This window comes from Kitasatospora sp. NPDC002543 (assembly GCF_053594915.1).
The window spans coordinates 1-57671 of record NZ_JBSFWR010000043.1 but is presented as its reverse complement, the minus strand read 5'-3'; the positions used below and the strand labels follow the sequence as shown (position 1 = coordinate 57671).

Here is a 57671-nt window from a genome sequence, read left to right as displayed (position 1 = left end):
GGCGGCCTCCAGGAACGGTTCGTCGGCGGGGGAGAGGCCGTCCTGGAGGGCGTCCAGGAAGAGCAGGCGGTCCTCGGCGCGCTCGGTGGACCAGGTGCCGCGCAGCAGCTCCAGGCCGGCCGCGGGGTCGCGGCGGCGCAGCAGCGTGAGGTGGGTGACCCGCTCGGCGAACAGGCCCTCGTGCCAGACCCGGTCGTCCGCGGGCTGCCGCGCCGGCTCGGGGGCGGTGGTGCGCAGCACGAACCGCCAGTCGGGGTTCTGCTCGGCCAGCCAGCGGCCCAGCGGACCGGCCAGCGCCACGGCGTCCGAGCGCAGTTCGCTGCGGGCGCGGGCGGCGTCGAGCAGTCCGGGCACCAGTGCGGCGGGCGGTCGCAGGCCGCTCGCCCGGGCGGTGGCGAGCCACTGCGGCAGCAGCTCGGCCAGGTTGGCCAGGGTGCCGCCGCCGCTGCCGGTGCGTCCGGCGAGCAGGACGGCCAGCCGGCGGGCGGCCGGCTCGGGCAGCTCCGGGCGGGTGTCCTCGGCCGCGGGCGGGCCGGGGGGCCCGGCGGCGGGTACGGGCAGTGCTCCGGCCCGGCGGCGGACGGCGGCCAGTGCGGCCAGCTCCAGCAGGGCGGTGGCCGGGTCGCACTGGTCCACGGCGTCGGCGAGCGGCAGCGCGGTGGCCGGGAGCGGGCGGCGGTCGGTGCCGAGCAGGGCGCTGGTGTGCAGGGTCTCCCACGGGTCCTGGGTGATCGTCATTCTCGGTGCTCCTAAGGATTGGTGAGGCCGACCGGGTGCCGGCCGGCGGACCAGGCCGTGACCGGGGCGAAGCCCTGGTGGCCGTACTCGCCGAAGACCGTCAGGGGGCGGCCGGTGGAGACCGCGGCCAGCCGCCACAGCGCGGCCTCCGGGACGGCCGAGGCGCGGACCGGCACGGTGTGGTGGCCGTCCGTCAGGAACCAGCCGTCGGGGGCGCGGACCGGGACGACGTCGCCGAGCACGGTCGGCCGGCTCTCCAGCCACGGGTCGTCGGCGACGGCGGTGCCGTAGCCGGCCACCGCCTCGGCGACGGTGAGCCCGGCGGGCGGTCCGGCGGGGCCGGGTTCGGGGGCGCCGTAGCGCTCGCCGAGGGTGGCGCGCAGCGGGTGGGCGCCCGGGTAGTAGGCGAGTTCGGCCTCCACCAGGTGGCCGGTGGGCAGGGCGAGGGCGGGGGCCTGGCCGGGGCGGCCGAAGGCGAGCAGCAGCGCCTGGCGGCCGGTCTTGGCGCCGCGCAGCCAGACCCGGCGGGTGGTGAGCCGTTCGTCCGCGGTGTCCCGGGAGCCGAGCACCAGCCAGCGGTCGCGGACGGTGGGGCCGGCGGCCAGCACCTCGGCGGCCTCCACGGTGTAGCCGACCCTGGTCTGGACGGTGGCGGCGAGCTCGGCCGGCAGCTCCTCCATCCGGGTGGCGGCGGTGGCGAGCAGGTGCAGCATCGCGTACTCCTCCAGCAGCCGCTCCTGCGGCAGCGCGTCCAGTTCGCGGACCTTGGTGGCCAGGCCGGATGCCTGGGCGTCGACCATCCGGGCGGCGACCTCCTCCCAGGGGCCGGCGGTGGACTGGTCGGCGAGGCCGTGCCGGACGCGGTCGGCCAGCCGCAGCCGCAGCTCGGCCGCGCCGGCCCCGACCCGGGCGGCCCGGCGGCGGGCGGTCTCCGGGTCGGCCTGCTTCTCCGCCCGCTTCTCGGCGCGGTCCTGGCGGGACTTGAGCCACTCGGCCACCCAGTCGGCGGGCTCGGCGGCCGGGACGGCCGCCGGGGTGCCGCTCCACAGCAGGAGGAGCCCGAGCGCGTGCTTGCACGGGAACTTCCGGCTGGGGCAGCTGCACTGGTAGGCGGGCGTGGCGAGCTCGATCGCGGTGCGGTACGGCGTGCGGCCGCTGCCCTTGCACTCGCCCCAGAGCGCGGTGCCGTCGGTGCCGGTGCCGGACCACGGCGCGGGGGCGGAGAGCTTGCCCGCCGCCTTCTGCGAGGGGGCGTCAGGCGCCAGGGACAGGACGTGTTCGGTGCTCCAGCGTTCCTCCATGCGACCGACCGTAGGCGGCGGCACTGACAGCGGCTGACGTTCCGTCCGGGGCCCCCGGCGGGTTGTCAGTGGCTCGGTGCAGGGTTGTTCCCAACAGGTCCTGACTCCCCGATCACCCTTCCGCCCCGGGCATCCGTGTGCCCGGAGCCGACCCGAAGGAGCCCGAGATGACCGACGTTCTGCGGCAGCACGCCGAGGACGCCTTCGCCGGTGAACTGGCCGCGCTGGCCGCGCAGGACGAGCGTCCGCGCCCCGAGCGCTGGAAGCTCTCGCCGTGGGCCGTGGCGACGTACCTGCTCGGCGGCGAGCTGCCCGACGGCACCCGGATCACCCCCAAGTACATCGGTCCGCGCCGGGTCGTCGAGGTCGCCGTGACGACCCTGGCGACGGACCGCGCGCTGCTGCTGCTCGGCGTGCCGGGCACCGCGAAGACCTGGGTGTCCGAGCACCTGGCCGCGGCGATCAGCGGCGACTCCACGATGCTGGTGCAGGGCACCGCGGGCACACCGGAGGAGGCCGTCCGGTACGGCTGGAACTACGCCCAGTTGCTCACCCGCGGGCCCAGCCGGGACGCCCTGGTGCCCTCGCCGCTGATGCGGGCGATGGCCGACGGCAGGATCGCCCGGGTCGAGGAGCTCACCCGCATTCCGGCCGACGTGCAGGACAGTCTGATCACCATCCTGTCCGAGAAGACGCTGCCGATACCGGAGTTGGGTGACGAGACCCAGGCGGTGCGCGGCTTCAACGTGATCGCCACCGCCAACGACCGCGACCGCGGCGTCAACGAGCTCTCCAGCGCGCTGCGCCGTCGCTTCAACACCGTGGTGCTGCCCCTGCCGGGCTCGCTGGACGAGGAGGTCGACATCGTCACCCGCCGGGTCAACCAGCTCGGCCGCTCCCTGGAACTGCCCGAACTGCCCGGCGGCGCCGAGGAGATCAGGCGCGTGGTCACCGTCTTCCGCGAGCTGCGGGCCGGCCTCACGGTGGACGGCCGGACGAAGGTCAAGACCCCGAGCGGCACCCTCTCCACCGCCGAGGCGATCTCGGTGGTGACCAACGGACTCGCCCTGGCCACCCACTTCGGCGACGGCGTGCTGCGCGCCGGGGACGTGACGGCCGGCATCCTCGGCGCCGTCGTCCGCGACCCGGTGGCGGACCGGGCGGTCTGGCGCGAGTACGTCGAAGGGGTGGTGCGTGAGCGCGACGGCTGGAAGGACTTCTACCGCGCCGCCCGCGAGGTGACCGCGTGACGTCCGAGGTCGCCCTGCTGGGCATCCGCCACCACGGCCCCGGCTCGGCCCGGGCGGTGGCCGCCGCGCTGGCGCAGTGGCGGCCGGACGCGGTGCTGATCGAGGGCCCGCCGGAGGCCGACGGCATCGTCCACCTGGCCGCCGAGAAGGACCTGGTCCCGCCGGTGGCGCTGCTCGCCCACGCGGTGGACGACCCGGCGAAGGCCGCCTTCTGGCCGTACGCCGAGTTCTCCCCGGAGTGGGTGGCGATCCGGCACGCCGTGGAGCACGACCTGCCGGTCCGCTTCATCGACCTGCCCGCCGGGTACGGCTTCGCCCCGGCCCCGGAGCCGACCGCCGGGGAGGACGGCGGTGCCGAGGACGGGGCCGCCGGGGAGGACCTGGGCGAGCCGGTCGCCGACCCGCTGGCGCTGCTCGCCGAGGCCGCCGGGCACGACGACGCCGAACGCTGGTGGGAGGACGTGGTCGAGCACCGCGCGCCCGGCTCCGACGCGCTGGCACCGTTCGCCGCCGTCGCCGAGGCGATGGGCGCGCTGCGCGCCGAGGGCCTCGGCGAGTCCCGCCGCGACCTGCTGCGCGAGGCGCACATGCGCCAGCAGATCCGGGCCGCCCGCCGCGCCGGCCACCACCGGATCGCCGTGGTCTGCGGGGCCTTCCACGTCCCCGCGCTGGAGCGGATGCCCACCGTCGCCCACGACCGGGCACTGCTCGCCGGGCTGCCGAAGAAGGTGCGGACGGACATCACCTGGGTGCCGTGGACGCACCGCCGGCTCTCCCAGGCCGACGGCTACGGCGCGGGCGTGCAGTCGCCCGGCTGGTACCACCACCTGTTCACCACCGACGGGGACCCGGTGCCGCGCTGGCTCACCCGGGCCGCCGAACTGCTGCGCGCCGAGGACCACCCGGTCTCCTCCGCGCACGTGATCGAGGCGGTCCGGCTCGCCGAGAGCCTGGCCGTGCTGCGCGGCCGTCCGCTCGCCGGGCTGACCGAGACCCTGGACGCCGTGCGCGCGGTGCTCTGCGAGGGCTCGGACGTCGCCCTGGAGCTGGTCCGGGACCGTCTGGTGGTCGGCGACGAACTCGGTGAGGTCCCGGACTCCGCACCGGCGGTGCCGCTCCAGCGCGACCTGACCCGGCTGCAGCGCTCGCTGCGGCTCAAGCCCGACGCCGTGCCGAAGGACATCGACCTCGACCTGCGCAAGGAGACCGACGCGGCCCGCTCCCGGCTGCTGCACCGGCTGCGGCTGCTGGGCGTGGACTGGGGCGTGCCCGCGCGCTCCTCGGTGAACTCGACCGGGACGTTCCGGGAGAGCTGGCGGCTGTGCTGGCAGCCCGAGTTCGCCGTCCGGATCGCCGAGGCCGCCCAGTGGGGCACCACGGTCGAGGAGGCGGCGGCCGACAAGGCGGTCGGCACCGCCCGCGCCGCCGGGGAACTCGCCGAGCTGACCGGCCTGGTGGAGACCTGCCTGCTGGCCGGGCTGTCCGGCGCCCTGCCCGCCGTGATGCGGGTGCTCGCCGACTGCGCGGCCCTGGACACCGACGTCGCGCACCTCGCGGGCGCGCTGCCCGCACTGGTGCGCGCGCTGCGCTACGGCGACGTGCGGGGCACCGACCACGGCGCGCTCGCCGAGGCGGCCTCGGGCCTGGCCGGGCGGATCTGCGTCGGGCTGCCGCCCGCCTGCGTCGGCCTGGACGCCGAGAGCGCGGCGGCGATGCGCGGGCGTCTCGACGAGGTGCACGGGGCGATCGGCCTGCTGGCCGCCGACCCCGCCCTCACCGCCGCCGCGGCAGCCGAGGCCGCCGCCACCGACGAGACCGCCGTCGAGGCCGCGCCGGACCCCGACGCTCTGGCCGGCCTGGCCGAGCGCTGGGCCGCCGCGCTGCGCTCGCTGGCCCGCCGCGAGCCGGCCGGCGGACCGGCCACCGGCGCCCCCGGACTGCTGCGCGGCCGCGCCGTACGGCTCCTGCTGGACGACGGCAGGCTCGACTCCGAGGAGGCCGGCCGGCGGCTGCGGCTGGTGCTCTCCGTCGCCAACGCCCCGGCGGACGCGGCCGGTTGGGTCGAGGGCTTCCTGACCGGCGGCGGGGCCCTGCTGCTGCACGACCCGCGGCTGCTCGCCCTGCTGGACGAGTGGCTGACCGGGGTCGGCGGCGAGGTCTTCACCGACGTCCTGCCGCTGCTGCGCCGCACCTTCGCCGGGCTGGAGGCGGGCGTGCGCACCACCATCGGCGGCCGGGTCGCGGCCGGCCCGCTCGGGGAGCCCCCGACCGTCCGGGCCGCGGCCGGGGAGCTGGACGGGGCCCGCGCCGAGGCCGTCGTCCCCGTGGTGGCCCTGCTGCTCGGGGTCCGCCCGCGGATCCCCCGGCAGGCCGCCGGCCGCGACACCTGACACCGCCCCGCACCGCCGGGCACCCGAAACGGCCCGACACCCGACACCGCCGTACCGAACGCCTGCCCCACCGCAGGACCCGCTGAAGGAGGAGGACGAGATGGCAGCGCCCACGACCGACGAACGGCTGCGCCGCTGGCGGCTGGTGCTCGGCGGAGAGGCCGACGGCACCGGCTGCACCCTGCGCGGCCGCGACGCCGCGATGGACGGAGCCCTCGCCGCGCTCTACCGCGGCGCCCCCGAGGAGGGCGCCCGGGGCGGCCGCGGTGGGCGCCGCGGCGCCGGGCTGGGCGGCTCGGCCCCCCAGGTGGCCCGCTGGCTGGGCGACATCCGCGAGTACTTCCCGTCCACCGTCGTGCAGCTGATGCAGCAGGACGCGATCAGCCGGCTCGGCCTGGACCGGCTGCTGCTGGAGCCGGAGATGCTGGAGGCCGTCGAGCCGGACGTGCACCTGGTCGGCACCCTGCTGTCGCTCAAGCACGCGCTGCCCGAGACCACCCGGGAGACCGCCCGGGCGGTGGTCGGCAAGGTGGTCGCCGAGCTGGAGCGTCGGCTCGCCGACCGCACCCGGGCCACCCTCGGCGGCGCCCTCGACCGCAGTGCCAAGGTCAACCGGCCCCGCCACCGCGACATCGACTGGGACCGCACCGTCCGGGCCAACCTGAAGAACTACCTGCCCGAGTACGGCACCGTCGTCCCCGAGCGGCTGGTCGGCTACGCCCGCGCCCAGCGCGCCGTGAAGAAGGACGTCATCCTCTGCATCGACCAGTCCGGCTCGATGGCGCCCTCGGTCGTCCACTCGGCGGTCTTCGGCGCGGTGCTCGCCTCGATGCGCACCCTGGACACCCGGCTGGTCGTCTTCGACACCTCGGTGGTCGACCTCACCGAGCAGCTCACCGACCCGGTCGACGTCCTGTTCGCCACCCAGCTCGGCGGCGGCACCGACATCAACCGCGCGCTCGCCTACTGCCAGTCGAAGATCACCCGGCCCTCCGAGACGATCGTCGTCCTGATCAGCGACCTGTACGAGGGCGGCATCCGGGACGGCATGCTCAAGCGGGTCGCCGCGATGAAGGCGGCCGGCGTCCAGTTCATCGCCCTGCTGGCGCTCTCCGACGAGGGGGCCCCGGCGTACGACCACGCGCACGCCGCCGCCCTGGCCTCGCTCGGCGCACCGGCCTTCGCCTGCACCCCCGACGCGTTCCCGGAGATCATGGCGGCGGCCGTCGAGAAGCGCCCGATCCCGCCGCACCTGATGAAGGGGGAGGACCGGGGGGTGTGAGGATTCACCCGGACGCGCTAATCCACCCGATCGGCGGACCGGCCGTCCGCCCCTTCCCGCCGGGCTGTTTGTGACGGTTCTCACCCAGGACGGGCAGGCCCCCGGGCGGAACAGTCCCGTCCTGCGGGGATAACCTGCCAGACGGACGTGACGCGCGTGTTGATTGACGTGTGCGCCCGTGGCTGTGTGGGCCGCAAGGCCGTACCTCTGCGTACCCGCACCGCCCCGACGACCCGCAGCGAAGATCCTGCCGTGGCACGCTCGTAGAGACACAATCCGCGACCACGAACAAGGACAAACACGTGGACCTGTTCGAGTACCAGGCGAGGGACCTCTTCGCCAAGCACGGTGTGCCCGTGCTTGACGGCGATGTCATCGAGACCGCCGCAGACGCTGCCGCCATCGCGGAGCGCTTCGGCGGCCGCGCCGTCGTCAAGGCTCAGGTGAAGGTGGGCGGCCGAGGCAAGGCCGGCGGCGTCAAGCTCGCCGCCGACCCGGCGGACGCCGTCGCCAAGGCCGAGCAGATCCTCGGCATGGACATCAAGGGCCACACCGTTCACAAGGTGATGCTGGCCCAGACCGCGGACATCAAGGACGAGTACTACGTCTCGTTCCTGCTGGACCGCACCAACCGCACCTTCCTGGCCATGGCCAGCGTCGAGGGCGGCGTGGAGATCGAGGTCGTCGCCGAGCAGAACCCCGAGGCGCTCGCCAAGATCCCGGTCGACGCCAACGAGGGCTGCACCCCGGAGAAGGCCGCCGAGATCGTCGCCGCGGCGAAGTTCCCGGCCGAGGTCGCCGACCAGGTCGCCGAGGTCCTGCAGAAGCTGTGGACCGTCTTCATCAAGGAGGACGCCCTCCTCGTCGAGGTCAACCCGCTGATCAAGTCCGGCGACGGCAAGATCATCGCGCTCGACGGCAAGGTCTCCCTGGACGAGAACGCCGAGTTCCGCCAGCCGGAGCACGAGGCGCTCGAGGACAAGGCCGCCGCCAACCCGCTGGAGGCCGCTGCCAAGGCCAAGGGCCTGAACTACGTCAAGCTCGACGGCCAGGTCGGCATCATCGGCAACGGCGCGGGCCTCGTCATGAGCACCCTCGACGTGGTCGCCTACGCCGGTGAGAAGCACGGCGGCGTCAAGCCCGCCAACTTCCTCGACATCGGCGGCGGCGCCTCCGCCGAGGTCATGGCGAACGGCCTGGAGATCATCCTGGGCGACCCCGACGTCAAGTCGGTCTTCGTCAACGTCTTCGGCGGCATCACCGCGTGTGACGCGGTCGCCAACGGCATCGTGCAGGCCCTGGAGCTCCTCGCGAGCAAGGGCGAGAACGTCACCAAGCCGCTGGTCGTCCGCCTGGACGGCAACAACGCGGAGCTGGGTCGCAAGATCCTCGACGACGCCAACCACCCGCTGGTGCAGCGCGTGGACACCATGGACGGCGCCGCTGACCGCGCCGCCGAGCTGGCCAACAAGTAAGGAAGGGGACTTAACACCATGGCTATCTTCCTTACCAAGGACAGCAAGGTCATCGTCCAGGGCATGACCGGCGCCGAGGGCATGAAGCACACCCGCCGCATGCTCGCCTCCGGCACCCAGATCGTCGGCGGTGTCAACCCGCGCAAGGCCGGTACCACGGTCGACGTCGACGGCACCGAGATCCCGGTCTTCGGCTCCGTCGCCGAGGCCATGGAGAAGACCGGTGCCGACGTCACCGTCCTCTTCGTGCCGCCGGCGTTCACCAAGGCCGCCGCGATCGAGGCCATCGACGCCGAGATCGGCCTGGCCATCGTCATCACCGAGGGCGTCCCGGTGCACGACACCGCCGCCTTCTGGGCGCACGCCGGTGCCAAGGGCAACAAGACCCGCATCATCGGCCCGAACTGCCCCGGCCTGATCAGCCCCGGACAGTCGAACGCCGGCATCATCCCGGCCGACATCACCAGCTCCGGCAAGATCGGCCTGGTCTCGAAGTCCGGCACCCTGACCTACCAGCTCATGTACGAGCTGCGGGACATCGGCTTCACCTCGGCCGTCGGCATCGGTGGCGACCCGGTCATCGGCACCACCCACATCGACGCGCTCAAGGCCTTCCAGGAGGACCCGGAGACCGAGCTCATCGTCATGATCGGTGAGATCGGCGGCGACGCCGAGGAGCGTGCCGCGGCCTTCATCGCCGAGCACGTCACCAAGCCGGTCGTCGGCTACGTCGCGGGCTTCACCGCCCCCGAGGGCAAGACCATGGGCCACGCCGGCGCCATCGTCTCCGGCTCCTCGGGCACCGCCCAGGCCAAGAAGGAGGCCCTCGAGGCCGCCGGTGTCAAGGTCGGCAAGACGCCGTCCGAGACCGCCCGCCTGGCCCGCGAGATCATCGCCGCCCAGGCCTGATCCCGCACCACGCGTGACGAGCGCCCCCGCCCTTTCCGGGCGGGGGCGCTCGTCGGTTCCGGGAGCGCTCAGCGCCCCCGCGGACCCGTCGTGCACGGCAACGGCGACCACAACGGGCACACCACCGGGCCCTGCGGCGGGGGAGCGGCGCCCCGGGCCGCCGCCGGCAGCTCCCAGCGCGCGGCCGCCTGCGGCCCCGGCTCCACCAGGACCGCCGCCAGACCGGGCGCCGGGCTGCACCAGAGGCTGACGACGGCGTTCGGCGCCGCACCCGGCCGCAACGGCACGCCCGGCCCCGCGTCCTCCGGGGTCTCCGCGTCCTGCGCCGCCTCCGGCGGAGCGGCGGCGGGCAGGCACAGCACGGGCCTCGGCGGGGCCGCGGGCCGGAACAGCACCGCCGGACGCACCCCCGCCAGGGTCGCCAGCGTCGCCCCGCCCACCGCGACGGTCAGCAGTGCCGCCGCGCCCGTCCGGCTCGCCGTCCACAGCCGGTGCCGGGCCCGCAGCACCGGCACCGGCGTCCGGTGCGGCTCCGGGCAGCCGCGCACCGCGGCCCGGTGCAGCAGCACGCTCAGCCCGTCCGCGAAACCGGGCGCGGCCGGGTCCGGCCCGACCAGCTCCGGCACCCACAGCGCCAGCGCCGCCCGCGCGGCCCACACCCGCCTCTCGGCCGCCCGCAGGGTGGACTCCACCTCCACCGCGATCTCCGCGGCCGGCAGCCCCAGCCCGTCGTGCAGCACCAGCGCCCGGCGCTGGGGGCGGGACAGCCGCTTGAGCGCCTTCAGCAGCGCCCGGTCCCGGTCGGTCAGCCGGTCGTGGTCCGGCAGCACCGCCTGCGCCTCGTCGGCCGGCCGTACCTTGATCCGCCGGTGCGGCAGCCCCCACGCGTGCGTCCGCCGCGGTCCGCCCCGGTGCCACGGGGACAGCGCCAGCTCACAGGCGCGCACCCGCACCCACCCCTCCGGGCTCCCCGAGGCGGCCACCGCACCCCAGCGCCGCCGCGCCTCCCCGAACGCCCGCCGGACGCAGTGCACCGCCCGGTGCCGGCAGGCGGTCAGCAGGAAGACCTGCTGCACCAGCCGGGTGTGAGCGGTCTCGTAGAGCTCCTCGAAGCTCACCGCCGGGGGCTCGGCGTCGAGGTCGTCGTCCGCGCCCGAGGGCGCGGCGGCGGCCAGCGCCGCCCGACCGGGGCTGGCCGCCGGGGGCTGCGCGCCGCCGCTTGCGGGCGTGGCCGGGGGCGGGGGCGGGGCGTCGGCGGGGTCTCCTGTCCGGCCGGGGTCCGGGTCGGGGCCGGTGCCCGGCGGCGGCGCGCCGAGGCCCGGGCCCGGGGTCCCGGCGGCTCGTGGCTGTCGTCCGGCCGCTTCCGGGTGCGAGGTGTGGGCTTGGTCGTCGGTGCCTGAGGTGGCCTTCGGCCCGCCGTTCGGGGGAGGGGGCGCGGTGCCGGCGGCGCCGATGGGGGGCTGCGTCGATGGTTCGTCGGACGACGGCTGCGCGCTGCCGCTCGTCGGTGCGGTCGGTCCCCGGTGCGGGGTGTGGGTCCGCTCGTCCGGGCTCGGGGGTGTGGCACCGCCGTCGCCGAAGGAGGGCTGCGCGACGCCGGTCGCCTGCCTGGCGGTGGCCTGGCGCCCGGTGGCGCCGGGGCCGGTGGGAGCTTCCGGCGTACGGCCGGGGCCGGGGGGCGGGGCCGAGTCGTGGTGGGGGCCCGGCGATTCGGTGGCGGCGGCGGACCTGGCGGGAGCCCCCGGCGCCGGGCCGGGGTCCGGGGACGGACGGCCGTTCGAGGCAGGGGTGCTCTCCGGCCGTGCCGGTCCGGTGCCGGGGGTGTCGTCGCGTCGGCTCGGGGCCGCGGGGACCGCCGCCGGGTGGCCCGCGCCGGACGGCCGAGACCGCTCGCCGTCCGCCGCTGGTGGGGCCGGGGGCGCCCCTGGCACGTCGACGTCTCCCACCGGGCCCCCGGGCGTGTGCCCGCCCGGTGCACGCCCAGGGGCGGCGCCCCTCGCGGCGGCTGCCGGCATGTCGGCGGACCGGTGGGACCGCTCGGCCGGGGCCACGCGGTCCGGGCCGCCGTCCGCGTCCCGCACCGGGCGGGTGGCCTGCGCGCGGGCGCCCCCGGCGGCCCGCCGGGCGCCGTCGGAGGTTCCGGGGGCCGCCTTCCTGCCCCGGGCACGGCGCCGCTTCCCGGGCCGCTCCCCGCCCGGTGCCGCCTCGGCCCGTGGGGGCCCGGCCTCCGCCACGGGCCCGGGGGCGGCCGGGGTGACGGCGGCCGGGAAGGCGACCGTTGACGCGTGGACCGGCTCGGTCGGCCGGGGACCGGTGCCGGTGGCCGGGCTCGGCGCCTCGGCCCGTGGGGGCTCGACCGCCGTCGGGCCCAGGGCGGCCGGGTTGAGGCCGGCGAAGTTCGCCGGAGGCCCGGTCGGGCCGGGGGCATGGGGGTGCGGGAGCACGCCGGCCAGCAGGGCGAGGGCCTGGGCCTCGGTGCGGGTGCCGAGCTTGCGCAGGGCGCGCTGGAGGTAGCTGCGGGCGGTGGTGGGGGTGACCCCGAGGGCGGCGGCGGTGCGGGGGAGGTCGTGTCCGGCCGCGAGGTGGGCCAGGGTCTGGGCCTCACGGGGGGTCAGCTTCCGCAGCAGGTGGCCCGCGTCGGTCCCGGTGCGGGCGGGCTCGCGGTGGCGCTCTGGGGTGGGGGAGTCGGCGGTGGGCGGCGTGGCCATCAGACGCTCCGGGCCGGGGCGCCCGCGGCTTGGGGGCAGGGTCTGAAAATGCGCATAAGCCAATAATCTGGGACACGGCGGCGGTTTGGCGCTTCACGGAGCATGGCGAGTCGCCTTGGCACCATGTGGCCCATGACGCAGCTGATGGGTCGTCCGATCCTGGAATCGCGCGGTGAATTGGGCGGACGCCCCGCGCTGGCCGACCTGTTGGCGGGAGTGCGGGCGGCGCTGGTCGGCCTGGCAGCGGTCGGGTTGCCGGTCCTCGGGCTCTGGGTGGTGACGCCGTACGCGGACGACGGCGCGACCGCTGTCACCCGGTTGGCGGGGGCGCTCTGGCTGCTCGGGCACGGCGCACCGCTGCTGCGCGGACCCGTCGAGGCCCCGCTGACCGTCACTCCGCTGCTGCTCGCCGTTCTGGTCGTGGTCCGGCTCTACCGGGCCGCCGCCGGGGTGGCGGCGCGGCGTGGGCTGCGCTCGCGCTGGGGCGGCCCGGTGGCGGTGTGGGCGGGGTACTGCGCGGTGGCCGTCGCGGTGGCGCTGCACTGCGCCGGTGCCGGGCCGCTCCGCAGCCGGGTGCTGCTGGACGTCCTGGTGGTGGCGCTGGTGGCGGGCGTGGCGACGGCCGCCGGGGCCCGCTCGGTCTCCGTCCTCGACGTGCCGGCCGACTCCCCGCTGGACCGGCTCCCGCCGCCGTACCGCCCGGTCGACGGCGCGCCGGCGGTGCGGACCGCGGCGCTGGCGGCCGGGGCCGGGCTGGTCGCGGCGGGCGGGCTGCTGGTGGCGCTCTCGGCGGTGCTGGACGCGGTGGCCGGCGGCGGGCGCGGGGCGGCGCTGCTGGGGAGCGGTCCCGCCGCCCTGTCGGGGCTGCTGCTGCTCGTGCTGGCCCTGCTGCCGAACGCGGTGCTGTGGGGCACGGCGTACGCGCTGGGGCCGGGCTTCGCGGTGGGTGCCGGGACGGTGGTGTCGCCGGCCGGCACGGTGCTGGGCCCGGTGCCCGAGTTCCCGCTGTTCGTCCTGCTGCCGGCGGACGGGCCGGGCGGCTGGCGGCTCGCGGCGTCGGTCCTGCCGCTGTTGGCCGGGGTGGTGCCGGCGGTGCTGCTGGGCCGGGCGGCGGCGGGCCGGAGGCTTCCGGGGGCCGGTTCGGGGGAGCGGCCCGAGTCCTGGCCGCCGGCCGCGACGGCGGTGGCCGCGCTGGCGGCGGCGCTGTCGGTCGGGGCCGGGACGGCGGTGCTGGGCTGGCTGTCGGGCGGGGCGCTGGCGGCGGAGCGGCTGGCCTGGGTGGGGCCGATGCCGTGGACGGGCCCGGTGGCGGCGGGCTGGATCGCGCTGGTCGCCGTCCCGGGCGCGCTGCTGGTCCGGTACCGCCTGCTGGGCCCGGCGGACGGCGTGGGCGTGCGCGCCCGGCTCGCGCGGCAGGCCCGCCGGAGCGCGCTGGTGCTGCGCGCCCGTACGTACGCCCTCGTGCTGCGGCTCTCCGGCCCGGGCGTCGGGAGTGTCGACGACGTGGACCTCGACGATCCGGGCCTCGAGGACCGGCTCCCGGACGGCCGGGCGGTCCCGGACGACTGACCGGCGCCGTGCCCGCCCCGTTCGCGCGGCCCGGCTACCAGGTCACTCGGTGTTCCCGGTGAAGTCCACGTACCACTGCGGCGCGTACCGGTCGCAGTTCTGGGCGCCGACGCTGGTCAGCGAGTCCTGGACGCAGGTGACGTAGTCGCGGTAGTGGTACCCGAGGCCGATCACCGTGGCGGCGACCACGATGGTCATCGCGCCGGTCAGGATGCCGGCGAGCGCGGCCGGGGTGAGCGGGTTCGGCGCCGGGGCCGTGGGGAACGGCCCGCCCGGCCCGGCGACCGCGCCGGCGGCCGGGGCCGGCCGCCGGCCGCGCAGCGCGCCGACGCCCCAGACGATGCCGAGCGCCCCGATCACCAGGGCGATCCAGTGGAACCCGGTGAACAGGCAGACCAGCGCGAACGGTCCGGCCAGCGCGGCGTTGCGGGCCTTGCGGTGGGCCGGGTCGCCGAGGTCGAGCCGGGGCGGCTGCGGGCGCTCGCCGCCCGGCCCGCCGGAGCCTGCGGGTCCGCCGGGGCCGCCCTGCCCGGAGGGGCCGCCGCCCCCGCCGCCCCAGGGGTTGCGCGGCTGCCACGGCTGGTCCGGGGCATCCGCCGGCGGCGGCGCGAAGGGGTTGCGCTCGCCGGTGTCGTCGCCGCTGCTCATGGGTTCGGCCATTCCTTCTCGGTCGGGGCTCGTGCGGAGGGGCTCGCGTCGGAGCGGTCTCCCGCGTCCCCCATGATCCCGCAGCCGTCCGTCGGGCCACCGGCGGCCCGTGCCGCGGGGCCGGGCGGGTGGGCCGGCGGGCCGGTGCGGGCCGGGGCAACCGCGGTGCGGCGGGCCGGAGGAGATCCCCGTCTCAACTACGCGCGTAGCGCCGCCGGGAGGGTGCGGAGGCCCTCCGACCAGCCGTTATCGTGGTGACGGTCAGCAGCCCACAGAGGTTCCCCGGGGTCCGCGTCGCGGCGGGTTTTCCCGGAGTTCCCCCTCGCTCGACCTGCCGTTCGTAGTGGCCCCACCGCCGGTGGACGTACCAGCGGACGGCGCCCGACCTACGGAGAAACGCGCAGTGGCCGCCGCCCCCGCCCAGCACTTCCCGCCCCGTACGCCCGGACCGGCCCGCCTGGTGGTGCTGGTCTCCGGCTCCGGCACCAACCTGCAGGCGCTGATCGACGCCGCGGCCGATCCGGCGTACGGCGCCGAGATCCTCGCCGTCGGCGCGGACCGGGACGGGATCGTCGGCCTGGAGCGCGCCCAGAAGGCGGGCCTGCCGACCTTCGTGCACCGGGTGAAGGACCACCCGGACCGGGCGGCCTGGGACGGTGCGCTGACCGCCTCCGTCGCCGAGTACCAGCCGGACCTGGTGGTCACGGCAGGTTTCATGAAGATCCTCGGCCCCGAGTTCATCGCCGCCTTCGCCGGGCGGATCGTCAACACCCACCCCGCGCTGCTGCCCTCCTTCCCCGGCGCCCACGGCGTCACCGACGCGCTCGCGTACGGGGTGAAGGTCACCGGCTGCACCGTCCACCTGGTCGACTCCGGCGTGGACACCGGGCCGATCATCGCGCAGGGCGTCGTCGAGGTCGTCGACGCCGACCACGCCGATGGCGGCGACGCGCTCCACGAGCGCATCAAGACTGTCGAGCGCAAGCTGCTCGTCGACGTCGTGGGCCGGCTGGCCCGCGAAGGTCACCGCATCGAGGACCGAAAGGTATGGATTCCGGCATGAGTGCCAGCTCCACCACCACGCCCGTTTCGGAGAACGTTCGTCCGATCCGTCGCGCGCTGATCAGCGTGTACGACAAGACCGGTCTGGAGGAGCTGGCCCAGGGCCTGCACGCCGCCGGGGTCGCCATCGTCTCCACCGGCTCCACCGCCGGCCGGATCGCCGCCGCCGGCGTCCCGGTGACGGAGGTCTCCGAGCTGACCGGCTTCCCGGAGTGCCTGGACGGGCGCGTGAAGACGCTGCACCCCCGCGTGCACGCCGGCGTGCTGGCCGACCTGCGGCTGGAGTCGCACCGCGCGCAGCTGGCCGAGCTGGGCGTCGAGCCCTTCGACCTGGTCGTGGTGAACCTCTACCCGTTCAAGGCCACCGTCGCCTCCGGCGCCACCCCGGACGAGTGCGTCGAGCAGATCGACATCGGCGGCCCGAGCATGGTCCGCGCCGCCGCCAAGAACCACCCCTCGGTGGCCGTGGTGGTCGACCCGGCCCGCTACGCCGACGTGCTGAAGGCAGCTCAGGAGGGCGGCTTCGACCTGGCCACCCGCAAGCGTCTGGCCGGTGCCGCGTTCGCCCACACCGCCGCCTACGACGTGGCCGTCGCCTCCTGGTTCGAGGACGGCTACGCGCCCAGCGACACCGCGGGCTTCCCCGAGTTCCTCGGCTCGACCTGGGAGCGGCAGAACGTGCTGCGCTACGGCGAGAACCCGCACCAGGGCGCCGCGCTGTACAGCGACGGCACCGGCGGCCTGGCCGGAGCGCAGCAGCTGCACGGCAAGGAGATGTCGTACAACAACTACGTCGACACCGACGCCGCCCGCCGCGCCGCCTACGACCACGCCGAGCCGGCCGTCGCGATCATCAAGCACGCCAACCCGTGCGGCATCGCGACCGGCGCCGACGTCGCCGAGGCGCACCGCAAGGCGCACGAGTGCGACCCGGTCTCCGCGTACGGCGGCGTGATCGCCGTCAACCGCCCGGTCACCGTGGCGCTGGCCGAGCAGATCGCCCCGATCTTCACCGAGGTCGTCGTGGCCCCCGGCTACGAGGAGGGCGCCCTGGAGGTGCTCACCCGCAAGAAGAACCTGCGGGTGCTGCTCGCCCCCGAGGCCCCGGCCAACCGCCGGGAGGTGCGCCCGATCTCCGGCGGCGTGCTGCTCCAGGACGCCGACCGGGTGCACGCCGAGGGCGACGACCCGGCGAACTGGACCCTCGCCACCGGTGAGGCGCTGACCGCCGACGAGCTGGCCGAGCTGGCCTTCGCCTGGCGGGCCTGCCGGGCCGTCAAGTCCAACGCGATCCTGCTGGCGAAGGGCGGCGCCTCGGTCGGCGTCGGCATGGGCCAGGTCAACCGGGTGGACTCCTGCAAGCTCGCGGTCGAGCGGGCCGGCGAGCGCGCCAAGGGCGCCTACGCGGCCTCGGACGCCTTCTTCCCGTTCGCGGACGGCCCGGCGATCCTGATCGCGGCCGGTGTCCGGGCGATCGTCCAGCCCGGTGGTTCGATCCGTGACGAGGAGGTCGTCGCGGCGGCCGCCGAGGCCGGCGTGACCATGTACTTCACCGGCGCGCGGCATTTCTTCCACTGATGACGTGACCGAACGGCAGAGCGGCCCGGCCCCCTCCGAGGAGGGAGCCGGGCCGCTCTGCCGTCGGTTCGCCGACCGGTCAGTACTTCGGCCGGTTGAACCAGTTGACGCCGTCCTGGATGCACATGGCGGTGATCCAGATGATGCTGATCGCCACCCACAGCAGGGCGACGACGAGGTTCGCCGCCTGGCCCTCCTTGGCGGTGAACGAGCCGAGCAGACCGAGCAGGCCGAGCAGGCCGCCGATCGAGCCGTAGACGATGGTGGTGACCCGGACGCCGTTGCCGCCCTTGCCGAACTTGACGCCGAGGGTGATGGACAGCGCGGCGGCCAGCGCGAACACGACGCCGAGGACGGCCGCGACGCCGGCGGCGGCGTTGCCGATCGCGGCGATCATGTCGTCGTTGCTCGTGCTCTCCTGGTTGACGACGCCCTTGGCGGCCACGGCCCCGAGCAGGCAGAGCAGCGCCATCAGGACCTGGGTGCCGCCGACGATGAACAGCAGCACCCGAGCGGTCGTCACCAGGCCCGGCATGGACGGCTGCGGGGCCATCGGGGCGTATCCGTAGGCCGGGGCGGCCTGCGGGTAGCCGTACGCGGCGGCCTGCGGCGGCGGGGGCGGGGCCTGCTGGGGGTAGCCGTAGCCCGGGGCGGCCGGCGGCTGGCCGTAGGGGTTGTTCGGGTCGGGCGGGTAACTCATGGATGCCTCCGGGCAGTTACGGGGACGCGGGGACGGGACGATGACGGCCCGGTGCCGGGCGGTGGGTCGGGCCACCGTCCGGAGGGGGGTCGTCAGCGGAGCGGGGTGACAGCCCGGCGGCGGTGACGGACGCCGCGGATCGACGGAGCGGTGAGCGTCAGAGGTGCGAGGCGGCGGACCGGAACGGCGCGGGCGGGACGGTGCCCCCGCGATCGGACTGCTCGCTCTGCTGTGGTCGGCTCACTGGCTCTTTCCCCCGGTTACGCCCCGCCGCGGGGTCCGTCGGCCCGTCACCGGGCCGGTGTTGCGGCGGGAATGCGCACTTATCGTCATCCGGACGACGGGGCGCTGTCCAGCCGGTTCCGCGCGCCGCGCCAAGACTGTGGCGCAACCGCAACGTGCGGCGGACCTTCGTACCCGTCCGTTCACCCGCCCGCCCACCTGTCCGGCCCACGTCAGGACCCTGCCGGCCACCCCGCCCGGCCCTCCGCCGGGGCCCCGGTCCGGACCCCTGCCGGGGCCCCCGTCCGGTGCCCGTCGGGCCGCCCCGGAACCGCCGCCGGAGCGGTCGGCCGCCCTCGGTACGGAGACCCCCGGGGATCCGGGAGAATGGGGTCATGACTGCCCAGATTCTCGATGGCAAGGCCACCGCCGCCGCGATCAAGTCCGAACTCGCCGCCCGCGTGGCGGCCCTCAAGGCGAAGGGCGTCACGCCCGGCCTCGGCACCGTCCTGGTCGGCGACGACCCGGGCAGCCGCTGGTACGTGAACGGCAAGCACAAGGACTGCGCCGAGGTCGGCATCGCCTCGATCCAGCGCGAGCTGCCCGCCACCGCCACCCAGGAGGACGTCGAGAACGTCGTCCGCGAGCTCAACGCCGACCCGTCCTGCACCGGCTACATCGTCCAGCTGCCGCTGCCCAAGGGCCTGGACCAGAACCCGGTCCTGGAGCTGATGGACCCGGACAAGGACGCCGACGGCCTGCACCCGACCTCGCTCGGCCGGCTCGCCCTGGGCATCGAGGGCCCGCTGCCGTGCACCCCGCTCGGCATCGTCGAGCTGCTGCGCCGCCACGACGTCGAGATCGACGGCGCCGAGGTGGTCGTGGTCGGCCGCGGCATCACCGTCGGCCGGTCGATCGGCCTGCTGCTGACCCGCCGCAGCGAGAACGCCACCGTCACCCTGTGCCACACCGGCACCCGGGACCTCGGCGCCCACCTGCGCAAGGCCGACATCATCGTGGCCGCCGCCGGCGTGCCGCACCTGGTCAAGCCGGAGGACGTCAAGCCGGGCGCGGCGGTGCTGGACGTGGGCGTCAGCCGCAGCGAGGGCAAGATCGTCGGCGACGTCCACCCGGGCGTGGCCGAGGTGGCCGGCTGGATCTCCCCGAACCCCGGCGGCGTGGGCCCGATGACCCGCGCGATGCTGCTCAACAACATCGTCGAGGCGGCCGAGCGCCGCGCCGGCATCTGACACCCCAGGGACGGCGAGCATGACTGAACCGCGACCGGCGGAGTCCCGCCGCAGGCCGGTCAAGACCACCGGCACCCTGCCGCCCGAGGGCTCGGCCGCCGCCCTCGGACGCGATCACACCCTGCCGGTGCGGCAGTGGCCGATCACGCTGGTCCTGCTGGTCGTCGGTGCCGGCCTCGCGGTCACCTGGTTCGCCGACTTCAAGGACGGCTTCAAGTACGGGCTGCTGATCCTCGGCGCCGGTGTGCTGCTCGGCGCGGTGCTGCGGATGGTGCTGCCCGAGGTCGGGATGCTCGCGGTGCGCAGCCGCTTCACCGACGTGATCGTGCTGAGCTTCCTGGGCCTGTCGATCGTGCTGCTGACCCTGGTGGCGCAGCCGAACCCGTGGCTGCAGATCCCGCTGCTCGACAACATCGGCCAGCTGATGGGCCGGCCGAGGCACTGATTCCGCGCGGGGCCGTGACGGCCCCCGCCCGGCCCGTGGAAACCCAGGGCCCGGGCGGGGGCCGCCTTTCTTTTGTGACGCATCAGCCATGCCGGGACACCCGGCGTACGCTTCCCTTTGCGATAACCTGACGCCGGTCTCTCGATATCGAGAGATCATCCTGGCTCCAGTGCCGGTGTGCCTGGGGCGCCTGGCGATTTGCTGGAGAAGGTAGAAATGACCCGCACCCCCGTCAACGTCACCATCACCGGCGCGGCCGGCCAGATCGGCTACGCGCTGCTCTTCCGCATCGCCTCGGGCCACCTGCTCGGCGCCGACGTGCCGGTGAACCTGCGCCTCCTGGAGATCCCGCAGGGCCTCAAGGCCGCCGAGGGCACCGCCATGGAGCTCGTCGACTGCGCCTTCCCGCTGCTGCGCGACATCACGATCACCGACAAGCCGGCCGAGGCCTTCGACGGCGCCAACGTCGCGCTGCTGGTCGGTGCCCGTCCGCGCACCGCGGGCATGGAGCGCGGTGACCTGCTGCAGGCCAACGGTGGCATCTTCGGCCCGCAGGGCAAGGCCATCAACGACCACGCCGCGGACGACATCAAGGTCCTGGTCGTCGGCAACCCGGCCAACACCAACGCCCTGATCGCCCAGCGCAACGCCCCGGACGTCCCGGCCGAGCGCTTCACCGCGATGACCCGCCTGGACCACAACCGCGCCCTCGGCCAGCTGTCCGCCAAGACCGGCGCCCAGGTCTCCGACATCAAGCGCGTCACCATCTGGGGCAACCACTCCGCGACCCAGTACCCGGACGTCTTCCAGGCCGAGATCGCCGGCAAGCCGGCCTTCGAGGCCGTCGGCAGCGACCTGGCCTGGCTGGAGAACGACTTCATCCCGACCGTCGCCAAGCGCGGTGCCGCCATCATCGACGCCCGCGGCGCCTCCTCGGCCGCCTCGGCCGCCAACGCCGCCATCGACCACGTGTACACCTGGGTCAACGGCACCGCCGAGGGCGACTGGACCTCCATGGGTGTCGTCTCGGACGGCTCGTACGGCGTTCCGCAGGGCCTGATCTCCTCCTTCCCCGTCACCACCAAGGACGGCAAGTTCGAGATCGTCCAGGGCCTGGAGATCTCCGACTTCTCGCGCGCCCGCATCGACGCCTCGGTCAAGGAGCTGACCGAGGAGCGCGACGCGGTCCAGGAGCTGGGCCTCATCTGAGCCCCGCCCCGCACGGCTCGGCCGGCGGCCCGCCGCTTCCTCCCCGGAAGCGGCGGGCCGCCGTCGTGTCCGGGGAGGAGTCCCGGTCGTTCCCGGGCCCCGCCCCGCCGCCGTGTCCGGCCCCGGGAACCGCCGTCGTGTCCGGCCCCGGCCGGTACCGGCCGTCCTACACTGGCCCGCTGTGAACGAAACACTCGGGGACGCCGCGCTCGTCCTCGTCTTCATCCTGCTGGGCGGGTTGTTCAATGTCGCCGAGATCTCGCTGATCTCGCTGCGCGAGGGCCAGATCCGGACGCTGGAGGGGCGCGGCACCCGGCGCGCGGCCCGCGCCGCGCACCTGGCCGCCGACCCCAACCGCTTCCTGGCCGCCGTCCAGGTCGGGGTGACCTGCATGGGCTTCCTGTCCGCCGCCTTCGGCGCGGACACCCTGGCCGGAAAGGTCGCCCCGCTGTTCGTCCGGGCCGGGCTGTCCGAGGGCGTGGCCGACGCGGTGGCCCTGGTGGGCCTCACCCTGGTGATCAGCTACGCCTCGCTGGTGCTGGGCGAGCTGACCCCCAAGCGGATCGGCCTGCAGCGCGCCGAGTCCATCGCGGTCGTCGCCGCCCCGGTGGTGGACGTGATGTCGGTGGTGCTGCGCCCGGTGATCTGGCTGCTCGGCCACTCCACCAATCTGATGGTCAGACTGCTCGGCGGCGACCCGACGGCGGGCCGCGGCTCGATGAGCTCCGAGGAACTCCGCGGCCTGGTCGCCGCCAACACCGAACTCGGAAGCGACGAAAGGGCGTTGATCGCCGACGTGTTCTCCGCCGGGGAGCGCCAGCTGCGCGAGGTGATGGTCCCGCGCACCGAGGTGACCTTCCTGGACGCCGAGCGCCCGCTGGCCGCCGTCCGGCACCAGGCGGACACCTCGCCGCACTCGCGCTACCCGGTGGTCGAGGGCAGCGCCGACGCGGTGGTCGGCTTCGTCCACGTCCGCGACCTCTACGGCGCGCGCGGCGAGCAGGCCGCCAAGGTCCGCGACCTGGCCCGCCCGGTCAAGCTGCTGCCCGGCACCAAGCGGGTGCTGGAGGCGATGGGCGAGATGCGCCGGGAGGGCCACCACCTGGCCATCGTGGTGGACGAGTACGGCGGCACGGCCGGGATCGTCACCCTGGAGGACCTGGTCGAGGAGGTGATCGGCGAGATCCGGGACGAGTACGACCGCCCGGAGTCCGCCCCCACCCGCCGGCTGGCCGGCGGCGGCGTGGAGCTGGACGGCCTGCTCAACCTCGGCGACTTCGCCGAGGAGACCGGCGTCACCCTGCCCGAGGGCCCGTACGAGACGGTGGCGGGCTGTCTGGTGGCCGCGCTCGGCCGGCTGCCCCGGGACGGCGACCAGGTGCGGGTCCCGGTCGAGGGCGGCGGCGGGGTGCTGCTGACGGTGGCCAAGGTCGAGGGCCGGCGGATCGCCCGGGTGGGGGTGAGTGCGGTCACACTGGTCGACCCCGCGGGGGCGGAGGTTTCCTGAGCGAGCGGTGGAACTGGAAGAATGGCCCGCATGGTCAACGCAGCGGTCACTGGTCCGGTCAAGGACCGTCCCCGGGTGCTCTCCGGCATCCAGCCCACTTCCGGCTCGTTCCACCTCGGCAACTACCTGGGTGCGGTGCGCCAGTGGGTCGACCTCCAGGAGGCCAACGACGCCTTCTACATGGTCGTCGACCTGCACGCGATCACGGTGCCGCAGGACCCGGCGACGCTGCGCGAGAACACCCGGGTGTCCGCCGCCCAGCTGCTCGGCGCCGGCCTGGACCCGGACGACTGCACGCTGTTCGTCCAGTCGCACGTGCCCGAGCACGCGCAGCTCGCCTGGGTGATGAACTGCCTCACCGGTTTCGGCGAGGCCTCCCGGATGACCCAGTTCAAGGACAAGTCCTCCCGGTACGGCGCCGAGGGCACCACCGTCGGCCTGTTCACCTACCCGATCCTGCAGATCGCGGACATCCTGCTCTACCAGGCGGACGCCGTCCCGGTCGGCGAGGACCAGCGCCAGCACGTGGAGATCACCCGCGACATCGCCGAGCGCTTCAACACCCGCTACAGCCCGACCTTCACCGTCCCGAAGCCGTACATCCTCAAGGAGACGGCGAAGATCCAGGACCTCCAGGACCCGGGCGTGAAGATGAGCAAGTCGGCCTCCTCGCCCAAGGGCCTGGTGAGCCTGCTGGACGAGCCGAAGGCCAGCGCCAAGAAGTTCAAGAGCGCCGTCACCGACACCGGCACCGTCGTCTCCTACGACGAGCAGGAGAAGGCCGGCGTCTCCAACCTGCTGCGCATCCACTCCGCGCTCAGCGGTCAGACGATCGACCAGCTGGTCGCGCACTTCGAGGGCAGGATGTACGGCGCCCTGAAGACCGAGCTGGCCGAGCTGTTCACCGAGTGGGTGACGCCGTTCCAGGAGCGCACCCGCAGCTTCCTGGACGACCCGGCCGAGCTGGACCGGGTGCTGGCGATCGGCGCCGACAAGGCCCGTGAGGTGGCGTCGGTGACGCTGGAGACGGTGTACGACCGGATCGGCTTCCTCCCGGCCGCCAAGCGGTGACTCCGCTCACGCGCCTGCCCGGTGGTGGCGACCTCCCCGAGGTCGTCACCATCGGCGTGTCCGTGAGCGTCCCGGACCCGTACGGCACGGCGGTCCAGGACGCCCGGGCAGGGCACGGCGATCCGCTGGCCCGGTCGATACCGACGCACGTCACCCTGCTGCCCCCGACCGAGGTCCCCGCCGAACTGCTGCCGAAGATCGAGGAGCACCTGGCGGCGGTGGCGGCCGCGCACCGGCCGTTCCGGATGCTGCTGCACGGCAGCGGGACCTTCCGCCCGGTCTCCCCGGTGGTGTACGTCCGGGTCGAGGAGGGCGCGCAGGAGTGCCGGCTGCTGGAGGCGGACGTCCGCTCCGGCCCGCTGGCCCGCGAGCTGGCCTTCCCGTACCACCCGCACGTGACGGTCGCCCACGGCCTGCCCGACGACGTGCTGGACCAGGCGTACGAGCAGGCGCGCGACTTCCGGGCGGACTTCACGGTGCCGGGGTTCGGCCTGTCCCGCTTCGACACGGACGAGGTCTGGCGGCCCTGGCGGAGCTACCCGTTCGGGTGAACCGGGGTACGGTCCGGGGCACGGACCGCAGGACGGTCCGGGGAGTGGTCTAGCCTCCCCGGCCGCCGAGTTCGAGCATCCGGTCGACCACCCGGCGGGCCGCGCCGCCGTCGTCCAGCCCGCAGTGCTCGGCCCGGAAGCGCCGGTAGCGCTCGGCGTAGCCGGGCGGCGATCCGCCGTCGCCGTCGGCGAGTTCGCGCAGCGCGCCGAGCAGTTCGGCCGAGGTCGGCACCAGCGGGCCGGGGGCGTCCGACTCGAAGTCGAAGGTGAAGCCGCGCAGGGTGTCGCGGTAGTGCTCCAGGTCGTAGGTGAAGAAGTACATCGGGCGGCCGGTGATGGCGAAGTCGAACATGATCGACGAGTAGTCGGTCACCAGCACGTCCGCGACCAGCAGCAGCTCCTGCGGGTCGGGATAGTCCCCGCAGTCGTACAGGAAGCCGTCGCCGGCGCCGGGCAGCGGCTCGCGCACGTGCGCGTGCGGCCGGACCAGCAGCACGTGGTCCGGGCCGAGCAGGCGCCGGGCGTGGTCGAGGTCCAGTCGCAGGTCGAGCCGGAACCCGTCGCCGTCGCCGCGCTGCCGGTCCTCGCGCCAGGTCGGCGCGTACAGCACGATGCGCCGGCCCTCGGGGACGCCGAGCCGGCGGCGCACCGACGCGGCGGTCCGCCGGTCCGGGCGGGCGAGCACGTCGTTGCGCGGGTATCCGGACTCCAGCAGTTCGCCGCCGTAGCGGAAGGCGCGCCGCAGGATCGGGGTGGCGAACGGGCTGGGGGAGAGCAGCAGGCTCCACTGCGGGGTCTCCCGGTCGAGCGCCCGCAGGTAGCCGCGGTCGGCGAGCCAGGGGCTCTCGACGTCGTGGGCGATGCGTTTCAGCGGGGAGCCGTGCCAGGTCTGCACGACGACCTGGCCTGGGCGGCGCTCCAGGAAGTCCGGGAAGTGGGTGTTGCCGACCAGGTACCGGCAGGTGGCCAGCGCGCGGTACCACTCCGGGCTCCAGCTGCGCACCGGGACGACCCCGGCCGGCAGCTCGGCCTGGGCGTCGTCGACCACCCACAGGTGCTCCAACCGGGCCTGCCGGCGCGCGAGTTCGGCGTGCACCGCGCGCGGTGAGTCGGCGTAGCCGCGGCCGCCGAACACGTCGTACAGCACCGCCTCGCGCAGCGGCGCGCGGCGGGCGGCCGGGTAGCGCTCGGTGCGCAGCCGGTGCTGGGTCCAGGCGCTGCGCTCGGCGGCGCCGAGCACCGGGGTGGAGTCCACCACCAGGGTGTCGTGCCACCGGCGTTGCAGCAGGATCCGCTTGCCGCCGGCGGTGGCGGCGGCGGGTACGGCGGACAGCGCGGCGGGGGCGGCGAGCAGTGGGCGGCCCTCCCCGGGGCGGCCGGCCGGCTCCAGCGCGGCCGCCCAGACGCCCTTGCGCAGCGGCAGCGCGACGCCGTCCGAGCCGGTCCGGGTGGCGGGCACCCGGACCAGGAAGCGGCCGTCCGGGCCGGTGCCGACCGGGCTGCGGACCTCGTGCGCGGAGTCGGAGTGCCGCAGCACCAGCTCCAGCCGGTCGGCGGCCGGGTCCGGGCAGTGGCCGGCCAGTTCGAAGCCGCCGTCCCGGACGGCGATCCGGTCGACCAGGCCGGCCGCGGGCTGGACGCAGAGCTGGAGCCGGCCGTCGGCGAGGTGCTTGAGGTAGAGCACCCGGTCCGGGGTGCCGGGCAGCGGGTGCTGACCGGCTACCGGGCCGTCGCGCTCGTCGAGGCAGAGCGGCTCGGTGCCGCCGTCGGGGTGCAGCAGTTCGGCGTCCCAGTGCTCCAGCCCGCCGCGGCCCCGCCCGTCGGTGGTGAACGGCCGGTACGGCACCCGGACGGCGAAGGTGTTGCCGGTGCGGGCGAGCGGCTGTTCGACCACCGCGTCGCTCTCCCGGTGACGCAGCCGCAGCACGGTGCCGGAGGGGCAGGTGTCGGCGACGCCGCCCAGTTCCAGGCCGTCGGGGGCGGGGGCGGCGCGGTCGATGAGGACGGCCGGGCGCTCCAGCCGCAGGTGCAGCCGGTCGTCGGCGAAGAACGGCTGGAGCCGGACGTCCCGGTCGACCCAGTGGGCGGGCGGGTACTCGCCGGAACCGCACCAGTGCGGGGCGAGGGCGCCGTACCGGCGGCGCACCCGGGTGGGGCTGGGGCGGGTGAAGAGCGTGGCCTCGATCCGCCAGTCGCCGAGCAGCCAGTGGCCGTCGCGGCGCAGCCGGCCGGGCGCCATCAGCGCGGTGAAGCCGGACCAGTCGTGGTTGTGCGCGGGCTGGGCGCTGTCGTCGGTGACCTCGGGCATCCGGCGGGGGCGGGAGCGCAGGTGAACCGGGGGCTGGGCCGGATCCTGGTGGCGCAGGGTCAGCCAGGTCCAGGCGGAGCCGGGCCGGGCGGTGTCCTGGCCGGCCGGTCGGGCGAAGCCGGTGAGCTCCAGGCCGCGGCCGTGCCAGCGGGCGCGCAGCAGGCCGAAGACGACGTCCTCGTCGGCGGCGGGGCGCTCGCCGGTCACCCGGGGAGCGGCGTGCGGCAGGACCAGCCGCGTGAGCACAGGCATGGCAGTGGGAGCCCTTCGGAAGGGAAGTCAACATCCCATCCAGAAATGGCTCCGGGGTCAATTGCACGACTTTTCGAATGCTCCCGGGAATGCGTTTCCGGGAACTCCGGTTCGAATGCGGGTCCGGTGTTCCAGGATTTCCGGGTCCGCGCGTTCCGGTGCGTTCCGGTGCTTTCCCGCGCGTTCCCGGAAAAGCGTGGGCGCCCGGCACCACCACCGGTGCCGGGCGCCCGCGGATCCGTGCGCGGAGGCTATTCCTTGCGGAGCATCGCGTCGACGACGCGGGCGGCGGCCTTGCCGTCGTCCAGGTCGCAGTACGCCTCGCGGAACGCGGTGGCCCGGTCCGCGTACTCCGCGGCGACCTCGTCCATCCGGCCGAGCACGGAGACGAGCTCCTCGGAGGTGGTCGGCATCGGGCCGGGCGCCTCGGCCTCGAAGTTCAGGCTGAAGCCGCGCAGGTTGTCCCGGTAGTGCTCCAGGTCGTGGGCGAAGAACACGATCGGCTTGCCGGTCGACGCGAAGTCGAACACGCTCGCCGAGTAGTCGGTCACCAGCACGTCGGCGATCAGCAGCAGCTCCGCCATGTCGGGGTAGCTGCCGACGTCCCAGATGTAGCCGTTGCCGGCGCCGGGGATCTGGCCGCACATCAGGTGGTGCCGGCGCACCAGCAGCACCTGGTCGTCGCCGAGCGCCGCCTTGGCCGCCGCCAGGTCGATCCGCAGGTCGATCTGGTAGCCGCCCTGCGGCCGGCGCCGGTCCTCGCGCCAGGTCGGCGCGTAGAGCACGACCTTCTTGCCCTCGGGCAGGCCGAGCCGCTCCCGGACCTGCTCGGCGGTCTTCTCCCGGTCGGTCGCGAACAGCAGGTCGTTCCGGGGGGAGCCGCTCTCCAGGATCTCGCCCTTGAAGTCGAAGGCGCGCCGCAGCACCGGGGCCGACCAGCGGTTGCCGGCCACCAGCAGGCTCCAGTTCGGGACCTCGCGGGCCAGGCTCTTCAGGTACTTGGAGTCGGTGAACCAGACCTTCTCGAAGTCGAAGCCGATCTGCTTCAGCGGGGTGCCGTGCCAGGTCTGGACGACCACCTGGTCGGGGCGGCGGACGAAGAACTCGGGCAGGTGGGTGCTGGCCACGACGTACTTGGCGGTGGCCAGCGCCTCGTACCACTCCGGGCTGCGGTAGCGGAGCGCGGTCGCGCTCTGCGGCAGCTCGGCCTGCATGTCGTCGTTGCCCCACAGGTGCTCGACCGGCAGGCCGCGGCGGACCAGTTCCTCGTGGACCGCCCGGGGCGAGCCGGAGTACGTGCCGTACTTCCCGGTGTGGTACACCACCGTGTCGCGCACCGGCAGCCGGCGGGCGGCCGGGTAGTCCACGTTCTGCAGCCGGCGCTGGCGGAACCCGGCCCGCTCCTCGGGCAGCAGCACCGAGTCCGACTCCAGCGACAGGCCGTCGTGGTTGCGGCGCTCCAGCAGTATCCGCTTGCCGCGGGACTCCACCACGACCGGCAGGACGTCGAAGCAGTCCGGGGTGACGAGGGCGGAGGCGTCCGGCAGTTCGGGCACCGGCACCCCGACCGGCCGGAAGACGACGTGCCAGGTGCCCCGGGAGAGCGGCACCCGGCCGGCGAAGGAGGCCGTCGGCACGGCGGGCAGCGCGGTGCGGAACCGGCCGTCCGAGATCTCCACCGGGTAGGCGTGCTCCTCCTCGCGCCACTTGTGGCGGACCACCAGCTCCCAGCGGTGCGCGCCGGGCAGCGGGAACGAGCCGCTCAGCAGGAAGCCGTCGGCGCCGCGCGAGGCCACCTCGTCCACCAGCGGCTGGAGCACCTGGTCGGTGAACTGGAGGTGCCCGTCGGGGGAGGGCTTGGAGTAGAGCGCCCGGCGCTCGGCGACCGGCGCCTGCGGGTTCAGCGCCAGGTGCAGCCGCTCGGGCGCGTTGCGGTCGTCCCAGGCCAGCGGGACGGTGCTGCCGTCGGCCAGCAGGAGGGCGGTGTCCCAGTGGTCGCGGCTGCGCTCGGCGGCCACCGGGTCCAGCTCGGCCCAGGCCTCGCGGACGGCGGTCAGCTCGGCGACCGGGAGGGCCGAGGTGAACGGCTGGAGCGTGCCGACCGGGGTGCCCAGTTCCAGCGGGAAGGTCACCTGGCGGTCCGACTCGGTGTGGGTGAGCCGCAGCCGCGCCCCGGCGAAGTTCGGGCCGGAGCGGGCCGCGCCCGAGACCTCCAGCCGGTCGCCCCGCGCGGCCAGGCCGGTCACCCGGGCCTTGACCGTCTCCACCCGGAGGTAGACGAAGTTGTCCCGGATCCACGGCACGATCCGGACGTCCGGCTCGACCCAGTGCGACGGGAGGAACTGGGCGCTGTCGCTCCACCCGGCCGAGATCCGGCCCTTGTAGACCCCGCCCTTGCCCGCGCCGGCCACCAGGACGCGCCAGTTGCCGTCCTTCCACTGGCCGCGGTGCCTGAGCTTCTTCGGGTCGATGGCCACGGTGAAGCCGGACCAGTCGCAGCTGTACAGGTCGTGCTGGCAGCTGGCGGTGGCCTCGGGGCTGTACGTCGTCTTCATCGGCACCGCGATGACCCGGCGGCCCTTGGCCTCGCGCAGCACCAGGGTGCGGACCATGTCGTGCTTGCCGGCCGCGCCCAGCTGCTCCGGGTACGCGTGCCCGGTCATCCGGAGCTTGCCGTCCTGCCAGACGCTGTCGTACAGCCGGCTGCGGATGACCAGGGAGTTGTCCAGCTTGAGGACCCCGGCCGGCACGCTCTTGCGCCCGCCGCGCAGGAACGGGTAGTCGGCGTACGGGCGCAGCAGGCCGCGGGCCTGGACGCCGCCGCCGCTCTCGCGCTCGTAGGTGATCTGCTCGACCAGCTCGTCCATCCGGCCGGACAGGGTCAGGTGGTACTTCAGACGCAGCGGCGCGCGCCCCTTGCCGACCTGCTCGGCGCCGATCGCCCGGAGCAGCCGGCCGACGTGCTGGAGGTAGGCGTCCCGGTACTCCTTGTCCCCCTCGACGAGGGAGGAGAAGAACATCGGGATCTCCTCGACGAGGGTGTTCTCGTCGTAGGAGCGCAGGTACTCGGCGAAGCGGGGCTCGGTCTGCTTCATCAGCCAGGCGCGCACCAGCTCGACCGAGGAGACCCGGTCGATCAGGCCCTTGGGGTTGGTGCGCATCTGGGTGATCGACATCTCGCCGACCTCGCGCTCGCGCCAGTGGTAGATCGGCTCGGAGAGCACGTCGACGCTCTTGGCCAGGTAGTGGTGCGGGACGCTGACCGGCGCGTCCTCGTACAGGATGCCCTCGGGGTAGAGCAGGCCGGCCGCGTCGAAGAACGAGCGGCGGTACACCTTGTTCCACGCGGTGCGGTCGGTGACCAGCGCCGGGATCTCGGTGATGTGGGTCTTGAGCCTGGTCTCCTTGAACGGCTTCAGGTGGCCGCCGGACTGGTAGTAGCCCACGGCGCGGAAGCGCAGCACGTTGCCGGTGCAGAAGTCCGAGCCGGTCTCGTCCAGCGTGTTGATCATCAGCTCGTACGCACTCGGCGGCATCGAGTCGTCGCTGTCCACGAAGCACAGGAACTCGGAGTCCGGGTCGATGTGCCGGATGCCGGTGTTGCGGGCCGCGCCGAGGCCCTTGTTCACCTGCCGGACCAGCCGGAACCGGGAGTCCTCGGCCGCGTACGCCTCGGCGAGCGCCGCGCTTCCGTCCTTCGAACCGTCGTCGACCATGACGCACTCGAAGTCCGTGAAGGTCTGGGCGGCGATCGAGTCGAGGCATTCGACGAGGTAGCGCTCGACGTTGTAGATCGGGACGACGATGGAGAGGCGGGGAGCCATCGGCTACGCAGGCCTTTCTCTGGAGGAGCGTGGCAGCCCGTACGGGGCCTGACCGCACTTGGATCGGTGCGTACGTGCGCCCCCGATCCTACCTCCGGGGACTCGGCCCACCCGGGGACCACTACTCTGGGTCCGTGTCCCGTTTCAGCGTGATCGTCCCCGTGTACAAGGTCCAGGACTACCTCGCCGAGTGCCTCGATTCGGTGCTCTCCCAGGACGGCCCGGACTTCGAACTGATCGCGGTGGACGACCGCTCCCCGGACGGCTGCGGCGCGGTCCTGGACGGGTTCGCCGCCGCCGACGCCAGGGTCCGGGTGCTGCACCTGCCGGAGAACGTGGGCCTCGGCCGGGCCCGCAACGCCGGCCTGGAGGTCGCCACCGGGGACTACGTGATCTTCCTCGACAGCGACGACACCCTGACCCCCGGATTGCTGAAGGCCGTCGACGAGCGCCTCACCGCCACGAGTGACCCGGACGTCCTGGTTTACGACTACGCCCGCACCTACGCCGACGGCCGGATCACCCGGGCCGCCTCCGCGCACGTCTTCGGCGCCGACTCCCCGGACGTCTTCGACCTCGACGCCCGCCCCGACCTGCTCGACCTGCTCCAGGTCGTCTGGAACAAGGCCTACCGCCGGGGCTTCGTCACCGAGCAGCGGCTGGTCTTCCCGGCCGGCTACTACGAGGACACCCCCTGGACGTACCCGGCGCTGCTCGCCGCCGCCCGGATCACCCTGCTCGACCGGGTCGGCGTGCACTACCGCCAGCGTCAGGAGGGCGGCAACATCCTGGCCACCGCGAGCCGCAAGCACTTCGACGTGTTCGCCCAGTACGACCTGGTCTTCGCCTTCCTCGACGGCCGCCCCGACCTGGACCGCTGGCGCCCGGTCGTCTACGGGCGGATGCTGCACCACCTCAACACCGTGGTCTCCAAGCCCGGCCGGGTCCCGCCCGGCGACCGCCGCGAGTACTTCCGCCGGGCCGCCGAGCACTGCGCCCGGCTGCGGCCGGCCGGCTACCGGCCGCCGGCCGGTGTGGACGGCGTGCGCACCGAGCTGCTCGGCCACGGCCGCTACGGCGCGTACCAGGCCGTCCGGGCCCTCGCCAAGGCCCGCCGACTCGTCAAGCGGTAGACGCGATCTGACACCCGTTCGGGGGATGGGCCGGTATAACCGGTAGGTGGACTTCCTGACCCGCCTGCCGGTCGTCGGCCCGCTCGTGGCCCGGGTGCTGCGCAGCCGTCCGTACCGGGTGTACGAGTACTTCGCCGCCGCCCGGGGCAACCGGCTGGCGGGCGCCGTCACCTTCTTCGGCTTCCTCGCCCTGTTCCCGTTGCTCACGGTGGGCCTGGCGATCGCCGCGGCGACGCTGAGCGACAGCCGGGTGCACGACCTGCAGGGCCACATCGCCGACCAGCTGCCGGGGCTCGCGGACGCGCTCAACCTGCCCGCCCTGGTGTCCAACGCGGGCACCGTCGGACTGGTCGGCGGGGCACTGCTGCTGGTCTCGGGCCTCGGCTGGGTGGACACCATGCGCACCTCGATCCGGGACCTGTGGCAGCTGCCCCACGACGAGGGCAACCCGGTGCTGCGCAAGGCCTGGGACGTGGCGGTGCTGGCCGGCCTCGGCCTGGTGTCGCTGTTCTCGCTGGCCGCCTCCGCGGCCGGGACCACGCTCGCGGGGTGGATCGCCGAGGCGAGCGGCCTCACCAGCGGTTACCTGCTGACCGCGGTCGGCGTGCTGATCGCCATAGCGTGCGACATGCTGCTGTTCGCCTACCTGCTGGCGCCCTTCCCCGGGATCACCGACCAGCGCCGCCGGGACCTCGTGCAGGGCGCGCTGATCGGCGCGGTCGGCTTCGAGCTGCTGAAGCTGCTGCTCGCCTCCTACCTGGGCTCGGTCGCCGGACGGAACCTGTACGGGGCGTTCGCCACCCCGGTGGCGCTGCTGCTGTGGATCAACTTCGTCTCCCGGCTGCTGATGTACTGCGTGGCCTGGACGGCGACGGCCGATCCGGAGGCCGCCCGGGAGCGGGCCAGGGCGCAGGGACGGGCGCTGCTGGAGGCGGCCGACGAGGCGCAGGCGGCGGAGGCGGAGCGGGCCGCGGCGGCGCGGGCGGAGAGGGCGAAGCGGGCGGAGAAGGCGGAGAAGGAACGGGAGAGGGCGAAGCGGAGGGCCCGGCCCGGGGACTGAGGCCGGGCCCTCCCGCCGGTCGGTCAGCCGGCGGAGCGGCGCCGGCGCAGCAGCAGCGCGCCGCCCCCGACGACGGCCCCGGCCGCCACCACGGCCGACCAGCCGACGGCGCCGAGCCCGCCGGACGCGGCGGGTGCCGCGGCGGCGGCCGAGGGGTGCGGCGGCGGCGCGGGCGCGGCGGCGGCGGTGCCGTCGGCCTGGCCGGTCGGCTCGGCGCCGGCGGGCGGCAGTTCGTCGACCAGCCTGCCGACCGGCTGGACCTTGCCGGCGGCGGCGAAGCCCCAGTCCAGCAGGGCGGCCGTCTCGTCGTAGACCCGCTGGTAGCTCGCCGGGTGCATCACCGTCACCAGCAGGGTGCGGCCGTCGCGCTCGGCGGCGCCGACGAAGGTCGAGCCGGCGTTGGTGGTGGTGCCGTTCTTCACGCCGATCAGGCCCGGGTACTTGCCCAGCAGCCGGTCGGTGTTGGCGATCCCGAAGCTGCCGCGCTGGCCGGTGTTCCGGTCGATGCCGCCCGGGAACATGGCGTCCCGGGTGGCGCAGTACATCCGGAAGTCCGCGTTGCGCAGGCCGGCCCGGGCGAACAGCGACAGGTCGTAGGCCGAGGAGACCTGGCCGTCCATGTCGTAGCCGTCCGGGGAGATCACCCGGGTGTCCCGGGCCTGGAGCGCGTCGGCGCGGGACTGCATCTCGGCGACGGTCTGCGGGACGCCGCCGTTCATGTGCGCCAGGACGTGCACCGCGTCGTTGCCGGAGCTCAGGAACACCCCGCGCCACAGGTCCTCGACCCGGTAGTCCAGGTTCTCCTTGATGCCGACCAGGCTGCTGCCGGGGCCGATCCCCTGGATCTCCTCGTCGGCCACCCGGTGCACCGCGTCGCGGTCGAACTTGGGCAGCACGGTGTCCGCGAAGAGGATCTTCAGGGTGCTCGCCGGGGGCAGCCGCAGGTGCGGGTTGCTGGCCGCCAGCACCTCTCCTGACGCCAGGTCGGAGACTATCCAGGACTGGCCGGTGAGGTCTCCGGGCAGCGGCGGGGCGCCCGCCATCGGGGCGACCTGCACCCCGGGGAGTCCGAGCCGCTCGCCGCCGACCGCGGCCGGCGGGGGCGGCTGCCGGGGGGCCGCGCCCGCCGGGACAGCGAGCAGGACCGGGAGGGCCGCGGTGAGCGCGGCGCACAGGCGCGCGAACGTGAGACGGGGTGTGGGCACCAGCAGACCGTACCCACTCGGGGCTCCCGGCGCCCTCCCCCGGGGCGCCGTCCTCCGCAGGAGGGGTCCGCCGTACGCCGATCGGCGGCCCGCGCATACTGGGACGCACACCGCCTTCACACGCCGAGGACCCCCATGAAGCTCAGCCGCCGCACCTCCTGGTTCCTGACCGCCTTCGGGGTCTGGTCGATCATCATCTGGACGACCTTCGTGAAGAACCTCTGGAAGGACTCCGGCGGCCAGGCCTTCACCGGTGGCGACCACTCCCAGCCCACCGCCTTCTTCTGGGTGCACCTCCTCCTCGCGATCACCTCGTTCGTCCTCGGCATCGCGGTCGGCACCGTCGGCCTGCGCGGCCTGCGCGCCGCCCGCCGGGCCCCGGCCGCCGACTGAAGAATCTCCGTTGCCGCTGTCGGACCCCACTGGCAGGATCCTCACGGCTCGCACAGAAGAGCCACAGGACGACACCAGGGGTGGGGATTCGATGAGGAACGCGTACGTGCGCAAACTCGGCGGGGTGGCCGCGGTCGCCGTGGCCGCAGGTCTGCTGACCACGCCCACGGCGGCCGTGGCCGACACGGCGCCGGCCGTCCTCGGCACCAGCCAGGGCGGCGACTACCGAAGTGAGGCCTGCGACTCGACCACCGCTCCGGGCTGGGTCGGCTGGACCAACTACGGTCCGACGCTCACCGCGAAGGTCGACGGCACCGGCGCCCGGTTCGCCGTCCGGGACGAGACCACGGGCACCGACCCGGTGTTCACCGGCGAGGCCCAGGCGTACGCCCAGCAGGCCAAGACCGTGGTCCGCGGTCTGGTGGACGGGCACAGCTACGCCTGGCACGCCTGGGCCCTCCAGGGGCAGCAGGTCTCCGCCTCGTCGGCGGACTGCCATTTCACGGTGGACACCACCCCGCCGACCGCCACGGTCTCCTCGCCGGACTTCCCGAACGGCGGTCCCGCCGCCAAGTACGGGGGCCAGAAGGCGACCTTCGTCATCAGGACCGCCGACCAGGCCCCGACCGGTGGGACGGGCTCCGGCGTCGCCTGCGTCCGGTACGGCTTCGACTACCTCGGCGTCGGTGGTTGCGACTCGCGGGACGCGGTCAATCCGGCCGCCGACGGGACGGCGACGCTCGCCCTCAAGATCCCGAGATGGGGCACCAACACCCTCAACGTCCAGGTGCTGGACAAGGTGGGCAACGTCGCCAACGCGTCCTACACCTTCTACGCCCCCTCGAACCCCAATCCGCCGAAGACCCTCGGTGACGTCGACGGGGACGGTGTCGCCGACATCCTGCTGCCCGACGCGCAGGGCAATCTGCAGTACATCGGCGTGAACGCGTCCGACACCACGCCCAACGCGACGATCCGGGCGCTCGCCTCGCCCGACCACAACGGCTGGGAGTCATACCGGATCGTCCACCGCGGCTGGTCGAACGCCCATGCGCCGTCCTCGGACGACCTCTTCCTCCACCAGCCCGGTTCGGACTACCTCTACCTGTACCGGAACTTCGACTACGGCGCCCTCGCCGGGAACATGGTCGGCGCCCAGCGTCCGAGCACCTGCGTGGACGGGGCGGGCGCGCAGACGGCATGCCCCGCGGACTTCGCCGACGACTGGTCGAAGGCGGAGCAGATCGTCGCGTTCGGCCCGGCGGCCGGCGGCTTCGACCCGTCTCTGCTGACGCTGGAGGACGGCAACCTCTGGCTGCACGCCGGAGGCGACTTCGCATTCGGCCGGGCGAAGGCCCGAAAGCTCACCACCACCGGTGACTGGGCCGGTTACGACCTGGTCGCGCCCGGTCCGGACGCGGCCGGAAACCTCGCACTCTGGGCGCGCGACCGGGCCACCGGTGAGCTGCACGCGTACCCGGTCCCGAAGCAGGCGGACGGCAGCTTCGACTACTCCGCCCTCGCCGACCCGAAGGCGGACGTCGTGGCCACCGGCTTCACCACCGCCGCCTACCCGACGCTCGGCAGCTCGGGCGAAGGTGACGCGGACGGCGAGCCCGACCTGTGGGCCGTCACCCCCGACCGGCACCTGGTGACCTTCAGCGGCTGGTCCGTGCCGAAGGACCTCGGCGCCCTGCGCTGACCCCGTGCGGCGAACGCGAAGGCCCCCGGCCCGATCGGAGGATCGGGCCGGGGGCCTTCGGTACGGCGGGTGGGATCAGAAGCGGCGGGTGACCAGGGCCCGCTTCACTTCCTGGATCGCCTTGGTGACCTCGATGCCGCGGGGGCAGGCCTCGGAGCAGTTGAAGGTGGTGCGGCAGCGCCACACGCCCTCACGGTCGTTCAGGATCTCCAGGCGCTGCTCGGCACCCTCGTCGCGCGAGTCGAAGATGAAGCGGTGCGCGTTGACGATGGCGGCCGGGCCGAAGTACTGGCCGTCGTTCCAGAACACCGGGCAGGACGACGTGCACGCGGCGCACAGGATGCACTTGGTGGTGTCGTCGAAGCGCTCGCGGTCCTCGGCGGACTGCAGGCGCTCGCGGGTCGGCTCGTTCCCCTTGGTGATGAGGAACGGCATGACGTCCTTGTACGCCTGGAAGAACGGGTCCATGTCCACGACCAGGTCCTTGAGGACCGTCAGGCCCTTGATGGCCTCGATCGTGATCGGCTTCTCCGGGTTGACGTCCTTGATCAGGGTCTTGCACGCCAGCCGGTTGCGGCCGTTGATCCGCATGGCGTCGGAGCCGCAGATGCCGTGGGCGCAGGAACGGCGGTAGGTGAGGGTGCCGTCCTGCTCCCACTTGATCTTGTTGAGCGCGTCCAGGACGCGCTCCTTCGGGTCCATCGTCAGCTGGTAGTCGACCCACACCGGGTCCGGGTGCTCCTCCGGGTTGAACCGGCGGATCCGGAAGGTGACGGTGATCGGCTGGACCGCACCGGCTTCGACCGCGTCCAGAGCGGCCGAGTGCTTCTCCACAGTCGGAGTGCTCATCAGTACTTACGCTCCATCGGCTGGTAGCGGGTCGTGACGACCGGCTTGTAGTCGAGGCGGATGGAGGTGGTGCCGTCGGCGGCCACCTCCTGGTACGCCATGGTGTGCTGCATGAACTTCACGTCGTCACGGGTCGGGAAGTCCTCGCGGTAGTGGCCGCCGCGGGACTCCTCACGGGCCAGCGCGGAGACGGCCAGCACCTCGGCCAGGTCGAGCAGGTTGCCCAGCTCGACGGCCTCCAGCAGGTCCGTGTTGTACCGGAAGCCCTTGTCCTGGATGGAGACGTTCTTGTAGCGCTCCTTCAGCGCGGCGATGTCCTCGACCGCCTGCTTCAGGGTGGCGCCGGTGCGGTACACCATGGCGTTGGCGTCCATGGTCTCCTGCAGCTCCTTGCGGATCTGCCCCACGGACTCGGTGCCGGTGCCCTCGCGCAGGCCGTCGACCAGGGCCTGGACCTTCTCGGCCGGGTTCTCGGGCAGCTCGACGAACTCGTTCGCGTTGGCGAAGTCGGCGGCGGCGATGCCCGCGCGACGGCCGAACACGTTGATGTCCAGCAGCGAGTTGGTGCCCAGGCGGTTGGCGCCGTGCACGGACACGCAGGCGACCTCGCCGGCCGCGTACAGGCCCGGGACGACGTCGGTGTTGTTGCGCAGGACCTCACCCTCGACGTTGGTCGGGATGCCGCCCATGGCGTAGTGCGCGGTGGGCTGGATCGGGATCGGGTCCGTGTAGGGCTCGATGCCGAGGTAGGTGCGCGCGAACTCGGTGATGTCCGGCAGCTTGGCGTCCAGCTGCTCCGGCGGCAGGTGGGTGAGGTCCAGGTAGACGTGGTCGCCCTCGGGACCGCAGCCGCGGCCTTCGCGGATCTCGGTGTAGATCGCGCGGGAGCAGACGTCACGGGACGCGAGGTCCTTCATGACGGGGGCGTAGCGCTCCATGAAGCGCTCGCCGTCCTTGTTGCGCAGGATGCCGCCCTCGCCGCGGGCGCCCTCGGTGAGCAGGATGCCCATGCGCCAGATGCCCGTCGGGTGGAACTGGAAGAACTCCATGTCCTCCAGCGGCAGGCCGCGGCGGTAGACCAGGGCCTGGCCGTCACCGGTGAGGGTGTGGGCGTTGGAGGAGACCTTGAAGAACTTGCCGGTGCCGCCGGAGGCGAACACGACCGACTTGGCCTGGAAGACGTGGATCTCGCCGGTGGCCAGCTCGTAGGCGACGACGCCGGCCGTCTTGCCCTCGTTGATCAGCAGGTCGAGGACGTAGAACTCGTTGAAGAACTCGACGCCGTGCTTGACGCAGTTCTGGAACAGCGTCTGGAGGATCATGTGACCGGTGCGGTCGGCCGCGTAGCACGAGCGGCGGACCGGGGCCTCGCCGTGGTTGCGGGAGTGACCGCCGAAGCGGCGCTGGTCGATCCGGCCCTGCTCGGTGCGGGAGAAGGGCAGGCCCATCTTCTCCAGGTCGAGGACGGCGTCGATGGCCTCCTTGCACATGATCTCGGCGGCGTCCTGGTCGACCAGGTAGTCACCGCCCTTGACCGTGTCGAAGGTGTGCCACTCCCAGTTGTCCTCCTCGACGTTGGCCAGGGCGGCGCACATGCCGCCCTGGGCCGCGCCGGTGTGGGACCGGGTCGGGTAGAGCTTGGTCAGGACGGCGGTGCGGCTGCGCTGCGTCGACTCGATGGCCGCGCGCATGCCGGCGCCGCCGGCGCCGACGATGACGGTGTCGTACTGGTGAATCTGCATGGGGGGTTAACTCGCCTCTGGCCTCTGCCGATGGTCGATGGTGCTCGCGGCTCAGATGTTGGGGTCGAAGGTGAAGATCACCAGGGTGCCGAGCAGCACGGTGAAGACCGTGGCGGTACCCATGAGCCCCTTGAGCCAGAGCCGGGTCGAGTCCTTCTCGGCGTAGTCGTTGATCACCTGACGCATGCCGTTGGCGCCGTGCAGCATGGCGAGCCAGAGCATCAGGAGGTCCCAGCCCTGCCAGAACGGCGAGGCCCAGCGGCCGGCCACGAAGGCGAAGCCGATCTTGGAGACGCCGCCGTCGAGCACCAGCATGATCAGCAGGTGGCCGAGGATCAGCACGACCAGAACGACACCGGACAGGCGCATGAAGAGCCAGGCCAGCATCTCGAAGTTGGTGCGGGTGCGGCGCGGGGTCTTCTTGGTCCGCTTGCGCGGAGGCTCGATGACGAACGCGTCGGCGGGGTTGCCGGTGCCCAGTCCCTTGCCGGTGTGCGCCTGCTTCGACGGGACGACGATGGCGTCGGAGATTTCCGTGGACATGTCTCGGCTCACTTCCCGAACCAGGAGATCAGCGTGTGCTGGAGGATCCCGTAGAAGGAACCGGCCATCAGGACGACCCAGACGCCGACGACGGTCCAGAGCATCTGCTTCTGGTACTTCGGGCCCTTGGACCAGAAGTCCACCGCGACGACGCGCAGGCCGTTCAGGGCGTGGAACAGGATGGCGGCCACCAGGCCGTACTCCATCAGGTTCACGAGCGGAGTCTTGTACGTCTGGATGACGGTGTCGTAGGACTCCGGCGACACTCGCACGAGGGCGGTGTCCAGGACGTGGGCGAACAGGAAGAAGAAGATGAGGACGCCGGTGACTCGATGAGCCACCCAGCTCCACATGCCTTCCCGGCCGCGGTACAGCGTTCCAGCCGGCACGGAAAAACCCTCCGGAAGCGATTGGGGGCTCGGCCGGCTTCGGTGTCGGTCAGCCCGGCCGGGTACGGTCCACCGGCCGCCAGCATCCTATCGACGCCTTGTCGTGAACCGCCTCCGGGGGCCCCAGGTGTGATCAATCAGGCACTTCTGGCCTAGCGGGGCGGGAACCAAAGCCGCCGGCGTCGCGATGGGTGACGGCGTGCTCACGCCCCGCACCGGAGGGGGCGGGGCGTGGCGGTGCCGACTCGGCGGCGGTTGCGGCCGGGTGGCGGCCCGGCCTCACTCGTCCGGGTGGATCCGTGGGCGGACTCACCCGGACGAGTGAAGAGCGGTTCGTGACGCGTGCTCAGCGCGCCGCGGCCTCCGAGGGGGTCGCGACCAGGTGCGCCAGTCGGTGGAGGGCGATCCGGCGGAGTTCGTCGGCCGCGATCAGCCGCTCCTCGTCCGGATCGTTGGCGAGGCGGGTGCGGATGGAGGAGAGCACGGTGTCGAGCATCTCCTCCGGGGCGACCCCGTCCAGGCAGACCACGAAGACGTGGCCGAACCGGGCCTCGTAGGCGGCGTGGGCCGCCCTCAGCGCGGTGTGCGCGGCCTGGCTGCCGGGAGCCCGCATGCCGAGCAGCGGCTGCGGCATCCAGCTCTCGTCGGCCAGCGCCTCGGTGAGGTCGGCCGGGCGGAGGTCGTAGGAGGCCTCGCTGGCGGCGGCCAGCAGGGACTCGATGTCGGGGTAGGGGCGGTGCGCGGTGAGCCGCAGGGCCCAGCGGTGGCTGCCGCAGCAGGCCAGCAGGGCCTCCTCGGCCGCGCCGGCGTCGGCTTCGTTGAAGCGGTGCAACCCGAGGAGGGTCGGCTCTGTTCTGACGTCGAGCCGCTGTGACGGGATGTCGCTGGCCAGCGGGTCCTCCTCGTGAGGGCGGGAAGGTGCCGGTGGAGTGGGGTGGTGAACAGGCGGATGAGGGGCTGCCGAGGGGCGCGTCGGCGCCGGTCGTGCTGCGCCTCCAAGGTAGTTGAGCGGTCATCAGTTGTGGAGAGCGCGCGCCGAATTCATCCGGACGAGCTATCAAGTTGTGACGTTGACGCTCTCGTGTCACGCCCTCCCCCTCCCGCCTGCGCAAACGCGCCCCGGCCGCACCGGCCGACCGGGGCGCGCGGGCCCGGCGGGATCAGGCCCGGTGGACCTTGTGGTTGGCGGCCTGGGCCCGGGGGCGGACCACCAGCAGGTCGATGTTCACGTGCGAGGGCCGGGTGACCGCCCACGCCACGGTGTCCGCGATGTCCTCGGAGGTGAGCGGTTCGGCCACGCCCGCGTACACCGCGGCGGCCTTCTCCTCGTCGCCGCGGAAGCGGGTGACCGCGAAGCCCTCGGACTTCACCATGCCGGGCGCGATCTCGATCACCCGGATCGGCTCCCCGCACAGCTCCAGCCGCAGCGTGGCGGCGATGGTGTGCGCGGCGTGCTTGGCGGCGACGTACCCGCCGCCGCCCTCGTACGCGGCCAGGGCGGCGGTCGAGGAGAGCACCAGCACGGTGCCGTCGCCGGTGGCCCGCAGGGCGGGCAGCAGCGCCTGGGTCACGTGCAGCACGCCCAGCACGTTCACCTCGTACATGGCCCGCCAGTCGTCCGGGTCGCCGTGCTCGACGGTCTCGGCGCCGATCGCGCCGCCGGCGTTGTTCACCAGGACGTCCACCCGGCCGACCGAGGCGGCGAAGGCGTCCACCGCCGCCCGGTCGGTGACGTCCAGGGTGACGGCCCGGGCCGAACCGCCCCGGCCGGTGATCTCCTCGGCCAGCGCCGTGACGCGGTCGGTGCGGCGGGCGGTCAGCACCACGTCGAAGCCCTCGGCGGCCAGCCGGCGGGCGGTCGCCGCGCCGATCCCGCTGCTGGCACCGGTGACCACGGCCACCTTCTGCTCGGTCATTGCCACTCCCTGGGGCTCATCGGTCGTTCACCCGATCATCTCAACCGCGCCGCCGCCCCGGCGGGCCGGGCGCCCTCGGCGGGGCGGGGGCGCCGATAGTGCGAGGACCGCGCCCCCCAGCTCCGGAGGACCCCATGGCAGCCGAGCCGCGCCGCGCCGAGTCCGGCTTCGAGATCGAGCCCCTGTACGGCCCCGAGTCCCTGGCCGGCTGGGACCCCGGCGCCCGGCTGGGCCGGCCGGGGGAGTACCCCTACACCCGGGGCGTCCACCCGACGATGTACACCGGCCGCCCCTGGACGATGCGCCAGTACGCCGGCTTCGGCACCGCCGCCGAGTCCAACGCCCGCTACCGCCGGCTGATCGCGGGCGGCGGCACCGGCCTGTCGGTCGCCTTCGACCTGCCCACCCAGATGGGCTACGACTCGGACGCGCCGCCCGCCGCCGGGGAGGTCGGCAGGGTGGGCGTCGCCGTGGACAGCGTCGAGGACATGGCGGTGCTGTTCGACGGCATCCCGCTCGACGGGGTGTCCACCTCGATGACCATCAACGCGCCCGCCGCCCTGCTGCTGCTCCTCTACCAACTGGTCGGCGAGGCCCAGGGGGTGGCGCCGGCGGCGCTCACCGGCACGGTCCAGAACGACGTGCTGAAGGAGTACATCGCCCGCGGCACCTACATCTTCCCGCCGCAGCCCTCGTTGCGGCTGGCCGCCGACGTGTTCCGGTACTGCCGGGCCGAGATCCCGCGCTGGAACACCATCTCCGTCTCCGGCTACCACATGGCCGAGGCCGGGGCCGATCCCGCGCAGGAGATCGCCTTCACCCTGGCCAACGGGATCGCCTACGTGCGCACCGCGCTCGCCGCCGGGATGGCCGTGGACGACTTCGCCCCCCGGCTCTCCTTCTTCTTCGTGGCCCGCGCGACCCTGCTGGAGGAAGTGGCCAAGTTCCGCGCCGCCCGCAGGATTTGGGCCAGAATCATGCGGGACGGATTCGGTGCCCGGAACCCGCGCTCGCAGATGCTGCGCTTCCACACCCAGACCGCGGGGGTGCAGCTCACGGCCCAGCAGCCCGAGGTCAACCTGGCCAGGGTCACCGTGCAGGCGCTCGCCGCGGTGCTCGGCGGCACCCAGTCGCTGCACACCAACGGCTTCGACGAGGCGATCGCGCTGCCCACCGAGAAGGCCGCCCGGCTCGCCCTGCGCACCCAGCAGGTGCTCGCGCACGAGACCGACGTGACCGCCACCGTCGACCCGTTCGCCGGTTCCTACGCCGTCGAGTCGCTCACCGACGGGGTGGAGGCCGCCGCGCTGGCGCTGATGGACCGGATCGAGGAGCAGGGCGGCGCGGTGGCCGCGATCGAACGCGGCTACCAGAAGGGCGAGATCGAGCGCACCGCCTACCGGCTCCAGCAGGAGGTCGACTCCGGTCGGCGGACGGTGGTCGGCGTCAACCGCTTCCGGTCGGACACGGAGGAGCCCTACCAGCCGCTGCGGGTGGACCCGGCGATCGAGCGGCGGCAGGCGCGGCGGCTGGCCCGGCTGCGGGCCGAGCGCTCCGCCGGCGCCGTCGCCCGGGCGCTGGACGGGCTGCGGCGCACGGCCGGGGGGACGGGGAACGTGCTGTACCCGATGAAGGAGGCGCTGGCCGCCCGGGCCACCGTCGGCGAGGTGTGCGACGCGCTGCGCGGGGTGTGGGGGACGTACGACCCGGTGGAGCGCTTCTGACCTGGAGCTGAACATCCGTCAACCCGCAGGTGCCGACCCGGGGATCGGTGCCCGTGACCGCCGGCCGGGGGGATCGTTGCACAGGGCACGCAACCCGGGGAAGGCGGCTGAAACAAGATGTCATACCCACGTGTCCGGCCGGTATGCGCCCATCCGGGGACAAGTTTTCCGGAAGTCGGGCCAAATCCCCCCAACAGGCCTACGATTGGCGAGATGAACCGTCCTGAGCCCGCTCAGCCGGGCACCACTCTCGCCCCCGCACGTCCAGCCGCCGATCTGCGCGACCGGGTGCGGGCGTTGGAGCCCGAGCTGATCGCCTTCCGCCGTGATCTGCACCGGCACCCGGAGCTGGGCCGCCAGGAGTTCCGCACCACCGGGCTGCTGCGCGACCGGCTGGTCGCCGCCGGCCTCGAACCCCGGGTGCTGCCCGGCGGAACCGGCCTGCTCGTCGACATCGTCCCGCCCGGCACCACCCCGGGCACGGAGCTCCTGGCCTTCCGCGCCGACATCGACGCGCTGCCGATCGACGACGCCAAGACCGACGTTCCGTACCGCTCCACCGTCCCCGGCCGGGCCCACGCCTGCGGCCACGACGTGCACACCTCGGTGGTGCTGGGCACCGGCCTGGTGCTGGCCGAGGCCGCCCGGACGGGTGAGCTGCGCCGCCCCGTCCGGCTGGTGTTCCAGCCCGCCGAGGAGGTCATGCCGGGCGGCGCGCTGGACGTGATCAAGGCCGGCGGGATGGCGGGCGTCGGGCGGATCTTCGCGGTGCACTGCGACCCGAAGGTGGAGGTCGGCCGGATCGCCCTGCGGGTCGGGGCGATCACCTCGGCCTGCGACCGCCTGGTGCTCCACCTGGACGGCCCCGGCGGGCACACCGCCCGTCCGCACCTGACCACCGACCTGGTCACCGCGGTCGCCCGGGCGGCCGCCGACCTCCCGGGCGCGCTGGCCCGCCGGATGGACCCGCGCTGGGGCGTCAGCCTGGTCTGGGGGCGGATCGCCTCCGGCTCCGCGCCCAACGTCATCCCGCAGCACGCCGAACTGGAGGGCACCGTCCGCTGCCTGGAGCTGGACGGCTGGCGCGAGGCGCCGGACCTGCTGCACGAGCTGATCGCCAAGCTCGCCGAGACGTACCGGGCCAAGTGGACGCTGGACTACCACCGCGGGGTGCCGCCGGTGGTCAACGAGGCGGTCTCGGTCGCCCTGCTGGACGAGGCGATGAACGCCCGGTTCGCCGGGGACGGCGCCGTGGTGGTGGAGGGCACCGAGCAGAGCCTGGGCGGCGAGGACTTCTCCTGGTACCTGGAGCACGCCCCGGGCGCACTGGCCCGGCTGGGCGTCCGCGCCCCCGGCGACGCCACTGTCCGGGACCTGCACCAGGGCCGGTTCGACGTGGACGAACGGGCGATCGGAATCGGCGTGGAGCTGTTCTCGACGCTGGCCCTGGAGCCGGACGGCAGCTGACGGCGGATCCGGGGGGCGGCGCGGTCGGCGCGAGTGCCGAAACGGCCGGATCCGGGGCTCGGGAACGGTTCCGTAAACTGGGCCGAAACCGACCCCCGGATCACCGTCCGCGCATGGGATAGAGCCTCAGGAAGAACATCAGACCACGGTTTGATAACAACCCGAACGCTCTGGCACCCCGTAACACAACCGTGTTCTACGCGCGTTACGGTGGCGTCCGACCACGCCAAACGGTTGCGTGTAGAAGGAGATATCCCCTTGCGCCGTTCAATGAAGCTCGCCGCGGTTGTGCTCTCGGGTTCCCTGGGCATGGCCTCGCTCGCCGCTTGCGGCGCAAAGAGCACCGACAACTCCTCCTCCGCCGGCTCGGGCGACGGTTCGCTCAAGGTCGGCATGGCCTACGACATCGGCGGCCGCGGCGACCAGTCGTTCAACGACTCCGCCGCCCGTGGCCTCGACAAGGCCAAGTCCGAGCTGGGCGTCTCCGTGACCGAGGCCGAGGCCAAGCAGGGCGAGGCCGAGGCCGACAAGGAGACCCGCCTCAAGAACCTGATCGACGCGGGCTACAAGACGATCGTCGCGGTCGGCTTCGTGTACCAGCCGGCGGTCAACAAGATCGCCAAGGACAACCCGAACGTCAAGTTCGCGATCATCGACTCGAACGACAAGGACCAGCCGTCCAACGTCACCTCGCTGCTCTTCGCCGAGCAGGAGGGTTCGTACCTGGCCGGTGTCGCCGCCGCGAACAAGTCGAAGGCCAAGCACGTCGGCTTCATCGGCGGTGTCGAGTCCGAGCTGATCAAGAAGTTCGAGGCCGGCTACAAGGCGGGTGTGAAGTCCGTCGACCCGAACATCACGGTCGAGACCACCTACCTGTCCACCCCGCCGGACTTCACCGGCTTCGCCGCGCCCGACAAGGGCAAGGAGTCCGCGCAGGGCCAGCTCGACAAGGGCGCGGACGTCATCTACACCGCCGCCGGCTCCTCCGGCAACGGCGCCATCGAGGCCGTCGCCAACAAGGCGGGTGCCCTGGCCATCGGTGTCGACTCCGACCAGGCCAGCCAGCCGGCCCTGGCGAAGTACAAGAACAGCATCCTGACCTCGATGGTCAAGAACGTCGACACCGCGGTGTTCTCGTACATCCAGTCGGTCAAGCAGGGCCAGAACCCGACCGGCATCAAGCTGTTCGACCTGAAGGCCGACGGCGTCTCGCTCGCCACCACCGGCGGCAAGATCGACGACATCCAGGACAAGCTGAAGGCCGCCGCCGACGCGATCAAGTCCGGCGCCACCACGATCCCGACCGCGCCGGGCCAGTAAGGACCGCGCGTCCGCGGACGCCGCAGCGCCTGCCGCCTGCCCGGCAGCGCGACGCAACACGACACAGTTCACGGGAGGGGCCCGGCAGGGTGCGCTCAACGCGTACCCCCGGGCCCCGTTCCGTCCCCTCACGTAGCCCCCTTGGCCCTCCGTGCGCGACGACGCGCCTCCAGACCACCAGGAGATCGCCATCACCGCATCCGACCCCGTCCCCCCGCGCGAGGACGGCATCCCCAGCGCGGGGACGGCGACACCGGCCGTCGAGCTGCGCGGCATCACCAAGCGCTTCCCGGGTGTCGTGGCCAACCACGACATCAACCTCACCGTCCGCACCGGCACCGTGCACGCCCTGATGGGTGAGAACGGCGCCGGCAAGTCGACGCTGATGAAGATCCTCTACGGCATGCAGAAGCCGGACGAGGGCACCATCGCGATCAACGGCGAGCTGTGCGAGTTCAACACCCCCGGTGACGCCATCTCCCGCGGCGTCGGCATGGTGCACCAGCACTTCATGCTCGCCGACAACCTCACGGTGTGGGAGAACGTCGTCCTCGGCGGCGAGAAGCTCCACGGCATCGGGGCCAGGGCGAAGGCGAAGATCAAGGAGATCTCCGACCAGTACGGCCTGGGCGTGCGCCCGGACGCCCTGGTCGAGGACCTCGGCGTCGCCGACCGCCAGCGCGTCGAGATCCTCAAGGTGCTGTACCGCGGCGCCAAGATCCTGATCCTCGACGAGCCCACCGCCGTGCTCGTCCCGCAGGAGGTCGACGCGCTGTTCGACAACCTGCGGGAGCTGAAGGCCGAGGGCGTCACCGTCATCTTCATCTCGCACAAGCTGCACGAGGTGCTCGCGGTGGCCGACGCGATCAGCGTCATCCGGCGCGGTACCACGGTCGGCGACGCCGACCCGAAGGCCGTCACCGCCCGCCAGCTCGCCGAGCTGATGGTCGGCGCCGAGCTGCCCTCCCCGGAGAGCCGCGAGTCGACCGTCACCGACACCGTGATGCTCGACGTCGAGGGCCTGCGGATCGCCAAGACCGACGCCGAGGGCATCGAGCGCGTCGTCCTGGACGACATCTCGCTGCGCATCCACAAGGGTGAGATCCTCGGCATCGCCGGTGTCGAGGGCAACGGCCAGGCCGAGCTGGTCGAGGCCGTCATGGGCATGCTGCCGCTGAACGCCGGAGTCGTCACCCTGGACGGCACGGACCTCTCCGGCAGCCAGACCCGGGCCCGCCGCGAGGCCGGCATCGGGTACATCCCCGAGGACCGCCACAAGCACGGCCTGCTGCTGGACGCCCCGCTCTGGGAGAACCGCATCCTCGGCCACGTCACCGAGGCGCCCAACTCCAAGGGCGTGCTGCTGGACCCGGCCGCCGCCCGGGCGGACACCTGGCGGATCGTCGAGCAGTACGACGTCCGCACCCCCGGCATCGAGGTCACCTCCTCCTCGCTCTCCGGCGGCAACCAGCAGAAGCTGATCATCGGCCGCGAGATGAGCCACCAGCCCAAGCTGCTGATCGCCGCCCACCCCACCCGCGGTGTGGACGTCGGCGCGCAGGCGCAGATCTGGGAGCACATCCGGGTCGCCCAGCGGGCCGGCCTGGCCGTCCTGCTGATCTCCGCGGACCTGGACGAGCTGATCGGCCTGTCCGACACCATCCGGGTCATCTACCGCGGCCGCCTGGTCGCCGACGCCGACCCGGCCACCGTCACCGCCGAGGACCTCGGCACCGCGATGACCGGTGCCGCCAGCGGCCACCTGGAGTCCGAGCCGGAGGCCGTCGCCGAGGCCGGGCACCAGCCCACCGACACCGCCGACGACCCGCAGGCGGGGGAGTAACCCATGACCAGTCCCAACCCCGCCGCCGCGAAGCCCGGCCTGGCCCAGCGGTTCAGCGGTGAGCGGATCGTGCTCGCACTGGCCGCGCCGGTGCTCGCGGTGCTGCTCTCCATCGCGATCTGCTCCGTCCTGCTGGCGACCTCGGGCAAGAACCCGTTCGACGCCTGGAACGTGATGATCACGTACGCCGGCAAGTCGGACGGCCAGGTGGGCATCCTCAACCGGTCCACCACCTACTACCTGGCCGCCGCGGCCGCCGCGTTCGGGTTCCGGATGAACCTGTTCAACATCGGCGTCGAGGGCCAGTACAAGGTCGCGGCGCTGTTCGCGGCCTTCGTCGGCGCCAAGCTGGACCTGCCGTCCTTCGTCCAGATCCCGCTGCTGCTGATCACCGCCATGCTGGTCGGCGGTCTGTACGCGAGCGTCGCCGGTCTGCTGAAGGTCTACCGCGGGGTCAGCGAGGTCATCTCGACCATCATGCTGAACTCGATCGCGACCGCGATCATCGGCCTGCTGCTCGTCCCCGGCGTCTTCGCGCCGAAGACCAGCGGCACCACCAACTCCATCCAGACCGAGCGGATCTCGCAGTCCAGCCACTTCTTCTCGATCGAGACGGCCGGCGGAACGCTCTGGGGCTTCATCTTCGTCGCCGCCCTGGTCGGTGTGGTCTTCCAGTTCGTGCTGACCCGCACCCGCTTCGGCTTCGACCTGCGCGCCACCGGGCGCTCGGAGTCCGCGGCCACCGCCTCCGGCGTGAACGTCAAGCGCATGGTGGTCATCTCGATGGTGGTCTCCGGTGCCATCGCCGGTCTGATCGGCCTGCCGGAGCTCCTGCAGAACTCGTACTACTTCGGCCAGAGCTTCCAGCCCGGTCTGGGCTTCCTGGGCATCTCGATCGCCCTGCTCGGCCGGAACAGCCCGATCGGCATCGCCTTCGCGGCGCTGCTGTTCGCCTTCCTGGACGTCACCGGCTCGGTGCTGCCGCTCCAGGGCGGCTTCCCCTTCGAGATCGTCGACGTCATGAAGGGCACCATCGTCATCTGCGTCGTCGTCGCCTACGAGCTGGTGCGCCGCTACGGCCTGAAGCGCCAGCAGCAGAAGGTCGGCGCCCAGCTCGCCGCCCAGGCCGCCGCGAACAGCGAGAAGAAGGAGGTCTCCGCATGAGCACGGCGACCGCTGCGCGTCCGAAGGCTCCGGGCGCACCCGCGAAGAAGCGCAAGCTGTCCTGGCCGGTCGTCCTGCTGCTGATCGCGGGCGCCCTGGTGCTGTTCTCCGCCGTGGGCATGGCCACCGGCAACCACTCGCTGACCTCCTCCGGGCAGGTCACCGCCGCGCTCGGCGCCGCCGTGCCGATCGGCATGGCCGGTCTGGGCGGTCTCTGGTCCGAGCGGGCCGGTGTGGTCAACATCGGCCTCGAAGGCATGATGGTCGCCGGCACCTTCTGCGGTGCCTGGGCGGGCTACCTGGTCAACCCGTGGGTCGGCCTGCTGGCCGGCATGCTGGGCGGGGCGCTCGGCGGCCTGCTGCACGCGGTCGTCACCGTCACCTTCGGCGTCGACCACATCGTCTCCGGCGTCGGCATCAACCTGCTGATCCCGGGCATCTGCGCGTACGTCAACCGGATCTACTACAAGGACTACGTCTCGGCCGGTGCCGGCCAGAACCAGTCCCCGCCGGCGGACCCGCTGCCGTACATCACCGTCCCGGGCCTGTCCTCCGGCCTGAAGAGCATCGAGGGCCACCACTGGTTCTTCGTCTCGGACCTCGCGGGCGTGCTCGGCGGCCTGGTCACCAACATCTCGGTGGTCGTGCTGCTGGCCGGTGCGCTGATCGTGGTCAGCTACTTCGCGCTCTGGCGCACGGTGTTCGGCCTGCGGCTGCGCTCCTGCGGCGAGAACCCGACCGCCGCCGAGTCGCTGGGCGTCAACGTCTACAAGTACAAGTACCTCGCGGTCATCGCCTCCGGCGCCTTCGCCGGCCTCGGCGGGGCGTACCTCTCGCTGGTCGCGGCGCACTTCTACAAGGACGGCCAGACCCTCGGCCGCGGCTTCATCGGCCTCGCCGCGATGATCTTCGGGAACTGGATGCCCGGCGGCCTCGCCATGGGCGCCGGCCTGTTCGGCTTCACCGACAGCCTCCAGCTGCGCGACCCGGAGTCGGTGCACGTGCTGATCCTGATCGTGGGCATCGCGATGATCCTGCTCGCGCTCTGGCACCTGTACCGCCGCAAGTACACCGCGACGGTGGTGTCCTTCGTGGTGGCCGGCGGCCTGATCGCCTGGTACTCGCTCACCGACGCGGTGCAGCGCCCGCTGATCGTCGCCACGCCGTACGTGATCACCCTGGTGGTGCTCGCGCTGGCCTCGCAGCGGCTGCGGATGCCCAAGGCGGACGGCCAGATCTACCGCAAGGGCCAGGGCAAGTGACGGCCGCGGCCTCCGCGGCGTCGTCCGCGATCGACTGGGAGCTGCTGCGCACGGCGGCGCGCGAGGCCATGGGCCGCGCGTACGCGCCGTACAGCAGGTTCCCGGTCGGCGCGGCCGCGCTGGTGGACGACGGCCGGGTGGTCACCGGCTGCAACGTCGAGAACGCCTCGTACGGGCTGGGGCTGTGCGCCGAGTGCGGGCTGGTGTCCGCGCTGCACTCCACCGGCGGCGGCCGGCTGGTCGCCTTCACCTGCGTGGACGGCGCCGGCGAACTGCTGATGCCGTGCGGACGCTGCCGCCAACTGCTGTACGAGCACGGCGGACCGGAGCTGCTCGTCGAGCTGGCCTCGGGCGTGAAGCCGATGAGCGAGGTCCTGCCCGACGCCTTCGGGCCGGAGCGGCTCTAGCTTCCGCAACTCCGCCTGGAAGGCTCTGGCCTCCCTTTCTGTTACGCGCGTAGAGTGTCGCGAGTGGGCCGGAACCCGGTCATCTCGCGACACTCTTCGCTTTTGAAACCCCTCTTGGAGCACGCATGGACGCCATCTCCGTCATCAGGACCAAGCGCGACCGCGAAGAGCTGAGCGACGCTCAGATCGACTGGGTCATCGACGCCTACACCCGAGGCGAGGTCGCCGACGAGCAGATGTCCGCGCTGGCCATGGCGATCCTGCTGAACGGGATGCGGCCGCGCGAGATCAGCCGCTGGACCGACGCCATGATCCGCTCCGGCGTCCGGATGGACTTCTCCTCGCTGCCGCTGCCCACCAGCGACAAGCACTCCACCGGCGGCGTCGGCGACAAGATCACCCTGCCGCTCGCCCCGCTGGTCGCCGCCTGCGGCGCCGCCGTCCCGCAGCTGTCCGGCCGCGGCCTCGGCCACACCGGCGGCACCCTCGACAAGCTGGAGTCCATCCCCGGTTGGCGCGCCCTGCTCTCCAACGAGGAGATGATGGACGTGCTGCGCTCCGTCGGCGCGGTGATCTGCGCGGCGGGCGACGGCCTCGCCCCGGCCGACAAGAAGCTGTACGCGCTGCGCGACGTCACCGGCACCGTCGAGGCCATCCCGCTGATCGCCTCCTCGATCATGTCGAAGAAGATCGCCGAGGGCACCGGCGCACTGGTCCTCGACGTCAAGGTCGGCTCCGGGGCGTTCATGAAGAACCTGGACGACGCCCGCGAACTCGCCCGCACCATGGTCGGCCTGGGCACCACCGCCGGGGTCAACACCGTCGCCCTGCTCACCGACATGTCCACCCCGCTCGGCCTCACCGCGGGCAACGCGCTGGAGGTCCGGGAGTCCCTGGAGGTCCTCGCGGGCGGCGGCCCGGCCGACGTCGTGGAGCTCACCCTCGCGCTCGCCCGCGAGATGCTCGCCGCGGCCGGCGTCCGGGGCAAGGACCCGGCGGACGCGCTGCGCGACGGCTCCGCCATGGACCACTGGCGCCGCATGATCTCCGCCCAGGGCGGCGACGTCGACGCCCCGCTCCCGGTCGCCCGCGAGCAGCACGTCATCCCGGCGCCCGCCTCCGGCGTGCTCACCACGCTGGACGCCTACGCGATCGGCGTCTGCGCCTGGCGCCTCGGCGCCGGCCGCGCCCGCAAGGAGGACCCGGTCCAGGCCGGCGCCGGCGTCGAGATGCACGCCAAGCCCGGCGACACCGTGGTGGCCGGCCGGCCCCTGCTGACCCTGCACACCGACACCCCGGAGCGCTTCGACTACGCCGTCGAGGCCCTGGCCGGCGGCATCGAGGTCGCCCCGGCGGGCACGGCCTTCACCCCGAACCCGATCGTCCTCGACCGCATCGCACGGTAGTCATGCGACTACTCCCTGTGCGGCAGTGTGCTCTACGCTGCCGCACATGGGAGTTGACCGCTACACGGTCGAGATCGAACCCGAGGTCCGCGACTGGCTCACCGCGCTTCCGGCGCGGCACTATGCCGTGGTCGAGGACCGTGTCGATCACCTGGCCGAGCACCCGACCACACTCGACGAGCCGCGTGCGCGGCATCTGGACGGACCCCTGCGGGAGCTCCGCTTTCGCCTGGACGGCGCGGCCACGAGAATCACCTACTGGCTCGCACCTGGTCGGCGGATCATTCTGTTGACGGTATTCACCAAAGCGCGGATGCGGGAGACTGCTGAGGTCACCCGGGCGTTGTGGGCTCAGAAGACCTGCGAGTCGGAGCATCCCCCGGCGCACGAAGAGTTCAGCCGGATCGTGAGGTAAGGAGAGCACTGGTGAACCACTCGCAGTGGAAGACCCGGCGCACACGCGAACTGCTGGGTGAGCAGGTACCGGACAGTGCCGAGATGGCCGCGTACCGGCTGGAGATCCGATACTCCCAGGCATTCGGGCAGGCTCTCTACGACCGCCGCAAGGCCCTCGGTCTGTCACACGCCGAGGTCGCTCGTCGTGCGGGGATGACGGTGGACGAGATCGAGTGCATCGAGGAGGCCGGCACGGTGCCCACGCTCCCGTTGCTGCAGCGGCTGGCCGGAGCGCTGGAGGCGGAGCTCGACATCCACGTCACGCCCGACACCCAGGCCGCTGTCCGCTTCCAGGCGCCGGCCGCCTGAGACGGTGACGAAGGGGCCCGTACCCGCTCGGCGGGTGCGGGCCCCTTCGTGTGCTCAGGCCCGGACGGCGGGGGTCTCGCGGGCCGCCGTGTGGGCCCGGCGGGCGGCTCGACGTTTCTCACCGCTCAGGGGCGGCCGAAGATGTCATGGGTGCCGATCCGGCGCCAGACGATGTGGGGCTCGCCGTCCTGGAGCGGGGTTCCGTAGCTGAAGGTCGCCCGGCCGTCCGGGGCCCAGGTCATCTCCCAGATGTCCGGGAGGCCCTGCATCTTCTTCACCCGCAGGCCGTGGCGGAAGCCCTGGCCGGCTCGGAGGTCGGCGACGAACTGGGCCACCGCGACCAGGAACGCGGTCTTCTGGGCGGCGGTCAGGCCCTTCCAGTCGCGCAGGAAGTGGGCCAGTGACTCATACGTCGGCACGGCGCTTGATCTCCCCCAGGTCGAGGCCGGCCTCGTCGGCGAGCGACTGCAGGAAGGCGTCCCCGTCCTCGAACACCTCGCCCCGCTCGCCCGCGGCGATCGCCTCGTCGACCTCCTGCTCCTTCTCCTGCCAGGCGCCGCTCCAGAACCACGCCTGGTCGTCCGGGACGACGGAGGCGGGGGTCAGGACGATGCGGCCGTCCTCCACCGCGACCACCAGTTGGTCGCCCTCCTGGAGGTCCAGCTGCTCTCTTATCTCCTGGGGAATGGTGACCACGCCCTTCTTCCGCACGGGCGTGGACACCAGGTGGGGGCGACGGCGGCGCTTGAGGTCTGCCATGGGGAAAGTCTACCTGGCGGAAAGTCCGCCCAGCCGACTCGAACGCCGGCCGGCCAGGTGGGCCCGGCGGGTGGCGTAGAGGGTGACGGCGGCGGCGAGGGCCATGGCGGCGAGGCCGACGGTGGCGGCGCCGGGCCAGCCGGTGGAGTGGTAGGCGTCGGCTCCGAGGGTGCCGCCGAGGCTGTTGCCGAGGTAGTAGGCGATCAGGTACAGGGCGGAGGCCTGGGCGCGGCCCTCGCTGGCGGTGCGGCCGACCGAGGAGGAGGCGGTCGCGTGGCCGGCGAAGAAGCCGGCGGTGATCAGGACCAGGCCGAGCAGGGCGCAGACCAGGGAGTCGGCGAGGGAGAGCAGCAGGCCGGCGGTGGTCACGCCGATGGAGACGTAGAGGGCGCCGCGCCGGCCGAGTCGGCCGGAGAGCCGTCCGGCGGCGGCGGAGGTGCCGGTGCCGACCAGGTAGACCACGAAGATCGAGGCGGCGATCGACTCGGGGAGGTGGAACGGCGCGGCGATCAGCCGGTAGCCGACGGTGTTGTAGACCGCGCCGAACACCGCCATGAACAGCAGGCCGAGCGCGTACAGCCGCACCAGCAGGGGGTTGCGCAGGTGCCGTCCGACGGTCCGGGCGAGCGCGCGGGCGTCCACCGGGGCGGGGGTGAAGTGCCGGGCGGCGGGGATCAGCAGCCGGAAGGCGAGGGTGGCGAGCAGGGCGAGGACGGCGGAGGCGGCGAGGCCCCAACGCCAGCCGAGTCCGGCGGCGGTCCAGCCGGAGAGCAGCCGGCCGCCCATTCCGCCGATGCTGTTGCCGGCCACGTACAGGCCCATCGCGGAGGGCAGGGCGCTGGGGTGGACCTCCTCGGCGAGGTAGGCCATGGCGGTGGCGGGGAGCCCGGCCAGCACGGCGCCCTGGAGGACCCGCAGGGTGACGAGGGTGGTGAGGTCCGGCGCGAAGGGCAATGCGAGGGCGAAGGCGGAGGCGGCGAGGGTGGAGGCCGTCATCACCGCGGTGCGGCCGTACCTGTCGGAGAGCGCGCTGGCCGGGAGCAGTCCGAGGGCGAGGCCGAGGGTGGCGGCGGAGGCCGTCCAGCTGGCCTGGCCGGGGGTGAGGTCGAGGTCGGCCGAGAGGATCGGCAGCAGGCCCTGGGTGGAGTAGAGCAGGACGAAGGTCGCGACCCCGGCGGCGAACAGGGCGAGGTTGGCGCGGCGGAAGGCGCGCTGGCCGGGGCGGTGGCGGTCGTCCGCGGTGGTGCGGGGGGTGGCGGGGGCGGCGGCATCCGGGGTGGTCACGGATGCCCCGGTATCGGAGGGCTGCATGGCGTCGACGGTAGGCCCGCCGCCTTTGATGCGTCCAATGCATGAACAGTGGATGATCGATGCACTGGCGTATGAGTCGAGGTGGTGCGGGGATGTCCGGTCCGGAGGCGGTGGACGGTGGCGAGCAGCGGTACCGGGCGGCCGAGTTGGGGCCGCAGGAGCCGGCCGTGCTGCTGGCGCCCCGGCTCGCGCAGTTCGCGGCGGTGGCGCGGCTGGAGCACGTGACCCAGGCGGCGGCGCTGCTCGGGGTGCCGCAGCCGACGCTGTCGCGTGCGGTGGCCCGGCTGGAGGAGGAGCTGGGGGTGGACCTGCTGGCCCGTCAGGGCCGCACCGTCCGGCTGACCCGGGCGGGCCGGCTGCTGCTGGCCTCGGTGGAGCGGGCGCTGGCCGAGGTGGAGCGCGGTGCGGCGGCGGCCCGGGCCGAGGCGGACCCGGAGGTGGGCCTGGTGGCCTTCGGTTTCCTGCACACGATGGGGCCGGACACGGTGCCGGCGCTGCTGCGGGGCTTTCGCGCGGAGCACCCGCGGGTGCGGTTCCAGCTGGTGCAGGACTACGGCGCGGCGATGCTGGAGCGGTTGCGGGCGGGGGAGTTGGACCTGTGCCTGGTCGCGCCGCTGCCGGACGATGCGGCGTTCGTCGCCCGTCCGCTGGACGAGCAGCGGCTGCACCTGGTCGTCCCGGGGGACCACCGGCTGGCGGGGCGGCGGCGGATCCGGCTGGCGGAGGTGGCGGAGGATCCGTTCGTCGGCCTGGAGCAGGGGTACGGGCTGCGCGCGATCACGGAGGGGTTCTGCGCGCAGGCCGGGTTCGTCCCCCGGCTGGCGTTCGAGGGGGAGGAGGCGGAGACGCTGCGCGGGCTGGTGGCGGCCGGGCTGGGGGTGGCGCTGCTGCCGCCGGCCCTGGTGCCGAGGCCGGGGGTGGTGGAGCTGGAGGTGACGGCGCCGCGCACCCGGCGGGCGATCGGGCTGGCCTGGGCGGCGGGGCGGCCGCTGACCCCGCCGGCGCGGGCCTTCCGGGACTTCGTGCTGTCCCGGCGGGGGCGGTTGGTGCAGCACGACTGACGGCTTCGCGGCGGCCGGTCGGCGCTTTGGCGGATCGTATGGACCGGTCGGTGGAATTCCGGGTGGAGTTTGGACCATCCGGTGTTGTCCGCGGTGGTGGGTCTACGCGCGTAGGGGCTATATTTCCGCAATGGAACAGCAGATCCCCGTCACCACCGCGGGCACGGGCCCGCGCATCCCCACCGCCGACCAGATCCGCCGCGCGCCGAAGGTCCTCCTGCACGACCACCTGGACGGCGGGCTGCGCCCCGAGACCGTGGTCGAGCTGGCCGCCGCCTGCGGCTACCAGGGCCTGCCCACCACCGACGCCAAGGAGCTCGGCGAGTGGTTCCGCGAGGCCGCCGACTCCGGCTCGCTGGTCCGCTACCTGGAGACCTTCGCGCACACCTGCGCCGTGATGCAGACCCGTGACGCGCTGATCAAGGTCGCCGCGGACTGCGCCGAGGACCTGGCCGCCGACGGCGTGGTGTACGCCGAGGTCCGCTACGCCCCCGAGCAGCACCTGGAGGCCGGGCTGAGCCTGGACGAGGTCGTCGAGGCCGTCCAGGAGGGCTTCCGGCTCGGCGAGGCCAACGCCCGCGAGGCCGGCCACCGGATCCGCGTCGGCACCCTGCTGACCGCGATGCGGCACGCCGCCCGGTCCACCGAGATCGCCGAGCTGGCCAACCGCTACCGGGACCGCGGCGTGGTCGGCTTCGACATCGCCGGCGCCGAGGCCGGCTTCCCGCCCACCCGCCACCAGGCCGCCTTCGACTACCTCAAGGGCGAGAACAACCACTTCACCATCCACGCGGGCGAGGCCTTCGGCCTGCCGTCGATCTGGGAGGCCCTGCAGTGCTGCGGCGCCGACCGGCTCGGCCACGGCGTGCGGATCGTCGACGACATCACGGTGGGCGAGGACGGCACGGTCGAGCTCGGCCGGCTGGCCGCGTACGTGCGCGACAAGCGCGTCCCGCTGGAGATGTGCCCGACCTCCAACATCCAGACCGGCGCCGCCTCCTCGTACGCCGAGCACCCGATCGGCCTGCTCAGCCGGCTGAAGTTCCGGGTCACCGTGAACACCGACAACCGGCTGATGAGCGGCACCAGCATGAGCCGGGAGTTCGGCCACGTGGTGGACGCCTTCGGCTACACCCTGGGTGACCTGGAGTGGTTCACGGTGAACGCGATGAAGTCGGCGTTCCTGCCCTTCGACGAGCGGCTGGCGATGATCAATGACGTGATCAAGCCGGGCTACGCCGAGCTGAAGGCGGAGTGGCTGTTCAGCGGGGCCGCCGGCGCGAACTGAGCCGCCGGGGCGGCGCGGCCGCTCCTTCCGGTCCTTCCGGTCGGATGAACACCGCTCTCCTGCAGGAGAGTTGGCGTTCATCCGACTACTCACTCGGGTGAGTGAACGCCCTTTGGTCCCCGCGCGACCGGCTCACTACGGTGTGCCCGTCATTGCCGACACGTCGCGGCGGCGGTCGCCCGTCCGCCGGTCCCGTGCGTGAAACTCGGCCACCGACGAGGACCCAAAGGGGACCAACCATGAAGCAGGCTCTCAAGGCCGCCGGCACCGCCGCGCTCGGCATCGCCATCGCGGCGGTCGGCGCCGGTACCGCCTCCGCGGTCGACGGCCAGGCGGCCGGCGGCCTCGGGCTGCCCACCGGCGCGTTGACCAACCCGGCCGTGACCGGTGCGGTCACCGACACCGCCGCCAAGCTGCCCGCGACCGGCAAGGTGACCGAGACGCTGGGCACCCTCGCCCCGACCGTCGGCCAGGCCGTCCCGGCCGGCGACACCCCGCTGGCCGGCGTCACCCAGCAGCGCGGTGCCCTCCCGACCGTCCCCGGCCTGGACAAGACCCCGATCGGCGGGCTGACCAGCACCCTCCCGGCGCTCCCCGGTCTGACCGGCTGATCCACGCTCCACGCACGGCGACGGGCCGTCCACCCCGGGACTTCCGGGGTGGACGCGCTGTCGTGAGTTTTCTCCTCTGATCGGAAGGGACAATTTGTGGTA

General features: G+C 73.3%; 48 protein-coding genes (1 of these 48 running past the window's edge). 31 read left to right on the top strand and 17 right to left on the bottom strand.

The window, feature by feature from the left end; all coding sequences use genetic code 11:
• Together ACWD4P_RS19815 and ACWD4P_RS19810 are read right to left on the bottom strand one after the other, a co-directional pair.
• Positions 1-738: the 5' end (the start) of a DUF5691 domain-containing protein gene (locus ACWD4P_RS19815; protein ID WP_449780420.1), read on the bottom strand. It extends 852 nt beyond the left edge of the window; only the first 738 of its 1590 coding nucleotides appear in the window; the start codon lies at positions 736-738; its stop codon lies beyond the left edge, outside the window.
• An 11-nt stretch (positions 739-749) separates the two neighbouring features.
• Positions 750-2039, bottom strand: a complete 1290-nt coding sequence (locus ACWD4P_RS19810; RefSeq protein WP_449780419.1) for an SWIM zinc finger family protein — start codon at positions 2037-2039, stop codon at positions 750-752.
• 167 nt (positions 2040-2206) lie between these two features.
• On the opposite strand from ACWD4P_RS19810, the gene ACWD4P_RS19805 reads away from it, so the two are divergent.
• The 5 genes from ACWD4P_RS19805 to sucD all read left to right on the top strand — a co-directional run bounded on the left by ACWD4P_RS19805 (position 2207) and on the right by sucD (position 9345).
• Positions 2207-3289, top strand: coding sequence for an ATP-binding protein (locus tag ACWD4P_RS19805; RefSeq protein WP_359830256.1), 1083 nt, complete (start codon positions 2207-2209; stop codon positions 3287-3289).
• On the top strand, positions 3286-5679 hold the full coding sequence (locus tag ACWD4P_RS19800; protein ID WP_449780418.1) for a DUF5682 family protein: 2394 nt from the start codon (positions 3286-3288) through the stop codon (positions 5677-5679). Before ACWD4P_RS19805 ends, ACWD4P_RS19800 begins: the two co-directional genes overlap by 4 nt.
• A 100-nt stretch (positions 5680-5779) precedes the next feature.
• The gene (locus tag ACWD4P_RS19795) at positions 5780-6961 is read left to right on the top strand and encodes a VWA domain-containing protein (protein ID WP_359831107.1); all 1182 of its coding nucleotides are present in this window, start codon (positions 5780-5782) and stop codon (positions 6959-6961) included.
• Between the two features lie 302 nt (positions 6962-7263).
• Entirely contained in the window at positions 7264-8436 is a 1173-nt protein-coding gene (sucC, locus tag ACWD4P_RS19790; RefSeq protein ID WP_359831105.1) for an ADP-forming succinate--CoA ligase subunit beta, read from the top strand.
• 18 nt (positions 8437-8454) lie between these two features.
• Positions 8455-9345 (top strand): succinate--CoA ligase subunit alpha, encoded by an 891-nt coding sequence (gene sucD, locus ACWD4P_RS19785; protein WP_359831103.1) that lies wholly within the window; start codon positions 8455-8457, stop codon positions 9343-9345.
• Between the two features lie 68 nt (positions 9346-9413).
• On the opposite strand, the gene ACWD4P_RS19780 is transcribed toward sucD, so the two are convergent.
• Positions 9414-12053, bottom strand: coding sequence for a sigma factor-like helix-turn-helix DNA-binding protein (locus tag ACWD4P_RS19780; RefSeq protein WP_449780417.1), 2640 nt, complete (start codon positions 12051-12053; stop codon positions 9414-9416).
• Positions 12054-12185: 132 nt separating this feature from the next.
• Here ACWD4P_RS19780 and ACWD4P_RS19775 point away from each other — a divergent pair, with 132 nt between their 5' ends.
• The gene (locus ACWD4P_RS19775) at positions 12186-13622 is read left to right on the top strand and encodes a cell division protein PerM (protein WP_449780416.1); all 1437 of its coding nucleotides are present in this window, start codon (positions 12186-12188) and stop codon (positions 13620-13622) included.
• Positions 13623-13664: 42 nt separating this feature from the next.
• Here the strand turns inward: ACWD4P_RS19775 and ACWD4P_RS19770 are convergent, their stop codons facing one another.
• On the bottom strand, positions 13665-14270 hold the full coding sequence (locus ACWD4P_RS19770) for a hypothetical protein (protein ID WP_449780415.1): 606 nt from the start codon (positions 14268-14270) through the stop codon (positions 13665-13667).
• Between the two features lie 403 nt (positions 14271-14673).
• On the opposite strand from ACWD4P_RS19770, the gene purN reads away from it, so the two are divergent.
• Both purN and purH read left to right on the top strand, forming a co-directional pair.
• Positions 14674-15333, top strand: coding sequence for a phosphoribosylglycinamide formyltransferase (gene purN / locus ACWD4P_RS19765; protein ID WP_449780414.1), 660 nt, complete (start codon positions 14674-14676; stop codon positions 15331-15333).
• Positions 15330-16910: a bifunctional phosphoribosylaminoimidazolecarboxamide formyltransferase/IMP cyclohydrolase gene (gene purH / locus ACWD4P_RS19760; RefSeq protein WP_359819681.1), complete on the top strand. Its 1581-nt coding sequence runs from the start codon at positions 15330-15332 to the stop codon at positions 16908-16910. Before purN ends, purH begins: the two co-directional genes overlap by 4 nt.
• 79 nt (positions 16911-16989) lie before the next feature.
• Here the strand turns inward: purH and ACWD4P_RS19755 are convergent, their stop codons facing one another.
• The gene (locus ACWD4P_RS19755; RefSeq protein ID WP_359819678.1) at positions 16990-17610 is read right to left on the bottom strand and encodes a hypothetical protein; all 621 of its coding nucleotides are present in this window, start codon (positions 17608-17610) and stop codon (positions 16990-16992) included.
• 617 nt (positions 17611-18227) lie between these two features.
• Between ACWD4P_RS19755 and ACWD4P_RS19750 the strand changes: the two genes are divergently transcribed.
• The 6 genes from ACWD4P_RS19750 (at position 18228) to ACWD4P_RS19725 (ending at position 23865) form a co-directional block, all read left to right on the top strand.
• A complete protein-coding gene (locus tag ACWD4P_RS19750; protein ID WP_359819675.1) occupies positions 18228-19082 on the top strand; it encodes a bifunctional methylenetetrahydrofolate dehydrogenase/methenyltetrahydrofolate cyclohydrolase in 855 nt (284 codons plus the stop codon).
• 19 nt (positions 19083-19101) lie between these two features.
• Positions 19102-19527 carry a DUF3017 domain-containing protein gene (locus ACWD4P_RS19745; RefSeq protein ID WP_359819672.1) on the top strand — a complete coding sequence of 142 codons (426 nt, stop codon included), beginning with the start codon at positions 19102-19104 and terminating at the stop codon, positions 19525-19527.
• 216 nt (positions 19528-19743) lie between these two features.
• Complete coding sequence (locus ACWD4P_RS19740; RefSeq protein WP_359819669.1) at positions 19744-20736, top strand: malate dehydrogenase; 993 nt, start codon at positions 19744-19746, stop codon at positions 20734-20736.
• Between the two features lie 181 nt (positions 20737-20917).
• Positions 20918-22243 (top strand): hemolysin family protein, encoded by a 1326-nt coding sequence (locus tag ACWD4P_RS19735; RefSeq protein ID WP_449780413.1) that lies wholly within the window; start codon positions 20918-20920, stop codon positions 22241-22243.
• 30 nt (positions 22244-22273) lie between these two features.
• Positions 22274-23314: a tryptophan--tRNA ligase gene (gene trpS, locus ACWD4P_RS19730; RefSeq protein WP_359819663.1), complete on the top strand. Its 1041-nt coding sequence runs from the start codon at positions 22274-22276 to the stop codon at positions 23312-23314.
• On the top strand, positions 23311-23865 hold the full coding sequence (locus ACWD4P_RS19725) for a 2'-5' RNA ligase family protein (RefSeq protein ID WP_359819660.1): 555 nt from the start codon (positions 23311-23313) through the stop codon (positions 23863-23865). The genes trpS and ACWD4P_RS19725 overlap by 4 nt, the downstream gene beginning before the upstream one ends.
• A gap of 49 nt (positions 23866-23914) precedes the next feature.
• On the opposite strand, the gene ACWD4P_RS19720 is transcribed toward ACWD4P_RS19725, so the two are convergent.
• Positions 23915-26425 (bottom strand): CDP-glycerol glycerophosphotransferase family protein, encoded by a 2511-nt coding sequence (locus tag ACWD4P_RS19720; protein WP_449780412.1) that lies wholly within the window; start codon positions 26423-26425, stop codon positions 23915-23917.
• Positions 26426-26676: 251 nt separating this feature from the next.
• Positions 26677-30249 carry a bifunctional glycosyltransferase/CDP-glycerol:glycerophosphate glycerophosphotransferase gene (locus tag ACWD4P_RS19715; protein ID WP_359819655.1) on the bottom strand — a complete coding sequence of 1191 codons (3573 nt, stop codon included), beginning with the start codon at positions 30247-30249 and terminating at the stop codon, positions 26677-26679.
• 134 nt (positions 30250-30383) lie between these two features.
• Between ACWD4P_RS19715 and ACWD4P_RS19710 the strand changes: the two genes are divergently transcribed.
• Both ACWD4P_RS19710 and ACWD4P_RS19705 read left to right on the top strand, forming a co-directional pair.
• Positions 30384-31382, top strand: a complete 999-nt coding sequence (locus ACWD4P_RS19710; RefSeq protein ID WP_449780411.1) for a glycosyltransferase family 2 protein — start codon at positions 30384-30386, stop codon at positions 31380-31382.
• A 46-nt stretch (positions 31383-31428) separates the two neighbouring features.
• On the top strand, positions 31429-32442 hold the full coding sequence (locus ACWD4P_RS19705) for a YihY/virulence factor BrkB family protein (protein ID WP_449780410.1): 1014 nt from the start codon (positions 31429-31431) through the stop codon (positions 32440-32442).
• Positions 32443-32465: 23 nt separating this feature from the next.
• On the opposite strand, the gene ACWD4P_RS19700 is transcribed toward ACWD4P_RS19705, so the two are convergent.
• Positions 32466-33647, bottom strand: a complete 1182-nt coding sequence (locus ACWD4P_RS19700) for a D-alanyl-D-alanine carboxypeptidase family protein (protein WP_449780409.1) — start codon at positions 33645-33647, stop codon at positions 32466-32468.
• Between the two features lie 135 nt (positions 33648-33782).
• Between ACWD4P_RS19700 and ACWD4P_RS19695 the strand changes: the two genes are divergently transcribed.
• Complete coding sequence (locus ACWD4P_RS19695; RefSeq protein WP_359819650.1) at positions 33783-34040, top strand: SCO4848 family membrane protein; 258 nt, start codon at positions 33783-33785, stop codon at positions 34038-34040.
• A 91-nt stretch (positions 34041-34131) separates the two neighbouring features.
• Complete coding sequence (locus ACWD4P_RS19690) at positions 34132-35742, top strand: hypothetical protein (protein ID WP_449780408.1); 1611 nt, start codon at positions 34132-34134, stop codon at positions 35740-35742.
• Positions 35743-35817: 75 nt separating this feature from the next.
• Here the strand turns inward: ACWD4P_RS19690 and ACWD4P_RS19685 are convergent, their stop codons facing one another.
• The 6 genes from ACWD4P_RS19685 to ACWD4P_RS19660 all read right to left on the bottom strand — a co-directional run bounded on the left by ACWD4P_RS19685 (position 35818) and on the right by ACWD4P_RS19660 (position 41181).
• Positions 35818-36591 carry a succinate dehydrogenase iron-sulfur subunit gene (locus ACWD4P_RS19685; protein WP_224277932.1) on the bottom strand — a complete coding sequence of 258 codons (774 nt, stop codon included), beginning with the start codon at positions 36589-36591 and terminating at the stop codon, positions 35818-35820.
• Positions 36591-38333, bottom strand: coding sequence for a succinate dehydrogenase flavoprotein subunit (gene sdhA, locus ACWD4P_RS19680; protein ID WP_449780407.1), 1743 nt, complete (start codon positions 38331-38333; stop codon positions 36591-36593). The genes ACWD4P_RS19685 and sdhA overlap by 1 nt, the downstream gene beginning before the upstream one ends.
• 51 nt (positions 38334-38384) lie before the next feature.
• On the bottom strand, positions 38385-38876 hold the full coding sequence (sdhD, locus tag ACWD4P_RS19675; RefSeq protein ID WP_359819642.1) for a succinate dehydrogenase, hydrophobic membrane anchor protein: 492 nt from the start codon (positions 38874-38876) through the stop codon (positions 38385-38387).
• A gap of 8 nt (positions 38877-38884) precedes the next feature.
• On the bottom strand, positions 38885-39265 hold the full coding sequence (gene sdhC / locus ACWD4P_RS19670) for a succinate dehydrogenase, cytochrome b556 subunit (protein ID WP_033332398.1): 381 nt from the start codon (positions 39263-39265) through the stop codon (positions 38885-38887).
• Positions 39266-39611: 346 nt separating this feature from the next.
• Entirely contained in the window at positions 39612-40097 is a 486-nt protein-coding gene (locus ACWD4P_RS19665; RefSeq protein WP_359819639.1) for a 2-oxo-4-hydroxy-4-carboxy-5-ureidoimidazoline decarboxylase, read from the bottom strand.
• A gap of 328 nt (positions 40098-40425) precedes the next feature.
• Complete coding sequence (locus ACWD4P_RS19660; protein WP_359819637.1) at positions 40426-41181, bottom strand: SDR family oxidoreductase; 756 nt, start codon at positions 41179-41181, stop codon at positions 40426-40428.
• A gap of 134 nt (positions 41182-41315) precedes the next feature.
• Between ACWD4P_RS19660 and ACWD4P_RS19655 the strand changes: the two genes are divergently transcribed.
• The 10 genes from ACWD4P_RS19655 (at position 41316) to ACWD4P_RS19610 (ending at position 52539) form a co-directional block, all read left to right on the top strand.
• The gene (locus ACWD4P_RS19655; protein WP_359819634.1) at positions 41316-42905 is read left to right on the top strand and encodes an acyl-CoA mutase large subunit family protein; all 1590 of its coding nucleotides are present in this window, start codon (positions 41316-41318) and stop codon (positions 42903-42905) included.
• A gap of 213 nt (positions 42906-43118) precedes the next feature.
• Entirely contained in the window at positions 43119-44372 is a 1254-nt protein-coding gene (locus ACWD4P_RS19650) for an amidohydrolase (protein ID WP_359819631.1), read from the top strand.
• Positions 44373-44630: 258 nt separating this feature from the next.
• Complete coding sequence (locus tag ACWD4P_RS19645) at positions 44631-45692, top strand: BMP family lipoprotein (protein WP_359819628.1); 1062 nt, start codon at positions 44631-44633, stop codon at positions 45690-45692.
• A gap of 352 nt (positions 45693-46044) precedes the next feature.
• Positions 46045-47535 carry an ABC transporter ATP-binding protein gene (locus tag ACWD4P_RS19640; RefSeq protein ID WP_449780422.1) on the top strand — a complete coding sequence of 497 codons (1491 nt, stop codon included), beginning with the start codon at positions 46045-46047 and terminating at the stop codon, positions 47533-47535.
• A gap of 3 nt (positions 47536-47538) precedes the next feature.
• Positions 47539-48699, top strand: coding sequence for an ABC transporter permease (locus ACWD4P_RS19635; protein ID WP_449780406.1), 1161 nt, complete (start codon positions 47539-47541; stop codon positions 48697-48699).
• A complete protein-coding gene (locus ACWD4P_RS19630; RefSeq protein ID WP_449780405.1) occupies positions 48696-49961 on the top strand; it encodes an ABC transporter permease in 1266 nt (421 codons plus the stop codon). Before ACWD4P_RS19635 ends, ACWD4P_RS19630 begins: the two co-directional genes overlap by 4 nt.
• Entirely contained in the window at positions 49958-50368 is a 411-nt protein-coding gene (locus tag ACWD4P_RS19625; protein ID WP_449780404.1) for a cytidine deaminase, read from the top strand. Before ACWD4P_RS19630 ends, ACWD4P_RS19625 begins: the two co-directional genes overlap by 4 nt.
• Before the next feature lie 125 nt (positions 50369-50493).
• Positions 50494-51774, top strand: a complete 1281-nt coding sequence (locus ACWD4P_RS19620; protein ID WP_449780403.1) for a thymidine phosphorylase — start codon at positions 50494-50496, stop codon at positions 51772-51774.
• A gap of 46 nt (positions 51775-51820) precedes the next feature.
• Positions 51821-52189 carry a type II toxin-antitoxin system RelE/ParE family toxin gene (locus ACWD4P_RS19615; RefSeq protein WP_449780402.1) on the top strand — a complete coding sequence of 123 codons (369 nt, stop codon included), beginning with the start codon at positions 51821-51823 and terminating at the stop codon, positions 52187-52189.
• Between the two features lie 11 nt (positions 52190-52200).
• Positions 52201-52539 carry a helix-turn-helix domain-containing protein gene (locus ACWD4P_RS19610; RefSeq protein WP_449780401.1) on the top strand — a complete coding sequence of 113 codons (339 nt, stop codon included), beginning with the start codon at positions 52201-52203 and terminating at the stop codon, positions 52537-52539.
• Positions 52540-52664: 125 nt separating this feature from the next.
• Here ACWD4P_RS19610 and ACWD4P_RS19605 read toward each other — a convergent pair whose 3' ends face one another.
• Genes ACWD4P_RS19605 through ACWD4P_RS19595 form a run of 3 tightly spaced genes read right to left on the bottom strand, consistent with a single transcriptional unit; the run spans position 52665 to position 54609 of the window.
• A complete protein-coding gene (locus tag ACWD4P_RS19605) occupies positions 52665-52958 on the bottom strand; it encodes a hypothetical protein (RefSeq protein WP_449780400.1) in 294 nt (97 codons plus the stop codon).
• Positions 52945-53298: an AbrB/MazE/SpoVT family DNA-binding domain-containing protein gene (locus ACWD4P_RS19600; protein ID WP_449780399.1), complete on the bottom strand. Its 354-nt coding sequence runs from the start codon at positions 53296-53298 to the stop codon at positions 52945-52947. The genes ACWD4P_RS19605 and ACWD4P_RS19600 overlap by 14 nt, the downstream gene beginning before the upstream one ends.
• Before the next feature lie 9 nt (positions 53299-53307).
• A complete protein-coding gene (locus tag ACWD4P_RS19595) occupies positions 53308-54609 on the bottom strand; it encodes an MFS transporter (protein ID WP_449780398.1) in 1302 nt (433 codons plus the stop codon).
• Between the two features lie 92 nt (positions 54610-54701).
• Between ACWD4P_RS19595 and ACWD4P_RS19590 the strand changes: the two genes are divergently transcribed.
• The 3 genes from ACWD4P_RS19590 to ACWD4P_RS19580 all read left to right on the top strand — a co-directional run bounded on the left by ACWD4P_RS19590 (position 54702) and on the right by ACWD4P_RS19580 (position 57569).
• A complete protein-coding gene (locus ACWD4P_RS19590; protein WP_449780397.1) occupies positions 54702-55670 on the top strand; it encodes a LysR family transcriptional regulator in 969 nt (322 codons plus the stop codon).
• 130 nt (positions 55671-55800) lie between these two features.
• Positions 55801-56958 carry an adenosine deaminase gene (locus ACWD4P_RS19585; RefSeq protein WP_359819604.1) on the top strand — a complete coding sequence of 386 codons (1158 nt, stop codon included), beginning with the start codon at positions 55801-55803 and terminating at the stop codon, positions 56956-56958.
• Positions 56959-57197: 239 nt separating this feature from the next.
• Positions 57198-57569 (top strand): ATP-binding protein, encoded by a 372-nt coding sequence (locus ACWD4P_RS19580; RefSeq protein ID WP_359819601.1) that lies wholly within the window; start codon positions 57198-57200, stop codon positions 57567-57569.
• Positions 57570-57671: the final 102 nt, after the last annotated feature.

Coding starts and splice junctions, on each gene's coding strand:
- sdhA (WP_449780407.1), bottom strand. CDS start 38,333: ATGCAGATTCACCAGTACGACACCGTCATCGTCGGCGCCGGCGGCGCC.
- ACWD4P_RS19740 (WP_359819669.1), top strand. CDS start 19,744: ATGACCCGCACCCCCGTCAACGTCACCATCACCGGCGCGGCCGGCCAG.
- ACWD4P_RS19685 (WP_224277932.1), bottom strand. CDS start 36,591: ATGAGCACTCCGACTGTGGAGAAGCACTCGGCCGCTCTGGACGCGGTC.
- ACWD4P_RS19590 (WP_449780397.1), top strand. CDS start 54,702: ATGTCCGGTCCGGAGGCGGTGGACGGTGGCGAGCAGCGGTACCGGGCG.
- ACWD4P_RS19660 (WP_359819637.1), bottom strand. CDS start 41,181: ATGACCGAGCAGAAGGTGGCCGTGGTCACCGGTGCCAGCAGCGGGATC.
- ACWD4P_RS19690 (WP_449780408.1), top strand. CDS start 34,132: ATGAGGAACGCGTACGTGCGCAAACTCGGCGGGGTGGCCGCGGTCGCC.
- sdhD (WP_359819642.1), bottom strand. CDS start 38,876: ATGTCCACGGAAATCTCCGACGCCATCGTCGTCCCGTCGAAGCAGGCG.
- ACWD4P_RS19595 (WP_449780398.1), bottom strand. CDS start 54,609: ATGCAGCCCTCCGATACCGGGGCATCCGTGACCACCCCGGATGCCGCC.
- ACWD4P_RS19630 (WP_449780405.1), top strand. CDS start 48,696: ATGAGCACGGCGACCGCTGCGCGTCCGAAGGCTCCGGGCGCACCCGCG.
- ACWD4P_RS19650 (WP_359819631.1), top strand. CDS start 43,119: ATGAACCGTCCTGAGCCCGCTCAGCCGGGCACCACTCTCGCCCCCGCA.
- purH (WP_359819681.1), top strand. CDS start 15,330: ATGAGTGCCAGCTCCACCACCACGCCCGTTTCGGAGAACGTTCGTCCG.
- ACWD4P_RS19580 (WP_359819601.1), top strand. CDS start 57,198: ATGAAGCAGGCTCTCAAGGCCGCCGGCACCGCCGCGCTCGGCATCGCC.
- ACWD4P_RS19805 (WP_359830256.1), top strand. CDS start 2,207: ATGACCGACGTTCTGCGGCAGCACGCCGAGGACGCCTTCGCCGGTGAA.
- ACWD4P_RS19600 (WP_449780399.1), bottom strand. CDS start 53,298: ATGGCAGACCTCAAGCGCCGCCGTCGCCCCCACCTGGTGTCCACGCCC.
- ACWD4P_RS19715 (WP_359819655.1), bottom strand. CDS start 30,249: ATGGCTCCCCGCCTCTCCATCGTCGTCCCGATCTACAACGTCGAGCGC.
- ACWD4P_RS19620 (WP_449780403.1), top strand. CDS start 50,494: ATGGACGCCATCTCCGTCATCAGGACCAAGCGCGACCGCGAAGAGCTG.
- ACWD4P_RS19795 (WP_359831107.1), top strand. CDS start 5,780: ATGGCAGCGCCCACGACCGACGAACGGCTGCGCCGCTGGCGGCTGGTG.
- ACWD4P_RS19810 (WP_449780419.1), bottom strand. CDS start 2,039: ATGGAGGAACGCTGGAGCACCGAACACGTCCTGTCCCTGGCGCCTGAC.
- ACWD4P_RS19585 (WP_359819604.1), top strand. CDS start 55,801: ATGGAACAGCAGATCCCCGTCACCACCGCGGGCACGGGCCCGCGCATC.
- ACWD4P_RS19770 (WP_449780415.1), bottom strand. CDS start 14,270: ATGAGCAGCGGCGACGACACCGGCGAGCGCAACCCCTTCGCGCCGCCG.
- ACWD4P_RS19755 (WP_359819678.1), bottom strand. CDS start 17,610: ATGAGTTACCCGCCCGACCCGAACAACCCCTACGGCCAGCCGCCGGCC.
- ACWD4P_RS19780 (WP_449780417.1), bottom strand. CDS start 12,053: ATGGCCACGCCGCCCACCGCCGACTCCCCCACCCCAGAGCGCCACCGC.
- ACWD4P_RS19720 (WP_449780412.1), bottom strand. CDS start 26,425: ATGCCTGTGCTCACGCGGCTGGTCCTGCCGCACGCCGCTCCCCGGGTG.
- ACWD4P_RS19635 (WP_449780406.1), top strand. CDS start 47,539: ATGACCAGTCCCAACCCCGCCGCCGCGAAGCCCGGCCTGGCCCAGCGG.
- ACWD4P_RS19745 (WP_359819672.1), top strand. CDS start 19,102: ATGACTGAACCGCGACCGGCGGAGTCCCGCCGCAGGCCGGTCAAGACC.
- ACWD4P_RS19640 (WP_449780422.1), top strand. CDS start 46,045: ATGGGTGAGAACGGCGCCGGCAAGTCGACGCTGATGAAGATCCTCTAC.
- trpS (WP_359819663.1), top strand. CDS start 22,274: ATGGTCAACGCAGCGGTCACTGGTCCGGTCAAGGACCGTCCCCGGGTG.
- ACWD4P_RS19695 (WP_359819650.1), top strand. CDS start 33,783: ATGAAGCTCAGCCGCCGCACCTCCTGGTTCCTGACCGCCTTCGGGGTC.
- sucD (WP_359831103.1), top strand. CDS start 8,455: ATGGCTATCTTCCTTACCAAGGACAGCAAGGTCATCGTCCAGGGCATG.
- ACWD4P_RS19655 (WP_359819634.1), top strand. CDS start 41,316: ATGGCAGCCGAGCCGCGCCGCGCCGAGTCCGGCTTCGAGATCGAGCCC.
- ACWD4P_RS19615 (WP_449780402.1), top strand. CDS start 51,821: ATGGGAGTTGACCGCTACACGGTCGAGATCGAACCCGAGGTCCGCGAC.
- ACWD4P_RS19775 (WP_449780416.1), top strand. CDS start 12,186: ATGACGCAGCTGATGGGTCGTCCGATCCTGGAATCGCGCGGTGAATTG.
- ACWD4P_RS19750 (WP_359819675.1), top strand. CDS start 18,228: ATGACTGCCCAGATTCTCGATGGCAAGGCCACCGCCGCCGCGATCAAG.